The organism is Salipaludibacillus aurantiacus (assembly GCF_900111295.1).
Classification (GTDB): domain Bacteria; phylum Bacillota; class Bacilli; order Bacillales; family Salisediminibacteriaceae; genus Salipaludibacillus; species Salipaludibacillus aurantiacus.
Genome location: NZ_FOGT01000012.1, coordinates 57,672 through 115,342, shown reverse-complemented (window position 1 = coordinate 115,342; position 57,671 = coordinate 57,672). Strand labels below are relative to the sequence as shown.

Annotated in this window: 37 protein-coding genes and 1 riboswitch (1 of these 38 only partly in view); of the genes, 31 read left to right on the top strand and 6 right to left on the bottom strand. The window is 41.9% G+C overall.

What is annotated here, in order from left to right:
* Positions 1–884, bottom strand: partial view of an FUSC family protein gene (locus BMW59_RS14760; RefSeq protein ID WP_093053850.1) — the 5' portion only. 187 nt of this gene lie to the left of the window's left edge; only the first 884 of its 1,071 coding nucleotides appear in the window; the start codon lies at positions 882–884; its stop codon lies beyond the left edge, outside the window.
* Positions 885–1,028: 144 nt separating this feature from the next.
* Between BMW59_RS14760 and addB the strand changes: the two genes are divergently transcribed.
* The 7 genes from addB to BMW59_RS14725 all read left to right on the top strand — a co-directional run bounded on the left by addB (position 1,029) and on the right by BMW59_RS14725 (position 16,449).
* Entirely contained in the window at positions 1,029–4,532 is a 3,504-nt protein-coding gene (gene addB, locus BMW59_RS14755; protein WP_093053848.1) for a helicase-exonuclease AddAB subunit AddB, read from the top strand.
* Entirely contained in the window at positions 4,516–8,259 is a 3,744-nt protein-coding gene (gene addA / locus BMW59_RS14750) for a helicase-exonuclease AddAB subunit AddA (protein ID WP_093053845.1), read from the top strand. Before addB ends, addA begins: the two co-directional genes overlap by 17 nt.
* Positions 8,260–8,272: 13 nt before the next feature.
* Entirely contained in the window at positions 8,273–9,445 is a 1,173-nt protein-coding gene (locus tag BMW59_RS14745; RefSeq protein ID WP_093053842.1) for a metallophosphoesterase family protein, read from the top strand.
* Positions 9,442–12,828 carry an AAA family ATPase gene (locus BMW59_RS14740; RefSeq protein WP_093053839.1) on the top strand — a complete coding sequence of 1,129 codons (3,387 nt, stop codon included), beginning with the start codon at positions 9,442–9,444 and terminating at the stop codon, positions 12,826–12,828. The genes BMW59_RS14745 and BMW59_RS14740 overlap by 4 nt, the downstream gene beginning before the upstream one ends.
* Positions 12,829–13,001: 173 nt before the next feature.
* Positions 13,002–14,603, top strand: a complete 1,602-nt coding sequence (aceB, locus tag BMW59_RS14735) for a malate synthase A (RefSeq protein WP_093053836.1) — start codon at positions 13,002–13,004, stop codon at positions 14,601–14,603.
* 1 nt (position 14,604) lies between these two features.
* The gene (gene aceA / locus BMW59_RS14730; protein WP_093053833.1) at positions 14,605–15,888 is read left to right on the top strand and encodes an isocitrate lyase; all 1,284 of its coding nucleotides are present in this window, start codon (positions 14,605–14,607) and stop codon (positions 15,886–15,888) included.
* A 240-nt stretch (positions 15,889–16,128) separates the two neighbouring features.
* A complete protein-coding gene (locus tag BMW59_RS14725) occupies positions 16,129–16,449 on the top strand; it encodes a DUF952 domain-containing protein (protein WP_177174360.1) in 321 nt (106 codons plus the stop codon).
* A gap of 104 nt (positions 16,450–16,553) precedes the next feature.
* On the opposite strand, the gene BMW59_RS14720 is transcribed toward BMW59_RS14725, so the two are convergent.
* Positions 16,554–18,152, bottom strand: a complete 1,599-nt coding sequence (locus BMW59_RS14720; protein ID WP_093053827.1) for an ABC-F family ATP-binding cassette domain-containing protein — start codon at positions 18,150–18,152, stop codon at positions 16,554–16,556.
* 358 nt (positions 18,153–18,510) lie between these two features.
* Between BMW59_RS14720 and BMW59_RS14715 the strand changes: the two genes are divergently transcribed.
* On the top strand, positions 18,511–19,461 hold the full coding sequence (locus tag BMW59_RS14715; RefSeq protein ID WP_093053824.1) for a hypothetical protein: 951 nt from the start codon (positions 18,511–18,513) through the stop codon (positions 19,459–19,461).
* Positions 19,462–19,505: 44 nt separating this feature from the next.
* Here BMW59_RS14715 and BMW59_RS14710 read toward each other — a convergent pair whose 3' ends face one another.
* A complete protein-coding gene (locus BMW59_RS14710) occupies positions 19,506–21,044 on the bottom strand; it encodes a hypothetical protein (RefSeq protein WP_093053821.1) in 1,539 nt (512 codons plus the stop codon).
* A 330-nt stretch (positions 21,045–21,374) separates the two neighbouring features.
* Between BMW59_RS14710 and adhE the strand changes: the two genes are divergently transcribed.
* Together adhE and BMW59_RS14700 are read left to right on the top strand one after the other, a co-directional pair.
* The gene (gene adhE / locus BMW59_RS14705) at positions 21,375–23,978 is read left to right on the top strand and encodes a bifunctional acetaldehyde-CoA/alcohol dehydrogenase (RefSeq protein WP_093053817.1); all 2,604 of its coding nucleotides are present in this window, start codon (positions 21,375–21,377) and stop codon (positions 23,976–23,978) included.
* Between the two features lie 305 nt (positions 23,979–24,283).
* On the top strand, positions 24,284–25,192 hold the full coding sequence (locus BMW59_RS14700) for a gamma-glutamylcyclotransferase family protein (RefSeq protein ID WP_093053813.1): 909 nt from the start codon (positions 24,284–24,286) through the stop codon (positions 25,190–25,192).
* A gap of 89 nt (positions 25,193–25,281) precedes the next feature.
* Here BMW59_RS14700 and BMW59_RS14695 read toward each other — a convergent pair whose 3' ends face one another.
* Positions 25,282–25,797 carry a hypothetical protein gene (locus tag BMW59_RS14695; protein ID WP_093053810.1) on the bottom strand — a complete coding sequence of 172 codons (516 nt, stop codon included), beginning with the start codon at positions 25,795–25,797 and terminating at the stop codon, positions 25,282–25,284.
* A 181-nt stretch (positions 25,798–25,978) separates the two neighbouring features.
* Positions 25,979–26,181, top strand: a riboswitch (cobalamin riboswitch).
* A gap of 248 nt (positions 26,182–26,429) precedes the next feature.
* Here BMW59_RS14695 and BMW59_RS14690 point away from each other — a divergent pair.
* The 4 genes from BMW59_RS14690 (at position 26,430) to BMW59_RS14675 (ending at position 32,280) form a co-directional block, all read left to right on the top strand.
* The gene (locus tag BMW59_RS14690; protein WP_245733128.1) at positions 26,430–28,634 is read left to right on the top strand and encodes a ribonucleoside-diphosphate reductase subunit alpha; all 2,205 of its coding nucleotides are present in this window, start codon (positions 26,430–26,432) and stop codon (positions 28,632–28,634) included.
* Positions 28,635–28,660: 26 nt separating this feature from the next.
* Entirely contained in the window at positions 28,661–29,698 is a 1,038-nt protein-coding gene (locus tag BMW59_RS14685; protein WP_093053807.1) for a ribonucleotide-diphosphate reductase subunit beta, read from the top strand.
* A gap of 259 nt (positions 29,699–29,957) precedes the next feature.
* The gene (locus tag BMW59_RS14680) at positions 29,958–31,001 is read left to right on the top strand and encodes a C45 family autoproteolytic acyltransferase/hydrolase (protein ID WP_093053804.1); all 1,044 of its coding nucleotides are present in this window, start codon (positions 29,958–29,960) and stop codon (positions 30,999–31,001) included.
* Positions 31,002–31,128: 127 nt separating this feature from the next.
* A complete protein-coding gene (locus BMW59_RS14675; protein WP_245733127.1) occupies positions 31,129–32,280 on the top strand; it encodes an NADH:flavin oxidoreductase/NADH oxidase family protein in 1,152 nt (383 codons plus the stop codon).
* Positions 32,281–32,294: 14 nt separating this feature from the next.
* Here the strand turns inward: BMW59_RS14675 and BMW59_RS14670 are convergent, their stop codons facing one another.
* On the bottom strand, positions 32,295–33,140 hold the full coding sequence (locus tag BMW59_RS14670) for an alpha/beta hydrolase (RefSeq protein ID WP_093053797.1): 846 nt from the start codon (positions 33,138–33,140) through the stop codon (positions 32,295–32,297).
* A gap of 159 nt (positions 33,141–33,299) precedes the next feature.
* On the opposite strand from BMW59_RS14670, the gene BMW59_RS14665 reads away from it, so the two are divergent.
* The 17 genes from BMW59_RS14665 to BMW59_RS14585 all read left to right on the top strand — a co-directional run bounded on the left by BMW59_RS14665 (position 33,300) and on the right by BMW59_RS14585 (position 56,038).
* Entirely contained in the window at positions 33,300–33,722 is a 423-nt protein-coding gene (locus BMW59_RS14665) for an organic hydroperoxide resistance protein (RefSeq protein WP_093053794.1), read from the top strand.
* 267 nt (positions 33,723–33,989) lie between these two features.
* A complete protein-coding gene (gene msrA / locus BMW59_RS14660) occupies positions 33,990–35,006 on the top strand; it encodes a peptide-methionine (S)-S-oxide reductase MsrA (RefSeq protein WP_281244277.1) in 1,017 nt (338 codons plus the stop codon).
* Positions 35,007–35,233: 227 nt separating this feature from the next.
* On the top strand, positions 35,234–35,761 hold the full coding sequence (gene msrA / locus BMW59_RS14655) for a peptide-methionine (S)-S-oxide reductase MsrA (RefSeq protein ID WP_093053788.1): 528 nt from the start codon (positions 35,234–35,236) through the stop codon (positions 35,759–35,761).
* Positions 35,762–35,854: 93 nt separating this feature from the next.
* Positions 35,855–36,826, top strand: a complete 972-nt coding sequence (locus BMW59_RS14650; protein ID WP_093053785.1) for a serine hydrolase domain-containing protein — start codon at positions 35,855–35,857, stop codon at positions 36,824–36,826.
* 51 nt (positions 36,827–36,877) lie between these two features.
* The gene (locus BMW59_RS14645; RefSeq protein ID WP_093053782.1) at positions 36,878–38,899 is read left to right on the top strand and encodes a prolyl oligopeptidase family serine peptidase; all 2,022 of its coding nucleotides are present in this window, start codon (positions 36,878–36,880) and stop codon (positions 38,897–38,899) included.
* 70 nt (positions 38,900–38,969) lie between these two features.
* Complete coding sequence (locus BMW59_RS14640) at positions 38,970–39,935, top strand: ring-cleaving dioxygenase (RefSeq protein ID WP_177174359.1); 966 nt, start codon at positions 38,970–38,972, stop codon at positions 39,933–39,935.
* Between the two features lie 67 nt (positions 39,936–40,002).
* Positions 40,003–41,451 (top strand): cardiolipin synthase, encoded by a 1,449-nt coding sequence (cls, locus tag BMW59_RS14635; RefSeq protein ID WP_093053779.1) that lies wholly within the window; start codon positions 40,003–40,005, stop codon positions 41,449–41,451.
* A 470-nt stretch (positions 41,452–41,921) separates the two neighbouring features.
* Positions 41,922–42,971 (top strand): N-acetyl-gamma-glutamyl-phosphate reductase, encoded by a 1,050-nt coding sequence (gene argC, locus BMW59_RS14630; protein ID WP_245733126.1) that lies wholly within the window; start codon positions 41,922–41,924, stop codon positions 42,969–42,971.
* A 19-nt stretch (positions 42,972–42,990) separates the two neighbouring features.
* Entirely contained in the window at positions 42,991–44,217 is a 1,227-nt protein-coding gene (argJ, locus tag BMW59_RS14625) for a bifunctional glutamate N-acetyltransferase/amino-acid acetyltransferase ArgJ (RefSeq protein ID WP_093053776.1), read from the top strand.
* A gap of 9 nt (positions 44,218–44,226) precedes the next feature.
* The gene (gene argB / locus BMW59_RS14620; protein WP_093053774.1) at positions 44,227–45,027 is read left to right on the top strand and encodes an acetylglutamate kinase; all 801 of its coding nucleotides are present in this window, start codon (positions 44,227–44,229) and stop codon (positions 45,025–45,027) included.
* A complete protein-coding gene (locus BMW59_RS14615) occupies positions 45,020–46,216 on the top strand; it encodes an acetylornithine transaminase (protein WP_093053771.1) in 1,197 nt (398 codons plus the stop codon). The genes argB and BMW59_RS14615 overlap by 8 nt, the downstream gene beginning before the upstream one ends.
* The gene (locus tag BMW59_RS14610) at positions 46,213–47,301 is read left to right on the top strand and encodes a carbamoyl phosphate synthase small subunit (RefSeq protein WP_093053768.1); all 1,089 of its coding nucleotides are present in this window, start codon (positions 46,213–46,215) and stop codon (positions 47,299–47,301) included. Before BMW59_RS14615 ends, BMW59_RS14610 begins: the two co-directional genes overlap by 4 nt.
* On the top strand, positions 47,288–50,521 hold the full coding sequence (carB, locus tag BMW59_RS14605; protein ID WP_093053765.1) for a carbamoyl-phosphate synthase (glutamine-hydrolyzing) large subunit: 3,234 nt from the start codon (positions 47,288–47,290) through the stop codon (positions 50,519–50,521). Before BMW59_RS14610 ends, carB begins: the two co-directional genes overlap by 14 nt.
* A gap of 5 nt (positions 50,522–50,526) precedes the next feature.
* A complete protein-coding gene (gene argF, locus BMW59_RS14600) occupies positions 50,527–51,495 on the top strand; it encodes an ornithine carbamoyltransferase (RefSeq protein WP_093053762.1) in 969 nt (322 codons plus the stop codon).
* Between the two features lie 72 nt (positions 51,496–51,567).
* Positions 51,568–52,791, top strand: a complete 1,224-nt coding sequence (locus BMW59_RS14595; protein WP_093053759.1) for an argininosuccinate synthase — start codon at positions 51,568–51,570, stop codon at positions 52,789–52,791.
* Positions 52,792–52,983: 192 nt separating this feature from the next.
* Positions 52,984–54,354, top strand: coding sequence for an argininosuccinate lyase (gene argH / locus BMW59_RS14590; RefSeq protein ID WP_093053757.1), 1,371 nt, complete (start codon positions 52,984–52,986; stop codon positions 54,352–54,354).
* A gap of 604 nt (positions 54,355–54,958) precedes the next feature.
* The gene (locus tag BMW59_RS14585; RefSeq protein WP_093053753.1) at positions 54,959–56,038 is read left to right on the top strand and encodes a branched-chain amino acid aminotransferase; all 1,080 of its coding nucleotides are present in this window, start codon (positions 54,959–54,961) and stop codon (positions 56,036–56,038) included.
* 320 nt (positions 56,039–56,358) lie between these two features.
* Here the strand turns inward: BMW59_RS14585 and BMW59_RS14580 are convergent, their stop codons facing one another.
* Positions 56,359–57,483 carry a YheC/YheD family endospore coat-associated protein gene (locus tag BMW59_RS14580; protein WP_177174358.1) on the bottom strand — a complete coding sequence of 375 codons (1,125 nt, stop codon included), beginning with the start codon at positions 57,481–57,483 and terminating at the stop codon, positions 56,359–56,361.
* Positions 57,484–57,671 lie beyond the last annotated feature (188 nt).

Here is a 57,671-nt window from a genome sequence, read left to right as displayed (position 1 = left end):
TCTATTAACCTGATGTAGTCATCTTTTAAAGGTTCGTCCATGTGGGACAGCATATGGCTGAATTCTGCCCGGGTGAGCTTAATTAATCTTCTTTCATAATCGGAAAGTTTCATTGTTTTGGGTAAAAAATGTAAATTACCGAGATGTAAACCTGCCCGCTGGAGGTAATCAGCAGTTTTTTTCAGGCTGACCAGTTCGCGGTATTTAGTAATCTTAAACCGGTGATATTTAAGCTCTTTTCTCTGGTATTCAATAAGCTGCTGTGTATGTGAAAGTTCCCGTTTTAACAAATCATAAGGGTTGGCGTCAAACGTACATTGCCGGATATGTTCTTTGTTATTAATAATTTCTTCGAGGGTACCTGATAAAATATATTTCATGTTTTTAATATGGTTTTTGTGCCGTTTCTTAATTTTCGATAAATAATCAGCAGGCAGAATCAGCACGTTGACAGACGTGGATACAAGAAGCCCGATGGATGTCGTTCCTAAGCGGATAAGGAAAGAATAAAATAAATCCCCGTGTAAATCAGGAATCATAGCGACCGCAGTTAAAGCAGCTACTAATGTTCCGGAATGAAGCTTTAATTTCTGGCAGAAAATAATAGTTAAAGCACCTGCGAGAGTGTAAGATAAAGGGCTTTCTCCAAATAAATACACAGAGCCGGCTGCCAGGCCGGCACCAATGGCTGAGGCAGGGAACCGTTCCATCCCTTTTCTTATCGAATCGTGTGTGGTGGGTTCAACGGTTACGATCGCAGTAATCACTGCAAAAATAGCCGGAAGACCCAGGGCAAGACAAATGAATGATGTAATAAAAATGGCAATAGCTGTTTTGATAATCCTTCTTCCTATAATTCCTTTTCTAATTATTTTCAATTTCACTGTGAGTCACTCCGAATCTGTTTATTCATCAGTCTAATTGTATCATGGAAAGATCTATCTATATTACTTACTGTTTTTTTGATACAATAAAAAGTACGAACGTATGATTGTATATTCTACATTTAAAGCTTAGAGGTGAACAAGATGGCTATAAATTTTGTGACAGGACGGGCAGGAAGCGGTAAAACGACCCGCATTGAAAAGGAAATACTTGAATTGGCGAGGGCTGACCCGCAGGGGGCTCCTGTCATATATCTTGTGCCTGACCAGATGACATTCCAAGTAGAAAGAAACCTGATAAAGAAATTTGGACGCGGGATGACTCGTGTCCAGGTCCTGAGTTTTTCACGGCTTGCTTTGCGTGTACTTCAGGAAGTTGGAGGGATCTCCCGTTATCATATTGAAAAGACCGGCATCCATATGCTCATACGAAAAATAATCGAACGGAATAAAGAAAGTTTTCAAATGTTTCAAAAAACGTCTGCAAGACCTGGTTTTGTGGAAAAAATGGAACAGACCATAACTGAAATGAAACGATATCAGATAGATGCTGAAACACTTCGGGAAGAAATTATTTTATTGGAAAATGAAGAAGAACGTTCAGCCTCTGGAAAAATGATGCTTGATAAGCTTGTTGATATCCATATCATATTATCCCGTCTTGAAAAAGAGCTGACCGATAAGTACGTGGGTTCTGAAGACTACCTCCAATTGCTTGCAGAAAAACTGCCTGAGTCTGGAAACCTGAAAGGGACAGCTTTTTATATTGATGGATTTTACAGCTTCACACCTGTGGAAATGAATGTATTGAGGGAGATATTTAAAATAGCGGAGAATGTCACTATTTCTCTCACATTGGACCAACCTAAAGCTCCCGGCCATATACTTCACCCGCTGGACTTATTTTATGAAACCGGAACTACATATCAGCAGCTGATTTTATTGTGTGAAGACTGTGAACTAAGTGATTTTTCCACTGAGGTTCTTGATGTGGCTAAACGGTTTAAAACTAAAGGCCTGCAGCATCTTGAAGCCAACGGTGGAAGAAGGCCTGCACCTCCCTCAGAAGACAGCGACGGCGTAAATCTCATAAGTGCCGTGCACAAGAGGGGAGAAGTGGAGCGAGTGGCAAGAGAAATTACGTCACTCGTTCGCTCCCATAATTACCGTTATGGCGAGATTGCCATTTTGCTTAGGAACATGGGAGAATATGCCGATTATTTTGAAACAGTTTTCCGGGATGAAAATATCCCGTTTTTTATGGATGAAAAACGTTCGGCCCTTAATCATCCGCTAGTGGAATTGATCCGCTCAACACTTGAAATAATTCACCGTCACTGGCGTTATGAATCTGTTTTCCGGGCGCTAAAAACAGAATTTTTATTTCCTGACTCAGAAAATATCCGCGAGAAAGTTGACCAGCTGGAGAACTATGTTCTCGCTTATGGAATACAGGGCAAAAGGTGGTACAGTGACGAGCGGTGGACTTATCACCGGATGAAAACAACGGCAGAGTACGAAAGAGACAAAACGAAAGAAGAATACGTTTATGAAGAAGAGATTAACAGTTTAAGAGAAGAATTATTACATCCTGTCTTTTTGTTCCAAAAGCGCCTGAAAAAATCACGAACAGTCAGAGACTATTGCAGTGATTTATTTCAACTTCTGGAAGATATTGGAGCTGCTGAAAAACTTGAACGATTGAGAAATGAGGCTGCCGGTGACCAAAACTTAAGGGAAGCCAGGGAGCATGACCAAATGTGGGACGGAATCATCCATTTGCTTGATCAAATGGTAGAAACGAGCGGGGATGAGCCGGTCAGCTTTGAATTATTTATGCAGATGATAGACACAGGTTTTGAAAGCATGAAATTTTCGATTATACCTCCAGCGTTTGACCAGGTTGTTGTAGCCAGCATGGAGACATCAAGGCTATCCAATATTCGCTGTGCATTTATTATGGGAGTCAATGATGGTGTGATCCCTGCAAAACCTGATGAAGGAAGAATGATTTCAGAAGAAGAACGGGAACTTTTGGAGGAGAAAGGGCTTGAACTGGCGCCCGGGGCACAGCGCCAGTTATTAAATGAAAATTTTCTGATCTATATGGCCCAGTCGACCCCTTCTGAAAAACTATATTTAACTTATCCGTTAGCAGATGAAGAGGGGCGGAGTCTGCAGCCTTCTATGATTTTGAATCAGCTTTATGACTTGTTTCCTTCTTTGGAACAGGACTTCGCGTGTGATACACCTGCCGATGCTGGCGAGTCAAATGAAATAGAGTTTATTAACCATCCGCAGAAAACTCTATCTTATTTAACTCAGCAATTGCAAGGCTGGAAACGAGGCTATCCTATTTCAAAAGTATGGTGGGATACGTATAACTGGTTTATTAATCAGCCTGTCTGGTCCGGCAAAGCAGAGCAAGTACTCCGAAGCCTTACCTATCATAATAAGCCGGAACCTATCTCCCGGCAGCTGACTGAAAAATTATACGGGAAAAAACTTAAAACCAGTGTTTCAAGAATGGAGCAGTTTAATGCATGTCCTTTTTCACAGTTTGCTAATTACGGGTTGAAACTTAAAGAAAGAGAAACGTACAAACTGGAAGCTCCGGACATAGGGACACTTTTTCATGCGGCGCTGAAAGAAATGGCTGAAGCTTTGCGGCAGAAAGGGAAAGATTTCTCACACTTGTCAAAGCAGGAAGCCTCTCAGATGGCTAAAACAATTGTAGACCAGCTGGCACCAAAAATTCAGAGGCAAATTCTCCTCAGCTCGAGCCGTTTCAACTACATCCAGCAGAAGCTTGAACAAGTGGTAGCCCGAGCTTCAGCAGTTCTTGCAGAGCAGGCGAAAAAAACCGGTTTTTCTCCTGCTGGACTGGAAGTCGGTTTTGGGCCTGACGAACAGCTGCCTCCGTTGACATTTCAGCTGGAAAACGGGTATACGGTGGAGCTGGCAGGAAGAATAGATCGTGTTGACAAAGCAGAGAGTGAAGAGGGTCTGTATGTCAGAATTCTTGATTATAAATCCAGTTCCAAAGACATTAATCTGGACGACGTTTATTACGGTCTGGCGATGCAAATGCTGATTTATTTGGATGTTGTCCTCAGTTTTGCTGGAGATTGGCTCGGGTCAGAAGTATCGCCGGCAGGCGTTCTTTACTTCCATGTCCACAACCCAATGATTCAGGCAGAGGAGAAACTTACAATCGAAGAAATAGAAGAAAAAATACTGAAAGAATTTAAAATGAAAGGGCTGCTGTCTTCTTCTTTAAATGCGCTTAAGCAAATGGATCTGACACTGGAACAAGGCCGTTCAGACATTGTGCCGGCAGGATTAAAAAAAGACGGAAAGCCTTATGCAAATTCTAAGGTGATTTCTCCTGATGACTATGAAAATTTAAGGACTCATTTAAGAAATCATGTCAAACAGATAGGCGAATCTATTTTAAATGGTAATATTGCTCTTACACCTTATAAGAAGAAACAGAAAATACCATGTACCTTTTGTTCTTTCAAATCGTTTTGCCAATTTGATGCGAGTCTTGATTCAAACGATTACCGGCACCTGCCGGCTCAATCAAATGACGACATATTAAAAGTAATACGGGGAGGAGGAGACACAGATGAAAATGAAAGCTAAACCTGAAAACGTCACATGGACTGATGAACAGTGGCAAGCAATTGCTGCTGAAGGAAACAATATTCTTGTGGCGGCAGCTGCCGGCAGTGGAAAGACTGCGGTGCTCGTTGAACGGATTATCAGGAAGATAGAAGATACAGAGCATCCTGTTGATGTGGACAGACTTTTAATTGTTACTTTTACTAATGCGGCAGCAGCTGAAATGAGACACAGGATTGGGGAAGCTCTCGAGAAAAAACTTGCCTCTGATCCCCGTTCCCTCCACTTGAGGAGGCAGCTCTCTATACTCCAGAGAGCAAATATTTCCACTCTCCATTCGTTTTGCATGAATGTGGTCCGTAAATATTATTATGAAGTGGACGTAGATCCAAATTTCCGCATCCTTGATCAAACGGAAGGCGAACTGATTAGAGAAGAAATGATAGATGACCTGTTTGAAGAAGAATACGGGAGAAAAGATAATCAGGCGTTTTTTAATGTGGTTGACCAGTTCAGCGGTGACAGGTCTGATGATAAACTGAGAAATTTGATCCTTCATTTATATGATTTTTCCCGTTCCCATCCCGAGCCGTTCCGGTGGCTTGATGAATTAGTCCTTAATTATGAAGTGGAAGAGGCTGAGGCGTTAGCAGATCTGCCATGGGGAAAGGAAGCAGTCTGTCATGCTGATAAACAAATAAGAAACGCGGTTGAATTACTGGAGCAGGCCCTTAAACTTACAGAAGAACCCGACGGTCCGGCAAAGTATGCAGAGACGTTATTAAATGACATCAGTCAGCTCGAACAGCTAAAGGGCAAAAATTCCTTGAACGACTTATTTGAAGGCTTCCAGACGGTTCGTTTTGGCCGTATGCCGTCTATCGCAAAGAAGGAATTAGTAAATGAGACATTAAAGAACAAAGCCAAAGATCTGCGTGACCAGGCTAAAAAAACCGTAACTGATTGCAAGTCTGCGTTTTTCAATCTTTCTCCCCATACAATTATCGATGATATGAACAAAATGGCGCCGGGAATAAGAAAGCTGACAAGCCTTGTGAAAGATTTTGCTTCCCGCTATATGAACGAGAAAAAAGAAAGAAGCGTTCTGGATTTCAGCGACCTTGAGCACCTGTGCCTGAAAATTTTCACAAGCAAGGAGCGTTCGTCTGAACTGCTCCCATCAGGAGCAGCAAGAGAATATGCCCGCTTTTTTAATGAAGTCCTTGTCGATGAATATCAGGATACTAACCTCGTTCAGGAAACGATCCTGACTTTGATTTCAAAAGGGGATAATTTATTTATGGTAGGGGATGTGAAGCAGTCTATTTACCGGTTCAGACTCGCCGAGCCTTCTTTATTTATGAAGAAATATAAACATTTCACCCCTGGAGGAGAAGGGGAAGGAATGAGAATAGATTTGGCAAGAAATTTCCGAAGCCGTTCCCAAGTGCTTGACGGTACGAACTTTATTTTCCGCCAGGTGATGGATGAAGCAGTCGGTGAAATTGCTTATGATGAAGCAGCCGAGCTCAAATTGGGAAACCGGGATTATCCTGACCAGGAAGGGCTTGAACCAAACCTGCTGTTAATAAATAAGGGAGAGACAGGACTCTCTGCCCATGAAGAAACAATTAACGATTCGGAAATGTCTATGGAAGAAGAACTTGAAACTTCACAGATGGAATCAAGAACATTGATTAAAGAAATAAAATCTCTCATTCAGTCCCAATACCCTGTCTATGATAAAAACATGAAAAAGACACGGCCAGTAACATACAGGGACATGGTTATTCTTATGCGGTCTATGCCCTGGGCAGAAACGATGATGGAAGAATTCAAAAAGGCCGGGATACCCGTATATGCTGAGCTTTCTACCGGGTATTTCGAAGCTGTAGAAGTGCGGATCATGATTTCATTACTAAAAATTATTGATAACCCTTATCAGGATATTCCGCTGGCTTCTGTTTTAAGGTCGCCGGTTATGAATATGACAGAAGAAGAGCTTGCATCGATCCGTCTGTTTGACCAGCCGGCGTCATACTTTGACTGTCTAAAGGCCGCCTCAACAGACATTAACGGGGATAGCGATTTAAGAACAAGGTGTGCTGATTTCTTGAGCCAGCTCAGTTCATGGAGGAAGAAAGCCCGTTCCGGTGCGCTGTCTGAATTGATATGGGATCTTCTCCAAGAGACAGGTTTTTATACTTATGCAGGAGGTATGCCCGGAGGTAAACAGCGGCAGGCGAATCTGCGAGCTCTATATGACAGGGCGCGTTCCTACGAAGCCACTTCCTTCCGTGGGCTTTTCAGATTTTTAAGGTTTATTGAACGGATGGAAGAACGGGGGGACGACCTCGGAACGGCAAGGGCATTAGGTGAGCAGGAAGACGTCGTAAGGATCATGACCGTGCATAAAAGTAAAGGCCTGGAGTTTCCTGTCGTGTTTATTGCAGGAATGAACAAAGTGTTTAACAGGCAGGATATCCGAGGGGATTACCTCCTCCATAAGGAACTTGGCATAGGAACAAAACGAATTGACCCGGAGTTAAGAGTCGCTTATCCTACCCTTGCACAGCAAGTCATCAAAGAGAGGATTAAGGCAGAAACCCTTGCTGAAGAAATGAGAGTGCTGTATGTGGCTCTGACAAGGGCAAAAGAAAAGCTCTTCATTACGGGCACAGTGAAGGAATTTGAAAAGTCTCTTGAAAAGTGGACTGAATCGCTGACCCATAAAGACTGGACTTTGCCGGATATGGCAAGAGAGAAAGCATCAAGCTTTTTAGACTGGGTGGCACCAAGTGTGTTCCGCCATAAGGAAGCAGCCTCTTTACTGGAGCTGTACGGTATAAATACTGAAAGTCTGGCGGAACGAGTGGCGGAAGATCCTTCTTCATGGAAGGTTAAGGTGTTGACTTTACCAGACTTGTACGAAGAGGAAGATACAGGACAGGCTGTTGATAAGGAAATAGAGAGAAACATTAGGGAACTGACAGCAGTCCGGGAAGAGTCAGACCGTAAAGATGAAGTGAATGCGAGGCTGGAATGGCGGTACCCTTATACGGATGCGACGATGCATCAGGCTAAGCAGTCAGTGACCGAATTAAAGAGAGAGCTGGAAGATGAATACAGCGACCGGTCAATGGTTCCGGGTTTTCAATCTAAATACGCTGACAGACCGAAATTTTTACAAAAAGATATCGTAAAACCTTCTGAAAGGGGGGTCATCATGCACACGGTCATGCAGCATATTTCTTTATCCTCTCAGCCAGCTGCGGAAACAGTAGAGAAAGAAGTGAATCAGCTCGTTAAGAAAGAAATCTTTACGCCTGAAGAAGCGGCACATGTCAATATCAACTATATCGTCAGGTTTTTTGAATCAGACTTAGGCAAACAAATGGTTGAATCAGGTGCCGTTTACAGGGAAATTCCATTCAGTTATTGTATGCCTGCTTCTGAAGCCTATACGACCTGGAAGCAGGAAGATGATGAAGCCATGGTGTTTGTGCAGGGAATGATTGATGTCGTATTCAGAGATTCAGATGGCGGGCTGATTTTACTTGATTACAAGACTGATAATATTCAGGACAGATTTCCTTCAGAAAGTAAGGAGACGATTACCAGCTATTTTAAAGAGACGTACCGTTTTCAATTGGAATTGTACCGCCGGGCTCTCTCAGACAGCTGGGGTGAACCGGTAAAAGCATCCTATTTATATTTATTTGACGGCGACTATACAGTGGAGATGTAAGGAGAGCAGATTTATGAGACTACTTCATACTGCCGATTGGCATATTGGCCGGACAATCGAAGGCAGGGACCGGCACAGTGAACATGAAGCCTTTTTTGAAGAACTTACAGAGATTGCGGAAAATGAAAAAGCTGATGCAGTGCTGATGGCAGGTGATGTATTTGATTCTGTAAACCCGCCTGCCAAAGGAGAAGAATTATTTTATGAAAGTATGGCGCGCCTCTCCGATAATGGCAGGCGGCCGGTAATTATCATATCCGGGAATCACGATCATCCCGACAGGCTTGCGGCAGCCAGGACGATTCTTAAGAATCATAATATTTATATTCAGGGTCTGCCGTCTTTAATGCCGCTTCGAATACCGGTGGCTGGCAAGGAGACATTTCTGAGCATAGCAGGTCTTCCTTATCCATCAGAATCACGATTAAAACAGAGCTTTTCCGAATTAAGTGATGAACTTGTTCTTAGAGATGTCTACGGGGAGAAAATCAATGAGTTCTTTAATCGCTTAACAAAGGATTTTTCAGAGCAGGATGTAAGGATTGCGATGAGCCATCTGTTTGTGGCGGGAGGATCGGGAACTGAGTCAGAGAGGCCGATTGAAGTCGGCGGAGCTTATACTGTAAAAGGCACCCAGCTCCCTAAAAACGTCCAGTATACGGCATTAGGGCATTTGCACAGACCACAGGATATTAAGCACAGCCAAGCGCCAGCCCGTTATTCAGGTTCCCCGTTAGCGTTCAGTTTTTCAGAAACAGGCTACACGAAATCGGTGACGATGGTAGAAGTTGAACCCATGAAGGATGCCAGGATTACGGAAATCCCTCTATCTGCGGGAAAGCCTCTAGTTAAATGGAAAGCTGCTGGCGGAATGGAGCAAGTGCATAATTGGGTGCTGGAGAGAAAGGATAGCCATGCGTGGATCGACCTGGAAATCCATATGGATGACATTCCTTCTATGGAAGAGGTTCACAGTCTTAAAAAAGAATATCCCGGCATTTTGACAATCCGGCCGGTGTTTCCGGATACTGAGGAAGACAATTCTTTTGAACGGAAACATGTGGCGATCGATGAACTTTTCAAACAATTCTATGAAAGGCAGACAGGCGGTGCCAGCCCTGATGAGGAATTAACACGTCTATTTCTGGAATTGGTGAATGAGGAAGAGGAGGAGCAGGGGCAATGAGGCCAATTGAGTTAACCCTACAAGGTTTGCACAGCTTCAGAGATAAACAGACAGTAGATTTCTCCAGTTTATGTGAAGGAGGAGTTTTTGGTATTTTCGGTCCGACAGGGAGCGGGAAGTCCTCTATCCTGGATGCAATGACTCTCTCATTATATGGAAAAGTTGAAAGAGCACCGGGCAATACGCAAGGGATACTAAACCATGCTGAAGAACAGCTGGCCGTATCATTTACTTTTTCACTGGGAAAAGGCAAAAGGGAAAATACTTATAAAGTGGAAAGAACCTTTAAACGGACGAAAGAGAACGGATTGCGCCAGGCTACAGCCCGTCTCATAAACGTTACAGAAAACTCTGCCGTCATAGCTGATAAAGCAGGTGATGTAACAAAAGAAGCTGAATCACTTCTTGGCTTATCTATTGATGATTTCACCCGGGCAGTGGTGCTTCCGCAAGGGAAGTTTTCGGAATTTCTGTCATTAAAAGGGACAGAGAGAAGGAAAATGCTTCAACGTTTGTTCCATCTTGAAAAGTACGGAGACGAATTAAATCAGAAACTGCGCCACAGGCTCGTTTCTGCCAGGCATGAAAAAGAACTGATTGAAAAAGAGCAAGCCGGTCTCGGCGAGGCATCTATGCAGTCTTTAAAAAAAGCTGAATCTCATGTGGCTCAGCTGCAGAAACAAATTGAAAAACAGGAAAAAGAGGTTGAGGTTACGCAGAAAGACTATGAAAAAGGTAAACAGAAGAGAGAATGGCATAAACAGCTTCAATTATTGGAAAGAGAACTGGCTAACCTTGAAAAACAAGCGCCTGAAATAGCAGAAAAGAAAGAAAATATTAAATTGGCAAAGGAAGCAAATATTCTTTTTCCATATATCCAGGAAGTAAGTGAAAGTGAAGAGCAGCTAAATCACTGGCAAAAAAAAGAAACCATAGCGCAAGAACAGCTCAAATCTGTTAAACAGGAAGCTGAAGCCAGCAAACAAACGTATGATAAAGCATTTAAAGAGCAAGAAGAACATGAAGTGCCGATTAAATTATTGCTTGAAAATTTCCGGCAAATGGAGGGCAAACAAAAAGACCTTCAATACCGTCAAAAAGAAGCAAATGAGAAGAGTTATAAATGTGATGAACTGAGTAAGGATATTGAAAAACTGAGTGAATCACATAAACAGGTGATGAAAAACAAACAAAAATATGAGGAAGTTCAGGCGAACCTGAAATCACACCTTGCTGAAACGGAGCCTGCCACTGAAGAGAAAAATCAAATGAAGGAAGCGGCCGATAAAAGATATAAGTTAAAATTCCTTGAAGATCAGATAGAAGAAACTAAGGAAAGACTTGAAAAGGCCAGCAAGGATTACGGTAAAGCTGAAGCGGCAGTTGATTCAGTGAATAAAAGTAAAATGAGCCTGTCAGACAAGCTTAAGGAGCGGTTCAGGCAAATCAGTCTGTGGTACAACTTTGTTGAAGACAAAAAGACACTATTAGACACGCTTAAAGCTGGCTTAACGGAAATTCAAGAGCGTGAAAAACAAAATTATTTTAATTCTGCTGTCAACGAATTAAGACGGTCTCTTAATAAAGGAGAGGCTTGTCCCGTCTGTGGTTCGAGAGACCATCACTCGTCTGTTGAACCGGCACATATGCAGGCAGCAGCAGCATCCGAAATTCAGGAAGCTGATAATTATGAGGCATTAGAAGAAGAGATCCGAATGGCAGAAAGACAGTTTGAAGAATCTGTCTGGAGGCTCGATCAGACGGCAAAACAAGCACCTTTTGCGGATCTTTCTCCTGACAGGCATGAAACGGACGAATCGCAGGATGTCCTGCCTCCGCTGGAAGACTCCCGTTTTCCTAACGCGTGGAACGAATGGAAAACGCGGTGGGAAAGCCAGAGAAAAAGTATAGATCACTTAATCAGCCGTTTCAACAGTGAAATTAAAGAATGGACAAAAATCAACGAAGAGACTTCAGGAGAAAATCTGCTATTACAGCAGGCTAAACAGAGATATAGTGACCTGGAAAAAGAACTAGAAGACAAGCGTGCTTCTTATAAACAGGAATTGGCTAATTGGCAGAAACAGTTCCCGCAAATTCCTTACAAAGAAGTCGAACAAATACTGGAAAAATTTCATAAAAGAGAAGAAGAGTCAGAAGCAACAAGAAGCCGGCTGGAAAATAGTGTCCCTGTTATAGATGAGTGCCGGGCTAAGGCAGAGAAAGTTAACGATCAGCTTCAATCCTGTAAAGTGGAATATTCCAAATATGAATCAGAATATAACGAACAGATCAAGAGAATAGAGGAAATCAGGCGGGAAATTGAGACTGTTACCAAGGGAGAAGAGTTAAATCCGCTTATTCAACGTTACGAACAGAAGCTTAATAATTTAATAGCAAACACATCTAACACAAAAGAGCATCTGGAAAAGGCAGAAAATGACTTTAGGAATGCTGAAACGGCTTTAAATGAATGCAGACATGCGATTAAAGAAGCAGAAGAGCGCCATGCTAGAGCATTAGCCAGATGGCGCGAGCAAAAAAAAGACTCGTCCTTCACTGATATTGAAGAGGTGCAGCATTACCGCCAGCAGCCGGAAAAACTGGAGCAATGGGAACAGGATATTTCCGGCCACGAAGACAAATTTAAAGAAATCAGCATGAAATATAAAGAATTACAAACCAATTTAAACGATGTATACCTGACAGAGGAAGATTTAACTGTGCTGGAACAGCGTTTCAAGGAAGCGAAAGTGGAAATGGAACAGCTTCGCACCTCACTGGGAGCAGCTGAACATCAGCTGGAAGACATCAAGCAGAAGATGGAGAGGTATGAAAGCCTTGAAACAAAGAGAAAAGAATATGAGCATATGTTAGACCAGCTTACTAAACTTGATAAAGTGTTCCGCGGGAAAGAGTTCGTAGATTTTATTGCAGAAGAACAGCTGGTACAGGTCAGCAGGCTTGCTTCAGAACGCTTAAGGGTACTGACAAGAGGGAGGTACGCTATAGAAGTGGACTCTGGCGGAGGATTTATTATGAGAGATGACGCTAACGGCGGGGTTAAACGCCCGGTGTCCACCTTATCGGGAGGAGAAACGTTTCTTACCTCACTTGCATTAGCCCTTTCTTTGTCAGCTTCTATTCAGTTAAAAGGGGAACATTCTCTTGAGTTTTTCTTTTTAGATGAAGGGTTCGGCACACTTGACCCTGAATTATTGGAGACTGTAGTGTCTGCTTTGGAACAGCTTCATACAGACCACCTGGCTGTAGGAGTCATCAGTCATGTCCCTGAGTTAAAAGAACGTCTGCCAAGAAAACTTCTTGTTACCCCGGCTGAACCTGGAGGAAAAGGCAGTACAATAAAATTGGAAAATCTATAAAAAAAGTTTGTGAAATTATTACTCTCAAAGTCTGATAAATCAGGCTTTGAGATTTTTTATGAGAAAAGCTGGTAATTTTTTTCGAAAAAAAGGTTGCAAATTATTTCTGCTGTTATATAATACAATACATAATAGAAAATGTTATATAACAGTCAGGAGGAGATGATACACCAATGAAAGAATTAAAGATTTTAAGAGAACCGCCTGAAGGCTGCGGTTTCCTGCTTACAGAAGAAGCGCTGAACTTTTTAATGAAACTCCACCAGTCCTTCGGGGAAGAAAGAAAACAGTTATTACAGCAACGAGGGGAAAGACAGCGTGAGATTGACAGTGGCCTTCTTCCTCATTATCTGGGTGAAACTAAAGAGGTGAGGGATTCAGAATGGACTGTTGCTCCTGTACCTGAAGATATCCAGGACAGAAGAGTAGAAATAACGGGTCCTACAAGCAACCGGAAAATGGTGATAAATGCCTTGAATTCCGGAGCCAAAGTGTTTATGGCTGACTTTGAAGATGCTAATTCACCTTCATGGCTGAATACACTTCAAGGACAGAAAAATATGTACGATGCCATTCGACGGGAAATTGATTTTACGGCTGATAATGGAAAAGATTATGTATTAGCCGAGAATCCCGCCACATTATTCGTAAGGCCAAGAGGCTGGCATTTGGAAGAAAAACACGTGAAAGCAGGAAATGAGTTTATCTCAGCTTCATTGTTTGACTTCGGATTATACATTTTCCACAACTCGGTTGAATTGCTGAAACGTGGGTCGGGGCCTTATTTTTACCTCCCGAAATTAGAGGGATATAAAGAGGCAAGGTTATGGAATGACGTATTTACCTTTGCTGAGAAAGAACTCGGCCTGGATCACGGCACGATTAAAGCTACAGTTCTCATTGAAACACTCACAGGCTCTTTTGAGGCAGATGAAATCTTATATGAGCTCCGTGATCATAGCGCAGGTTTAAACTGTGGACGATGGGACTATATTTTCAGTTATATTAAGCGGTTAAGAAACCATAAAGAATTTATACTGCCTGACCGTTCTGAAGTGACTATGACAGTCAACTTTATGAGAGCGTATACACAATATGTAATCCAGACATGCCACAAACGCGGGGCCCACGCCATTGGCGGTATGGCTGCCCAGATTCCTGTTAAAGATGACCCTGAAAAAAATGAGAAAGCAATGCAGAAAGTCAGGGAAGATAAAGAGCGGGAAGTAAAAGACGGCCATGACGGGACATGGGTGGCACATCCAGGGCTCGTGCCGGTAGCCATGGAAGTATTCGATGAACATATGCCTCAAGCCAATCAGGTCAGCAGACAGCGGGATGATGTGAATATAACTGAAAAAGAGTTACTGGCTGTACCAAAAGGCCAAATTACAGAGGAAGGCGTCCGGTTAAACATCACAGTCTCGCTTCAGTATATGGAAGCCTGGCTTAGAGGGCAAGGAGCTGTTCCGATATTTAACTTAATGGAGGACGTAGCTACTGCTGAAATTTCCAGAGCCCAGCTGTGGCAGTGGATTAACCATCCTGAAGGGAAATTGCCTGACGGAGAAAAAATTACTGTCACGCTCGTAAAAGAGCTTATAGAAGAAGAAGTGGAAAAGTTAAAACAGACGTTTGGGGATGAAAAATTCACAGCTGGTAAATTCAAAGAAGCCGAACAGCTGTTAACCTCAATGATTGAGAAACAAGATTTCGAAGAATTTATGACAATTCCAGCTTATGAAGCGATGATAAAACAAAAGGAGAGTGTTTAATATGACTAAAGAACAGCAAATAAACAAAATTGAAAATGAGTGGAACAGCGAGCGTTATAAAGGAATTGAAAGACCATACAGTGCTGAAGAAGTTTATCAGCTTCAGGGATCCCTTCAAATTGAGCACACACTGGCAAAAAGAGGTGCGGAGAAATTCTGGAAAATGGTTAATGAAGAAGATTACATTAATGCACTTGGTGCATTGACAGGTAATCAGGCTGTACAGCAAGTGAAAGCAGGCTTAAAGGCCATATACTTAAGCGGCTGGCAGGTAGCCGCAGATGCTAACTTATCCGGCCACATGTACCCGGACCAAAGTTTATACCCGGTTAACAGTGTGCCTCAGGTAGTTAAACGGATTAACCAGGCTCTGCAACGTGCAGACCAGATTGAACATAGTGAAGGCGGAGCTGAAAGAGACTGGTTCGCCCCTATTGTAGCTGATGCTGAAGCTGGTTTTGGCGGACAGCTGAACGTCTTTGAGCTAATGAAAAGCATGATTGAATCAGGAGCCGCAGCAGTTCATTTTGAAGATCAGCTTTCTTCAGAGAAGAAATGCGGTCACTTAGGCGGTAAAGTGCTGCTGCCTACACAACAAGCCGTAAAGAACTTAATATCTGCCCGTCTGGCTGCGGATGTTTCCGGTGTGCCTACAGTTATTATCGCACGGACAGATGCTAATGCGGCTAACCTGATTACAAGCGATGTAGATGAATATGACCATGAATTTATTCATGGAGAAAGAACACCTGAAGGGTTTTACCGCACACGGGCAGGTATCGACCAGGCGATCAGCCGAGGATTGGCTTATGCACCATATGCCGATATGATCTGGTGCGAAACTTCTGAACCGAACTTGGAGGAAGCCCAGAAATTTGCTAATGCCATTCATGAAAAGTATCCAGGCAAACTGCTTGCTTATAACTGCTCGCCTTCGTTCAACTGGAAAAAGAAACTTGATGACGAAACAATTGCGAAATTCCAGCAGGAACTTGGTAAAATGGGTTACAAATTCCAATTTGTTACTCTTGCAGGTTTCCATTCACTTAACCACAGCATGTTCGAACTTGCTAAAGGCTATAAAGAAAGTGGTATGGCTGCCTACTCTAAACTTCAGGAAAGTGAATTTGCAAGTGAGAAAGACGGTTATTCCGCAACTAAGCACCAGCGCGAAGTAGGTACTGGATACTTTGACAGTGTTGCAACAGTTGTTTCCGGCGGCACCTCGTCTACAACAGCACTTAAAGGGTCGACAGAGGAAGAACAATTCACGACATCGTCGTAATCCGGCATATAAGAGATTATTAGAGGAAAAATATTAATAGATTTCAATATCACTAAATCTCCCCCTGAGAAAGGGGGATTTTTTATTAATCGCTTTCATAAAATCTCTTTACAAAACAAAATCGTATTATTATCATCAAGTTAGTGGAAATGTCACCAGTTTGCCACCAAAAACAGCGTATGATTGTTTATAATAAATATATATAAAGGGGAGAATATGAATATAAGAGGGGGGAGACAGATGATTTTATATGTTTTAACCGAGGAAGAGTGGGAATTTGCCCAGGAAGAAGAAGAATATTGGCCAGAAGATTTTGACGACCGGGGCTACATTCCATGCGCTAATCCCGGTCAAACAGAGCATCTTGTCAATGAGCTGAATCTCACTGACGAACCCTTAGTACTTTTAACTATTGATCCGGATAAACTGGAAAGTGTGATTATTTATGAAGATGTCCATGAATGTGGAACAATGTCGCCTCATATTTACGGTTATATAAATATAGATGCAGTGACAGGCACCGAGCATTATGAACTTTCCAGACATCCTATGCCTTCCTGATAAAATAGTAAAAAGTACAAAAGCGCCCCCTGAACGGGAGCGCTTTTTTTTGGTTCTGTATTTGCTGCTGGTTTTAAACCCCATTTATCCTCATTTTATCTTTCTTAAACAGTTTTTGTCTTAAGTTTAAGGTACTCATCGTAAGTAATTTCTTTATCGAATACACCTTCACCGCGAATTTCTATAATACGGTTCGCGATAGACTGATTAAACTGATGATCATGGGAAGTGAAAATAAGTGAGCCTTTAAAATTAATCAAACCATTGTTTAAGGCAGTAATGGATTCTAAATCCAGATGGTTTGTAGGTTCATCAAGAAGGAGAACATTAGCACCGCTGAGCATCATTTTAGAAAGCATGCAACGGACTTTTTCTCCTCCGGAAAGGACACTGGCTTTCTTTTTAGCTTCTTCTCCTGAGAAGAGCATACGTCCTAAGAAGCCGCGCAGAAAAGTTTCTGTCTGGTCTTCAGGTGAATACTGGCGCAGCCAGTCGACAAGGTCTAAGTTACATCCCTCAAAGTAAGCAGAATTATCTTTAGGGAAATAAGACTGCGAAGTAGTAACGCCCCACTTAAAAGATCCGCTGTCAGGTTCTACTTCTCCCATTAAGATCTGCATTAATACTGTTTTAGCATTTTCATTTGGTCCAACAAGGGCGACTTTATCATCTTTTTTCAGCGTAAACGACACATTGTCGAGAAGTTTTTCGCCATCAATTGTTTTAGTCAGTCCTTGAACGGATAAAAGATCATTTCCTATTTCACGGTCAGGTTTAAATGCGACATATGGGTACTTTCTGGAAGACGGTTTAATATCATCCAGTTCGATCTTATCAAGAAGCTTTTTTCGGGAGGTGGCCTGTTTGGATTTAGATGCGTTGGCACTGAACCTCGCTACAAAGTTTTGTAATTCTTTGATCTTTTCTTCTTTCTTTTTATTTTGTTCCTGAGCCATCTTTAGAGCAAGCTGGCTGGATTCATACCAGAAGTCATAGTTTCCTACGTAAATCTGGATTTTTCCAAAGTCCACATCTGCAATATGGGTACAGACATTGTTAAGGAAGTGACGGTCATGGGAAACGACAATAACCGTATTGTTAAAATTAATTAAGAATTCTTCAAGCCATTGAATTGCTTCAATGTCCAAGCCGTTTGTCGGCTCATCGAGAAGAAGAACATCAGGGTTTCCAAACAGCGCCTGAGCTAAAAGTACTTTAACTTTTTCTCCTCCGGTAAGTTCAGCCATTTTTTTAGCATGATATTCTTCGGTAATACCAAGACCGCGTAATAAAACAGCTGCATCAGATTCGGCTTCATACCCGTTCATTTCTGCGAATTCACCTTCAAGTTCTGCTGCTTTCATACCGTCTTCATCAGAGAAATCAGGCTTCATATAAATCTCATCTTTTTCTTTCATAACCTCATACAGCCGCTCGTATCCCATTATGACAACATCCAGAACGACTTGGTCTTCATACTCAAAGTGATTTTGTTTAAGAACTGCCATCCTGTGTCCCGGCGGCAAATGTACATGGCCTGTTTGCGATTCCACTTCACCTGACAATACTTTCAGAAAGGTTGATTTGCCTGCTCCGTTCGCTCCGATAAGCCCGTAGCAATTTCCCGGAGTAAATTTAATATTCACATCTTCAAACAGCTTCTTGTCTCCAAAACGTAAGCTGACATCAGTTACATTAATCATGTTTATCTCATCCTCTTCGTTAAATTACGTTGAAAATTATAACATCAATAGAGTATAATTACGAGTTTCTGCTAAAAGAATCTTGAAGTCATATAGACAAAATCGAAGGCTTATATTGTTCTCCATACATAAAACGGAAGTTTTGAAGCAGGGGACTTCGCAAATTTCCTTTGTAGAACGCTTTCAAAAGAATCCGGCTTTACTATGGTGAAAATAGTTCCTATGAGTTGACCTGCTGTCTGAATGTTAATTTTTAAAATAATTAGAAAATCAAGGAATCGTATGAGGTTTAACCGGAAGTAAAAACGGCAATGAGTTATAGGTGCTGTAACGCGGGGCTAGAAGAAAGGATGTTTATATGAAGACTTACCAAGATTTGATTCATCTTATGAAAAAACATCCCGAACTGATTGAATCATCTATTATATTCAAAAAATCTTTTACGACATTTACAAAAAAATTAACTCAACTGATATATGAAGATAAAGAAAAGAAAGAATGGATTGTATATTTTTTTTATGAAGGGATAACAGCGAGCGAGCTCGGAATCTTTTTTGAGGAAATGTCAAAAAAGATAAAAGACAGCAATAATTTCTGTTTCTGCCTCGCAAGCCCTCAAATAGAGGATCGCCACAAAAAATTGCTGGATAATCTGGATTTAAGATGGATTCAGTTAGACGAAAGAAAGATCCAACATTTAACAGAAAAAACTCAGAATAGCCCCGCATTGCAAAATAAGGAGGTAAAATCAGAATACAGCGATGCGTTAATTGTCTTTGGAGAAGGGTTATTCCGGGCAGATCTCAATACGAGCTGGCATGAGTTCGTGCTTCTGGCAGCAGGACAGGAATTCCCATTCATGGAAGAAAAGGAAGACAGTTATAAAAAAAGGCTTTTCCAAATTTACTACAGACATAAGCTCAAATACGAAGGATCGCTTGTATTAAAATATGAGGATGTGCCTTCTGACATAAAAATTCCCAGGTATCTGACTGTGTACCTTGATGAAATAAATCAAGGAAACTCTCAGCCTGAGCATTCTGAACCTATCGCAGGAGTTGATCTGCAGGAATGCCTGGACTGGAAAAAAGGCTTATTTGTAACTGAAATACCAGTAACAGATGAGAAGGTGACTGAAAAGGATGTCCAGAGAATGGAAGTACTGCTTGAGAAATGGGGCCTTCAATATAATCATTCTTTTTTTCTTAATGATTACAGTTCAGGGGATCTTGAATATTTTATTCAGAAATTAATTACGGTTAGCATGATGATTAAAGCAGCGAAGAGGAAAAATCCTTCATTTATATAAAAATTCCGCCTGTTTTCTCACAGGCGGAATAGATTAAATGACTTTTAGAAGATAAGTAATGCAGCTGTGATGCCAACGACACCAATTAATGCCATGATATATACTGGCTTAACTGGCATTTCCCCATCGTTATCCATCGCTTTACCGAACATATAGAAAACTAAAGGATGGACAAGAAACGGCATAGAGAAAATAAACGGAATTAATGACGCAGCTTCAGTGCCGAACATACCTTCCTGAATGGCCGCAAATAAACCGAAATGCGAAATCGCGCTTGCCTGGGCCATTGCTCCATAATCCATTGCCATGGCGCTCAAGCTAAGCATGGTGAGACCTCCAAATACAGCACAGATCTGCCAGCCGAAAGAAAACTGCATTAAAGCATTGACTTCTTTTTTATCGCTGCCATTAGCTGCTCTTAAATTTCTTAAAGCGAGCACCGTTAAAACGACACCAATGGTTACTAATATGAAAGACGGCCAAAGCCAAAGGCTGCCTCTGTCTGCACTGATAGCCAGGATTGAGAAAACAAATATATGGCCAAAAAACGGAATATTAATCATGATTGGAGCCCGTTTTGCAGCTGTATTTCCAAAATCGCCGGCTGTACATGCTCCTGTTAACCCGGAGTGGGAAAGGGCGCCTGCCATTCCCGGTGCCAGGTTACGGGCATGAGAAGTTTTTGCAAAATACATCAGTAATGCAATTCCTCCGAACATCCACAGTAACTGTCCGAAAAAGCCGTAAGCAAGCACGGCATTCATACCGTCAATGGTGAACGCTTCACCTACTCGTGAGCCCCCGACCATAAAGTTTGCCGCTAATACTACAGGAATCCCTCCGAACAACAGAGCACGGATAGTAGGGCCGAAAGTCCAGCGGTAAAGCACCGCTCCCAGACCTGCTGCAATCATCATTGCAAAGAATATTTGCGGAAGTGCTATAAGCGGCTGTACAATTTGAGCAATATGATAAGAGAGTAACAGGACAGCAAGAATACCTGTAATTTCGAGCAACCCTTTTCGAATGTAAAGGCGTTTGTCTGTAATACGCGCTTTATTATCTATAAATATGATCGCACAGACAAGACCTATATAAGCAATCAGAGGGTAATACGTGCTCAGCATTTTATCCTGCCCAGTCCCAAGAATCATTCTGGACAACCCTTCAATACCCAGCAGGAGAAAAAATGACCGTAAAATGAAAATAAATTGAGTTCTTGTCGTTCCTAATACAGTTTCCTCTTCAGATGGTACAACCATACTGTCTGTTTCATCTTTCTTATTGCCAAGAATTTTCCTTAATTCCTGGCCCCCCACAAAGAAAGATACCGTTAATGCAATAATGGTGGTACCAGCCATCAGATTGACGAAAGGGAACTCTCCCAGTCCAGGTGTCCCCACATCACTTAAAACGAGGATATATCCGAGTGACAACCCGAAAATAACGATGATAAGAATAGGCGAATACCTTGTCCCAGCTACTACAGTCCTTGAAATAATAACCATAGGTATAAGGAAGAATAATAATATCCAAAATTGGTTTAATAGCTGTAAACTGGTAATTTGTTCTGCAATGTCCATACTACAACCCCTTATTAATTTTTTTACCGAAGAATATCTTATCCTATTAAAGGGTTCAGGTAAATACCCTTTAAAATAATTGTTTTACAATAATGTTAAATTTATGGACAATCTTAAAAACCATATGAAAAATCAACCGGATTTTTTATTTGTCATTAAAAGGTCACAATGAATACGTTATCATTGTGAATGTGAAATACTTCACAATTTGTTCATTTATTTTTCTTTTTCCTCAGGCTATAATGAACCTGTAAACAAAACACATCAAGAAAAAATCAATTTTTTTAAGAAAACATGTGAAACACTTCACATAAAGAGGAGGAAATTATAATGGCTGTAAATGAAAAGCAATTAAAAAAAGCTGATGACGCTGCTTCTATGGTTAATGATCTGGTAGTAAAAGGGCAAAAGGCACACAAGGAATTTATGCACTTTGACCAGAACCAGATTAATCACATTGTTAAAGAAATGGCTCTTGCCGGGCTGGACCAGCACATGCCTCTTGCCAAGATGGCTGTTGAGGAAACAAAAAGAGGTGTCTACGAGGACAAAATCATTAAAAACATTTTTGCAACAGAATATATTTATCATGCGATAAAATATGATAAAACAGTTGGAGTTATCCACGAGAATGAACATGAAGAAATGATAGAAATTGCTGAGCCTGTCGGTGTTGTTGCAGGAGTGACACCAGTCACGAATCCAACTTCAACTACGATGTTTAAGATTCTTATTTCTATAAAAACGAGAAATCCAATCATCTTTGCCTTTCATCCATCTGCACAGAAATGCAGTGCCAGAGCTGCTGAAGTCATGTACCAAGCGGCATTAAAGGCAGGAGCGCCTGAAGGCTGCATTCAATGGATTGAAAAACCTTCTATTGAAGGAACACAACAGTTAATGAACCACCCGGGAGTTGCTGTCGTGCTTGCAACTGGAGGCGCAGGGATGGTGAAATCAGCTTACAGCACAGGAAAACCTGCTTTGGGAGTAGGACCGGGTAACGTACCTTGTTATATAGAAAAAAGTGCAAATGTTAAACAGGCAGTTAATGACTTAATACTGTCTAAAACGTTTGATAACGGGATGATCTGCGCATCTGAACAAGCGGTTATTATAGACAAAGAAATTTATGAAGAAACAAAGATAGAATTACAGTCTAATAATTGCCACTTCCTGACTGAAGAGGAGCGTAAAAAAGTAGAGAAGCTTGTGATCAATGAAGACACATGCGCTGTTAACCCTCACATTGTCGGGAAACCAGCTGCGGAAATAGCAGCGATGGCAGGCGTAAAAGTTAATGAAAAAACTAAGATTCTTATTGCTGAACTGAAAACAGTAGGTCCTGAGTCTCCACTCTCCAGAGAAAAGCTCAGCCCGGTGCTTGCGTGCTTCAAAGTTAAAAACCGGGAAGAAGGCTTCAAACGAGCTGATGAAATGCTTCACTTTGGAGGCCTTGGGCACTCTGCGGTCATCCATTCCGGGGATGATGATGTGATCCGTGATTTCGGTCTTCAGATGAAAGCAGGGCGAATTATCTCAAATTCACCGTCTTCACAGGGAGCCATCGGGGATATTTATAACGGCTATATTCCTTCCCTGACACTCGGGTGCGGTTCTTACGGTCACAATTCAGTGTCTCAAAATGTAGGTACGATTAACCTCGTAAATATTAAAAAAATAGGAAAGAGAAAAAACAATATGCAATGGTTTAAAGTTCCGCCAAAAGTATTTTTTGAAAAGAATGCCACACAGTATTTAGAAAAAATGCCTAACATTTCCCGGGCTATGATCGTTACAGATGAGATCATGGTGAAAATGGGATATGTCGATAAAGTATTATATTACTTGAATAAACGCCAGGACCGCGTTCAATATGAAGTTTTCTCAGATGTAGAGCCGGATCCCTCAATTGAAACGGTTATGGCAGGGGCAGAAATGATGAAACAATTTGAACCGGATGTCATTATTACTTTAGGTGGCGGTTCGGCCATGGATGCCGCAAAAGGTATGTGGGTATTCTATGAGCACCCGGACCTTGAGTTCCACGGGCTGAAACAGAAGTTCCTTGATATTCGTAAACGTGTCTTTAAATATCCTAAACTTGGAAACAGAGCACAATTTGTAGCTATACCGACAACTTCAGGAACAGGCTCAGAAGTTACATCGTTCTCTGTCATTACAGATAAAGAAAATAATGTAAAGTATCCGCTGGCAGATTATGAGCTGACACCTGATGTGGCGATCATCGATCCGGTTTACGTGAAATCAGTGCCGCCTTCAGTTACTGCCGACACAGGGATGGATGTTCTCACTCACGCCATCGAATCTTATGTATCAGTGATGGCCAACGATTATACTGACGGACTTGCTATCAAAGCTATTCAGCTAGTATTTGAATACCTCCCTAAAGCTTATCGAAATGGAAATGACGAACTGGCCCGTGAAAAAATGCATAATGCCTCCACGATCGCAGGTATGGCGTTTGCAAATGCCTTCCTGGGAATCAATCACAGCCTTGCGCATAAATTAGGCGCTGAATTCCATATTGCACACGGACGTTCCAACACCATTTTAATGCCGCATGTCATCCGTTACAATGCTGAAAAACCAACAAAGTTCACGGCGTTCCCTAAGTATAACCACTTCCGGGCCGATGAGCGCTATGCAGAAATTGCGAGAATGCTTGGTTTACCAGCTAAAGATACAGCGCAAGGAGTAGAAAGTCTCGTCCAGGCGGTCATTAAGTTAGCTAAAGAGCTTAACATTCCTATGAGTATTGAAGCTTGCGGAGTGGACAAAAAAGACTTCGAACAAAAAGTAGACCTTCTTGCTGACCGTGCTTTTGAAGACCAGTGTACAACAGCAAACCCTAAACTGCCTTTAGTCTCAGAATTAGCTGAAATTTATCGTTTAGCCTATAAAGGTGTTTAAGTAAAATACGTTAAGCTTATAATGCTTAGTTTGAACCCAACAGTCAGCTGTTGGGTTCTTTTTATCCTGAGGAAAATCAAATCACACAAAAGGGATAAATTTACTGTATTTATGTTATGTAAACTAAAAAAGAAAAATTATTATTATTTAAATTGAACTGCGTCCCATGGTCAGTCACAGTGGGGCATCATGTTGCTCGAACTATTGCTTATTTTCAGGAAGATGGTGCACTTGTCCTTAACTGCAGACATATATATGTTAGAGTATAAAGAAGAATTTTAGCTTAATACACCAGGAGGCGCAAGATGAATACGAGTAAATCTTTTGTTTTTGTCTATGGCACGTTAAGACAGGGAGAAAGCAACCACTACTTATTAAAAGACTCACGCCGTGTTTACCAGCAGGCCAGAATAAGAGGATCTCTCTATGACACAGGAAAAGGATACCCGGCTTTTCTTCTTGAAGGACACGATTATGTATATGGTGAAATCTATGAAATTGGTAAAGAAACCTTAGCTGCATTAGATGTACTTGAGGGATATCGTCAAGGGAAAGAAATTAACCTTTACGACAGGGCAGAGATGGAAGTGGAGACAGAAGGGAGCCCTGTGAAAACCTGGGTTTATATATTAAATGATTCTCATAAAGAGACCCTTAAAGAGCGAGTGCCTTTTCAGGATTGGAAAGTTGACCGCTGGTATAAATCTTTTAATGAGGTGAAATATTTTGCTTACGGCTCCTGCATGGATACGGAAAGAATTATAAAAGCAGGGATGCTTGACCATTTTTCAAAAAATGTAGAGACCGGTAAAGTGATAAATTACAGTTTTGCTTATTCTATCCCCCGGCCAGATGGTGCCAGGGCAAATATTATAGAAACAACAGATGATGATTACGTAGAAGGAATAGTTTATACCCTTTCAAAGGAAGCCGTGGACTACCTTTTTAAAAGAGAAGGGGTTTATTCAAACAACTATCGGCCAACTTTTGTGGATGTTGACATAAACGGAAAAATACACGAAAATGTTCTCACGTTCACAGTAATTAATAAACAGCCTTGTTCAGCGCCGCCGGAACACTATGCGACAGAAATTATGCGGGGGGCAAAAGGAAGACTGTCTGACGACTATTACAGGAAGCTGGAGGAAAAGCTTGAATCAGTGGGCTTTCAGTTCAGCACAGATACACAGGAAAAGAAAGGTAAGGCCCTTTGAAAGAGACTAACCGGCAGCAGCGGAGAGTCGAAAGGTAAAAAAGAGAGACCGGCCCAAATACCCGCCTCCTCCCTCGTCATATATATTATCTAAGGGTGCCAGTGAATGGCGCCTTTTTGTTCTGCATATTCAATATCCACATAGAACCTGTGCTTTTTGTAAAAATGAATGAGTCTGTCCAGGTGCTCCCAGTCGCGTTCGGAAATATCTCCGGAAATGGTATGGATATTTTTGTCCTTCGTATATTCCTTTAAAAAATTCATACAGACTGAACCGAAGCCGCGGTTTTCCTCCCCGCGGATATCATCGATATGAACCTGGTGATCATTCTTATATTGTGCGTGTATGGAAAAGTCCCACTTACCGAGAAAGGGTGTTTCACAGTCGTGAGCCATGATTTTACAGATGTTCCCGTCATCTGCGGCATAAACGATTACCCATTTTTCTTCTTTAGTTTGGTCAATCCCTAATATATCCCACTTTTTAGCGATTTCTTTTATATTTTCCTGCATCCGGAAAATTTGAAATTCAAGCGTTTCATATTCTTCTATAAGGGTTTCTTTGTTTTTATCCTGCTTTGGATCTAAAGCGGCAGGTGCAAACATAACTCATTGCTCCTTTCAGCGTACTTTTCACTCACAATTCAGGTATTTTACTAGAGATAGAGGGAATATTCAAGGAACATTTTTTTCTATTAACCATTGCATCTTTTAAAAAATGACGTTATGCTGTTAGTACATTATATAGGTCGAAAATAACTTTTTTATCTATATATTGTGCTTAATTGAATATTTGAGGAATTCAGGTGCTTGCCGTGCAAGCTTAAAAGGGAATCCGGTTAAAAGCCGGAACTGTCCCCGCAACTGTAAGTGTGGACGAAATGAGATTGCCACTGTATAAGAAAGTTATCGGATGATGGCGCTTATACGGGAAGGCTCAAAGTAGGAGGAAGCACAAGTCAGGAGACCTGCCTGTTTTCTGTAGTTTCTGACCTTCGGGGGTTGAGTGTGAGAAACGGCAGGCTGCCAATATTTAGATCACTTGCGAGTGAAGAGGCAGTCGTCTTACGCCTCATTCTGCCGTTTTTCAGCCTTCCCTTTCCAAGGGAAGGCTTTTTTGTACTTTGAACATGTGCCTAAGTTAAAGGGTTAGAAGGTGACAAAAAGGCCATTGCATCCCTTTGGAACTTGGCGTTAAGCTATTTTATTTGATTAATAAAATTGAAAGGATGACAACAATGACCGCATTTACAAAGAAAGACAATTTATCAGTGTTAGCAGGAGAACTGGAAACAAGGTTTCCCCATTTAAACTGGGCCCCTTTTAAAAAGAGGCTTGAGGCTGTTAATGAAGTGAAAAACCCGATATCCTCCCTCATTTCTTCCGCTTTGGACCAATTAACAATTGAGGAGCCGGACTGGACGTTTGTGGCCGCGGAGCTTTATAGTGAAAAATTAAAAAAGCAGGTCGAAGACGCCCGTGAACTACCGGCTTACGAGCGATTCGGCCAATTAATTACCCTGTTAATCAGCCGCGGTCTCTACCGTCAGGACTTAATCGAAGCATACTCAGAAAGTGACTTGATAGAGATGGAGAAGTGGCTCGATGAATCCAGGGACAAACAGTTTACTTACATAGGGCTGAAAACTCTTGCTGACCGTTACCTTGCCAAAGCTTACGATGGAAAACTTCTCGAACTGCCTCAGGAACGATTTATGGTGATCAGCATGACGCTGATGCTGAATGAACAAAAAGAGGAACGGCTGAGTCTTGTTAAAGAAGCATACTGGGCATTGTCCAATTTATATATGACCGTGGCAACTCCTACGTTAGCCAATGCGGGAAAAACTCACGGGCAATTATCAAGCTGTTTTATTGATACGGTTGATGACAGCTTGCGTGGAATATTCGACAGTAATACTGACGCTGCTACGATTAGCAAAAATGGCGGGGGACTCGGCCTTTATTTAGGGAAAATACGGGCAAGGGGTTCGTCAATCAAGGGGTTTGAAGGCACATCATCCGGCGTTCTGCCATGGATGAAGCAGTTAAACAACACAGCGGTAAGTGTCGATCAGCTTGGACAAAGACAAGGAGCAGCCGCTGTTTACCTGGATGTCTGGCATAAAGATATTTTTTCTTTTTTAGATGCTAAATTAAATAATGGCGATGAAAGACAACGGACACATGATCTTTTTACTGGTGTCTGTCTGCCTGATCTGTTTATGGAAAAAGTGGAACTCAGAGAAGAGTGGCATTTGTTTGATCCTCACGAAATACGGCAAAAGAAAGGCTTTTCCCTTGAAGACTATTACGACGAAGAAAAAGGCAGAGGGAGCTTCCGTGAAAAATATGAAGCATGCGTCAACGATGAAACCCTTACATCGGTAAAAGTACCCGCAATCGACATTATGAAGAGAATTATGGTTTCACAACTTGAGACAGGAACACCATATATGTTCTACAGAGATACAGTAAACAGAATGAATCCAAATAAGCATAAAGGCATGATTTATTCTTCAAATTTATGTACAGAAATTATGCAGAATATGAGTCCGACCTTGGTTAAAGAAGAAAAGGTAAGTGACGGGGAAATTGTAATCAGAAAACATCCTGGTGATTTTGTTGTTTGTAATTTGAGCTCTGTCTCCCTGGCGAAAGCTGTAACGGACGACGTGCTGGAACGGTTAATTACTATCCAGGTTCGTATGCTTGATAATGTCATTGACCTTAATACAATAGAAGTCCCGCAAGCAAAAGCAACGAATGAAAAGTACCGCGCCATCGGTTTAGGAACGTTCGGCTGGCACCATTTACTCGCGTTAAAAAAAATCCGCTGGGAATCTGCTGAGGCAACCGCGTTTGCTGACCGTTTGTATGAGGATATTCATTTTTACACCTTAAAGGCAAGCATGAAATTAGCGAAAGAAAAAAGCGCATATAACGTCTTTAAAGGATCTGATTATGAAACAGGCATTTATTTCAAACAAAGAGGATACAACAGCAGCCGCTGGACAGCCCTCAAGGAAGACGTTAAGAAACACGGTCTCCGGAATGGTTATCTTATGGCTGTGGCCCCAAATTCCAGCACGTCATTAATAGCTGGTTCTACAGCCTCAATTGATCCAGTGTTTAAAAAAGAATACGCAGAAGAAAAGAAAAATTACAAAATACCGGTTACCGCCCCGGATATTAATAGTGAAACCACCTGGTACTACAAACCGGCACATACGATTGACCAGCACTGGAGCATTTCCCAGAACGGAGCCAGGCAGAAACATATTGACCAATCTGTTTCATTTAATTTATATGTCAATCATGCAATTAAAGCAAAAGAACTGTTAGACCTGCATATGAGCGCGTGGAAGAATGATTTAAAGACGACCTATTACGTCCGGTCCACCTCTGCTGATCTGGAGGACTGCGAAAGCTGCTCAAGCTAATGACTAACACAAAGGAGGAAATATAAATGGCCAAGTTAACAGAAAGAAAACTTTACGATGTATCAGCACCAAATGCGAGTACAGGAATTATTTCAGGCCGAAGCTCCAATGTTTTAAACTGGGATGACGTGAGATTTTCATGGGCATATCCTTTATATAAAAATATGCTCGGGAATTTTTGGACGCCCTTCGAAATTAATATGAGTTCAGATATAAAACAATTCTCTTCACTAACTGAAACGGAGGAAGACGCTTTTAAAAAAATAATTGGCCTGCTCGCTTTTTTAGACAGTATTCAGACAGACTATGCGATGCACGTGTCAAAATATCTAACCGATTCCAGCTTAAATGCCTTAATGACTGTATTAGCATTTCAGGAAGTGGTGCATAACCAAAGTTACTCTTATGTTTTATCAAGCCTTGTCAATAAAGATGAACAAGATGAGATATTTGAATACTGGAAGCACGATCCTGTTTTAAGGGAAAGAAATGACTTTATTGCCGAAGGTTATGAATCTTTTGTTAATAACCCGACTCCTCAGACACTTTTAGAATCTATTGTATACGATGTGATATTGGAAGGGCTGAATTTTTATTCAGGGTTCAGTTTCTTTTATTATCTTGCAAAGAACCAGAAAATGGTCTCTACTTCAACAATGATCAACTATATAAACAGGGATGAACAGCTCCATGTCTATTTGTTTGCCAATATTTTTAAGGAACTGCGTAAGGAGTGTCCGGAACTTCAGACTGAAGAAAATGATAAATTCGTGCAGGAAACCTTTGTAAAAGCAGCTGAACTGGAAATTAAGTGGGCAAATTATATTATAGGTGACAGAATTCCGGAAATTCCCATTACAGATTTGGAAGCGTACATTAAATTTATGGCAAATAAACGTGTGAATGAGCTTGGAGTAGAGAGGCCTTTCGAAGGCTACAGAACAAATCCTATGAAATGGATTAAGGTGTACGAAGATGTGAACCAGGGAAAAACAGACTTTTTTGAACAAAAGTCCAGACAGTATACGAAAGTGTCTGAGGAAAACGGATTCGATGACTTGTAGGCTGCAGAGGGGGACATTATTGATGTTCTTAAAAATGTCCTTATAAGGATCATCTGAGAGACATTGCTTTCCGTGGCAGTTCAAATCAGCGGATTCTTTATTTGAATAAAAAAACAGATTATAGAGCAGAAAGCAAAGCCGGACGGTAATAAAACCCCGGCTTTCTATTTGCACTAAGCGGTTCTTTTCAGCTTATATGAAATTATTTGTATAATGGATAGAGAAGACTTTTAAAGCTGATAAAGGAGCCGTGGAGCTAATGATAGAAGTGGATGTGGTGGAAGGGCGGGGAGATCCTTACGCTTACGGCCTAAAACAGGGTGAAGCGATGAAAAAAACCGCTCTGTTTAATAAACACACTAAAAGACGCAGGAAATCTATCAGGAAATATACAACGGATTTAACAGAAGCAAAATCATATATTAAGGCGTTTTCACCTTATCTCATTGATGAGATCGAAGGGTTAGCAGATGGGTTAGGATGGAGAACAGAAGATGTTTATCATGAATATGCCGGGTACCAGCAAAGCTGGAAAAAATCAGGCTGCAGCGCGATAATGAGCGGGGGGATTTACGCCCGGAATTACGATTATCATCCAAAAACCTATGATGGCCGTTTCTTACTCTGGCAGCCTGTAAAAGGTTATGCCCATATCGGCTTTGCCCAGCGAATGATCGGGAGAATGGACGGAATGAACGAAAAAGGCCTGGCGACAGGCTATCATTTTGTTAACCGGCTAAGGCCTGAAGATGGATTTATATGTACGTCTATTGCAAGGTTTATTCTTGACTCATGCGCCACTGTCAAGGAAGCGATCGCTCTGCTAAAAGAAGTTCCGCACAGGCACGCTTTTAATTATTCTTTAGCAGACAGACATGGGGACCGGGCACTCGTAGAAGGCTCATCGCTGGGAGTGACCGTTTTTGAGAGTGAGAAGGGGGCCTGTACTAACCATTTTCAGACTCCTTCCAGGCAAAACGAGAATCGGTATAAAATTTCCGAATCAAAAGAGCGTCTTCTTCGGCTGCAGGGTTTTATAAGCCAAACGCCTTCCAGAAGGGATATTTTCAGTTTTTTAAATGAATCGGTTTACGGTGTCGGGAAAAGCGACTATGGAAACTGGTCTGGAACGATTCACACGGCTCTGTATGATACTAAGCTTCTTGAGGTAACTGCAGGTGTCGGTCTGAACGCTCTCCCAGTAAGTATTTCTTTCTCAGACTGGCTGAAAGGAGAGCGGTTAAGGATTAAAAAAATCAGAGGAAAAGTAACCGGTGTTGATGGAATAAATCATTTAAAATAAGCGTGTTAAAGAAACAAGATTTCCATGAAAAATCCTAAAGGAGCGGCCTATGAACAAACCATTTCTTTTATTTCAGCCCTATCCACTGAAGAATATAATAATAAAGAACCGGATTTTTAAATCGGCGATGAGTGAAGCATTAGCCACAGAAGACAATTTGCCTTCTGACAAACTGATACGGCTCTACCGAACCTGGGCCAGGGGTGGAGCGGGAGTTCTTGTCACGGGTAACGTTATGGTTGACCGAAAAGCGTTAGGAGAACGGCGGAATGTCGTGCTTGAAAATGACCGGCATTTAACGCTTTTCAAAAAATGGGCAGAAGCAGGGACTGAAAATGGCACTCATTTATGGATGCAAATTAATCATCCAGGCAAACAAGTCTTTAAAGGAGTAGTTGACGAAGCCGTAGCCCCTTCCGCTGTTCCATTTGAACCCTCACTTCAAAAATTCTTTCCAAAATGCCGGGCACTAACAGGCGAAGAAATTACAGCGATAATAAAAAAGTTTGCCGAAACTGCCCGTTTAGCCCAAAATGCCGGCTTCTCAGGTGTTCAGATACACGCTGCTCACGGCTACTTAGTGAGCCAGTTTTTATCCAATAAACATAACCGGAGAACAGATGAGTGGGGAGGCTCCATCAAAAACCGTTTCAGATTTCTGCAGGAAATATATAAAGCTGTGCGCGCGGAAACTGGAGAAGGTTTTCCAGTCAGTGTTAAAATAAACAGCGCTGATTTCATTAAATCCGGTTTTTCGGAACACGAGTCGTTGTATGTTATAAAAGAGCTGGCAGACATGGGGACTGACCTCATTGAAATATCAGGCGGAACGTATGAAAAACCTGAAATGACCGGCAGGAATATAAAGCCGTCAACAGCCAAAAGGGAAGCTTACTTTATTGAGCACGCAGAACGGCTGAAAAAAGAGACAGATGTGCCGATCGCAGTAACAGGCGGTTTTAGAACTAAAGAGGGGATGGAGGAAGCATTATTTCGCGGAAAAACAGACTTTATCGGAATTGCACGCCCGATGGCTGTCTATCCGGCACTTCCTCAATTGCTTAAAGAAAATAAATTACAGAAGCTTACTTTAACTCAGAAAAAGACAGGAATTTCATTGTTGGATGACCATGCCATGCTTGAATTAACATGGTACAGCCAGCAACTGGCGAGAATTGGAAAAGGGAAAAGGCCAAAACCAGCCTTTTCGCCTCTGCTGTCTCTTTTTCTTACTGTTTTAAAAAACGGAAGTGAAGTATTCCAAAAAAGAAGAGTATAAAATTTGCGAGCAGTTTAAGACTTAATCGTTTGCTCAATCCCTTTAAGGAATAGAGTGCTGTATAAGACACGGTTATGGTCCTCTTTCTCTAAAAGGGTAACTTTACCGCCCGTGTTCTTCTCCCAGATGTCCTTAAATTTCAGTCCGTCAATGACTTCATCATTATTTCCAATAAAAACGTTAAACCGGCTGAGGCCCGGGTTTTTTAATATATCGGGCTTTGTTATAAATCGGGAGGTAATCAGCCGGTAGCTTAATGTATAAGGAACGGTGGCAGAATCAGGTTCGTATGGTATTTCCCTCATTGGAATCTTCACAACCGGCTTTTGGGAAAACAATTGGATATTAAACCGGTCCAGCATTCGCAGTATGACGGCACGTGTATAAAAGACTTCATAAAAGTCATCGCCTCCATTATCTCCTTTCTGCTCCCGGGAAACTTTCAGTGAAGGATGAAGAAAAGGCGAAACAAGAAAAAAGCTTCTAACCTTGTAATGAGGCTCTTCCAGAAAGTATCGCATCACATTTGCGGCCCCAATGGAATGGCCCATTAAATAAATATGCTTATACTCGTGTGCCAGTTCATTAATCATTTCTATTAAATCGGAATCATATTTATTTTTTTCAGGTATGTCGCCAATGCCTGTCTCAAAAGACGTATAGCCGCGCAATATGGGAAGGTGGACATCAACGTCCAGCTTTCCGCTGAGTTTTTCAGCAAACGTGAATAAATGCTCCATTTCAGATGTGAGACCGTGGATACATAACATCACGCTGTCAGTTTTCACCGTTGAAGGATATTCATAATAGGGGATGTTCACATTATCGGAAAATGTAAACAGCGATGTAACTCTTGACATGGATTGTAACTCCTTTAATTCGATTTAGGGCAATTATAACAACGGTTTTAAAAATTTACTAACTCACTGATTGGGACAAACAGGTTTAAAATGTGTCATTAACGTGAACTTATATAAGAGTAGAAGAAGAAAACCAATTATTTTTAAGGGAGTGAGACGATGTCTGAGAAAATTTTAACAACTAAAGCAACTGTGCAAGGTGGACGTGAAGGACATGTTAAGTCTGATAACGGAGTCATTGATCTTGATCTGTCCATGCCTAAAGGAAACGATCTTCCAGGTGATGCGACAAATCCGGAGCAGTTATTCGCAGCGGGTTATGCAGCTTGTTTCGACGGTGCGCTAAATTTAATGGCCTCTAAAGCAGGTAAAGAGATTGATTCAAATCTTACAGGGGAAGTGAGCCTACTGAAGGATTCTTCGGATGACGGGTTTAAACTTGCTGTAACGCTTCATGCAGAAGTTGGCGGAGTAAGCCAGGAAGAAGCTGAAGACCTCGTCCACAAAGCACATGAATTCTGCCCGTATTCAAAAGCTACAAGAGGAAATATAGATGTCGATTTAGTTGTCAAAACGAAATAGACGTTTTACAATAGTCCGGAAATGTAAATTTCCGGGCTTTTTTTGTGCGGCTAACGCCTGAATCCCAGTCCGTGAAAAATTTTAAAATGAGACGTATAATAGACATACGGTAAAGTATGAAAAGGAGGGGGCGCCTTGAAAAAATTTACTGCTCTACTGCTGGTGATCACTTTGTCTGGGGCCGCATTTATTTTTATTCCAGTCATATATGATTATTTCACCAGCAGATCTTACGGAAGTGAACCGTTTGAACTTGCGGAAGAAGATTTGAGGCATACGGCAACATTTGCAGGCGGCTGTTTCTGGTGTATGGAACCCCCTTTTGAGGAAATAGAAGGAGTCAACGATGTAGTAGCCGGTTATATGGGCGGTGATGAGCCTAATCCGTCTTATGAAGATGTCGCAAGCGGAGAAACAGGGCATGTGGAGACGGTTCAGGTCATTTACGATCCGGAAATCGTCTCGTACGAAGACCTTCTTCAGATCTACTGGCGGCAGATAGACCCGACTGATAATGAAGGACAATTTGTCGACAGAGGGGAGCAATACCGGCCTGTTATTTTTTACCATAATCAGGATCAGAAAAAACTGGCAGAAGAATCAAAAGTGGAGCTGAATCAGTCAGGGAGATTTGAAGATCCCGTAGTTACCGAAATAACTGAGGCGGATACTTTTTACAGGGCAGAAGATTATCACCAGAATTACTATAAAGAAAACCCTGTGAGATACGAGTTTTACCGGTCCAATTCCGGCAGAGATGAATTTTTAGATGAACATTGGCCGGAAGAAAGAGATTATGAGATGCCGGAACCGGAAGAAGAAAATCTTGCTTTTTGGCGGCAATATGAAAAACAAGATAAAGACAGTCTGAAAAATGGGCTGAGCGATATGGCATTTTATGTGACCCAGGAAGATGGAACAGAGCCTGCCTATGAAAACGAGTATTGGAATCATTATGAAGATGGCATATATGTTGATATTGTTTCAGGTGAACCTTTATTCAGTTCGACTCATCAGTTTGATTCAGAAACGGGATGGCCGAGCTTTACTCAGCCTATTCTTGAAGAAACTATTGTGGAAGAAAATGACTGGAAACTGATTGTAAGAAGAACTGAAATAAGAAGTAAATATGCGGATTCCCATTTAGGCCATGTTTTTAAAGACGGACCGGAGCCTACCGGGTTGAGGTATTGTATAAACTCAGCAGCTTTAGAGTTTATCCCTAAAGAAGAAATGGAGCAAAAAGGCTACGAAGAATTTTTATATTTATTTGAAGAAGAGTAATGCCAGACTGGTATAAAACACAGATAATAAAGGAATGGCCCTTCCGCGGAGCCATTCCTTTATATATTTAATGATTAATAAGATAATAATGTGCGAGTTTCACTCAAGGCAAATGCTTACTGTAAAGGATAAGGAGCGGGCCGTTAAATGTGAAATGAGATCATAGCGGTGTTAAAATAAATGTGGGAAACTCTTACAGGTTCTATTAAACAAAGGAGGCAGAATGAATGGAAAGCCAATATAAAAAAGCAACTTTTGCAGGCGGGTGTTTTTGGTGTATGGTTAAACCTTTTGATGAAATGCCAGGGATCATGCGGGTCGTATCAGGCTACACAGGAGGAAAGACACCTCAGCCTTCCTATGAACAAGTGAAAACAGGGGAAACAGGCCATTATGAAGCGGTAGAAATTACATATGACCCTGAAATATTTCCTTATGAAAAACTGATGGATCTTTACTGGCCTCAAATTGATCCTACCGATGACGGAGGCCAGTTTTTTGACCGCGGCAGCCAGTACAGAACAGCAGTTTTTTACCATGACAGTGAACAAAAATTAATAGCAGAAGAATCGCTCCGGAAGGTTGAAGAAAGCGGCAGGTTCAACAAGCCGCTTGTTACAAAGATTTTGCCTGCTGCGTCTTTTTATCCGGCAGAAGAGCATCATCAAAAGTTCTATAAAAAGAATCCGGCTAAATATCAGCAGGAACGTCAAGAATCGGGAAGAGAAAACTTTATTAAGCAATACTGGACTTAAACCCTCGCTCTGATGTTAAAGGAATGGCGTATGTACAGGAGCGGAAATATTAAACCAGCAGTCTGTGATAAAACAAATTAGAAGGATTGAGGAGTGAAAGCAGTGACAGGAACACCTTACGAATCATTCGGGACCATATCCACCGAAGAAGCAGGAATTCAAAAAGAGAAACTTATGGAAATGGAAAAGCAGTTCGCCGGAAAGGAAATTGAAACATGCCTCATCTACAAAGATAACGGACTAGCCTATACATATGAACAACATAAGGGGCTTCTGACGACTCCGCACAAAATTAATTCTGTGACAAAATCAGTCCTTTCTATATTAATAGGTAAAGCACTGGAGGAAAATTATCTGAGTTCGTTAGATCTTTCCATTGGCGACATCCTGTCTTCAAATGGAGAGACAGATGAAACGGTTTTGCAAATGAGTGTGGAACAGTTACTCACCATGACCTCAGGGTTTGACTTAAAATCGTGGAAAGAGATCAGCCAGTCTCCAGACTGGATCCATGCCATTATGTCAAAGCCTCCTGCATCCAGTCCAGGCAAGAAAATGACCTATAATAATTCAGATTCCCATTTGCTCAGCGCGGTTGTACAAAAGGTAACCGGGATGAAAACAAAGGAGTTTGCTGCCAGATATTTATTTGAGCCGCTTCAAATACAAGACTACGAGTGGGAAGATGACCCTGACGGCGTCTCTCTCGGAGGCTACGGTCTCTATTTAACGCCAGTGGATCTGCTGAAATATGCAGTGATGATCTTACAGAATGGTAAATGGGAAGGTAAAGAAGTAATTGGCGCCGACTGGATCAATCAAGCCCTTAAGAAGCATACCAAAACAGATAAATTTAAGCAGTATTATGGGTATCACTGGTGGGTAAGTGAAGGATCGAACGGAAAACACCCGGCATTATACTATGCGGCAGGACGGGGCGGTAAATTTATATTCATTGTTCCTGAGCAGAATCTGGCAGCTGTTTTTACGGCTGATTTAACAGTAAAAGAGAGCCTTCTTCCTTATCAATGGTTTGTCAGGTACATTACAGGGGAAATAACTTAACAGTCTGTATCACTACCGACATCATTTTATTTTCCTATGGAGGGCTGGTATATGAGCTGGAAAAGATTAGATACGATAGAAAACTTTTTTGGTACTGAAGTGAAAGACCCTTACAGATGGCTGGAAGACGAGGAAGACCCGGAGACTCAAGAGTGGACTCACGTACACCGGAAATTAAGCGATAAGTACTTTTCTGAAGGATATGACAGAGATGGAGAATATAATAGATTAAAGCAGATATGGAATTATAAAAAGTATTTCGTGCCTGAAAAAGTAAACGGGAAATTGTTCTACCAGTTTAATGACGGGCTGCAAAACCAGGCTTGTTTGTATATGAAGTGGAAAGCTGCACAAAAATTGATCCTGGATCCGGTTACGTTAAGCGAAGACGGAACAACCGCTTTAATTCAAACTTCTGTAAGCAGGGATGGACGGTATTTAGCTTATTCGACCGCCGTCCACGGAAGCGACTGGCAGCAGATAAGAATTAAAGATTTATCTACAGGACAGGATCTGCCGGAGAAAATTGACTGGGTTAAATTCACATCGATTGCTTGGGATGCGGATAACCGCGGCTTTTATTACAGCCGTTTTCCTGAAAAAGGGACTGTAGAGAAAAAAGATGAAAATAATTTTAATAAAGTGTACTATCATGAACTCCATTCATTTCAAAATAAAGATAATCTGATATATGAACAGCCGCAACAAAAGGAGCTGTTATTTACTCCAATTCTAACCGAAGACCACAAGTATCTTTGCCTTACCGTGAATGAAGGGACGGCTTCCCAGAACCGTTTTTACTGCAGGCCGGCTGATGAACCGGATTCGCCTTTTATCCGTCTCCTCGATCAGCAGGATGCAGAATATACGTTTATCGGGAACTCAGATAGTACGCTGTATTTTAAAACGGATCTCCACGCTCCGAAAGGCAGAATTATCTCAGTGAATATCGAAAAACCGGAGCGGGAAAACTGGAAAGAAGTTATTCCTGAGAAAGAAGAAACGTTAGAAAAGGTTATGGTTGCTAATGGCAAGTTTGTTGCCGTCTATCTTGATAAAGCTGTGCACAAAATATCGGTTTACGGGCTGGATGGCCAATTCGTGAGTACGATACCACTTCCCGCTCAAGGGTCATTAACAGATATAACAGCGTCGAAGGACGACAGGGAATTGTTTTTTGGCATAACGACTTATCTTAACCCGGGGATCATTTATGTGTACGATATGGAAACCGAAAATCTTCAGGAATGGGCGCGTTCAGAACCTTCTTTTCCAGCTGAGGATTATAAAACGGAACAGGTATTTTACAAATCGAAAGATGGAACGGAAATATCCATGTTTTTAACTCATAAAAAAGATCTCATGTTAACAGGGCAAAACCGCGTGCTTTTATACGGTTACGGGGGCTTCAATATTTCTGTTACGCCTTCATTCAATCCGGGGATCGTCCGCTGGCTTGAACAGGGGGGGATTTATGCAGTCGCTAATCTCCGCGGCGGCGGTGAATACGGTGAAGAGTGGCATAAAGCAGGAATGCTGGAGAAAAAACAAAATGTATTTGATGATTTTATTGCAGCAGCTGAATGGCTTATAAACGAAAATTATACGAAACCGGAAAAATTGGCTATTATGGGTGCATCAAATGGCGGCCTCCTTACTGCAGCAAGCATGGTTCAAAGACCGGATCTGTTCGGTGCTGTTATTTGCCGTGTCCCGGTAATTGATATGCTCAGGTATCATAAATTTACAATAGGGCGTTATTGGATGCCTGAGTATGGCGATCCCGAAAAGGATGAACAATTTTCTTTTCTGTACCGCTATTCACCCCTTCATAACCTCGTAGAAGGAGAGGCTTATCCTCCTGTGCTTTTAGCCACGGCTGAGAGTGATGACAGGGTGGTGCCGGCCCATGCCAAAAAATTTGCTGCCGCTTTAAAAGATAAAGCTTCTTCAGAGTCTAAGGTGGTGCTGAGACTTGAGTCCAAAGCAGGTCATGGCCTAGGTAAGCCAACATCTAAACAAATTGAAGAGTGGGCAGATTTTTACACCTTCCTAAATAAAGAACTTGATTAAGAATTAACGGGATATATATTTATCTGCCAATTGAATATGACGTAACTTTCTTAAAGAGGAGGCAGCGCATTTGAAAGAACTTAAAGGTCTTCACCATGTGTCAGCGCTGACTGCAGACGCGCAGGAAAATTTGTTTTTTTATACGGAGATTCTGGGGATGAGACTCGTGAAAAAGACGGTTAACCAGGATGAAACAAGTATGTACCATTTATTTTACGCAGATGAGAGAGGCAATCCCGGGACAGAATTAACCTTTTTTGAAATTCCCCAGGCCGGCCGAACGTATGAAGGGACACACAGTATCAGCCAAACAGCTCTGCGTATTCCTGATGATGAGGCCTTGCCTTACTGGTTAGAAAGGTTTGATGAATTTAAAGTAGCCCACGAAGGAATCAATACAGTGAATGGAAGGAAGGCCATCAGCTTCAGAGACTTTGAGGGGCAGAGGCTTCAGATCGTATCGGATGAAACAAACACCGGTGTAGAAGGAGGGAGGCCGTGGGAAAAAAGCCCCGTCCCTCAAAACCGGGGGATTATTGGGCTTGGGCCGATTCAATTAACAGTGCCGAGGCCTGAAAAAACCCATTATGTGTTAACAGAGGTCATGGGATTCTCACAGCAAGGGAAATATAAACTTAACAGCCAGGAAGTCACTGTATTTTCTACTGGAAAAGGCGGTTCAGGAGCAGAAGTCCATGTGGTGGAAAATAACAGCCTCTCTGCGGAACGTCCGGGACGTGGAAGTGTCCATCATGTGGCTTTCCGGGTTGAAAATGAAGAGGAACTTCAAAAGTGGGTCACATATATTCAGTCACGGGGATTTGCCAATTCAGGATTAGTTGAAAGGTATTATTTCCGCTCATTATATTTCCGTGAACCAAACGGCATTCTGTTTGAACTTGCAACTGACGGTCCGGGTTTTGAAAAAGATGAGCCATTTGAAGCGCTTGGTGAAAAACTGTCTTTACCCCCTTATATCGAAAACAGACGGGAAGAAATTGAGGCTAAATTAAAACCTTTAGCGACAAAACGGTAAACGTCTATACAGACTGCGGGAAAATGAGATAGAATACAAAAAGTGGCAGTTAATCAAAGGAGGCATTATGGATATTCTATCAATTTTCCTAGTGGTCTTATTTTTATTTAATATTCTATTTGCAGGAATTATCATATTTATTGAACGAAAAGATGCGTCCGCTACATGGGCTTGGGTTATGATCCTTTTTTTCATTCCTTTTATCGGATTTGTCATTTATTTATTCTTAGGGCAAAACCTTACACGACGCCGTCTCTTTGACTGGGAACGGTTCAGGCAGATCGGCATCGTGGATATCATCTCGAAGCAGATGGATCAGATCCGTAATCCCGAGTTTTCCTTCCACGATGAAGATGTAGACGAGTACCGGGATTTAATTTATATGCATCTTATAAATAATGACGCCATCCTGACAAAGGATAATCAGATTCAGGTGTTAACCGACGGAGAAGAGAAGTTTAACCAGCTTTTTGAAGATATTCAAAAAGCGAAAGATCATATCCATATCCAATATTATATTTTCAGATATGATTCTCTCGGCAAAAAAATAATTGAAGAGTTAACAAAGAAAGCTGAAGAAGGAGTTAAGGTAAGGGTTCTATACGATGAGCTGGGATCCCGAAAACTGAAGAGAAAGCATTTCAGCTCTTTGACTAAAGCCGGAGGAGAAGTGGGGGTCTTCTTCCCATCGAAGTTTCCTCTGATTAATATGCGCCTTAACTACCGTAACCACCGGAAACTGACCATTATCGATGGACAAATTGGCTACGTCGGAGGGTTTAACGCAGGAAACGAGTATTTGGGTAAAGACAAGACTTTTGGCTACTGGCGTGACACGCATTTACGTATCAAAGGCAATGCTGTGGACCCTATGCAGACGAGGTTCATTCTGGACTGGAACCAGGCTTCGAAACATTTTTCCATTGATTACGAGCCAAGGTATTTTCCTATGAAATCAAACGAAGGGAACGCGACCGTCCAAATAGTATCGAGCGGACCTGAGTCTGAATGGGAACAAATTAAAAACGGATATATGAAAATGATTATGAGTGCTAAAGAATCTGTATATATACAGACCCCTTATTTTATTCCAGACCAAAGTCTTCTTGACGCTTTGAGAGTAGCCTCTCTCAGCGGGGTGGATGTCAGATTGATGATCCCGAACAAGCCTGACCACCCATTTATTTATTGGGCGACTTACTCTTATATTGGACTGCTCTTGAAGTCGGGGGCAAATGTTTATATTTATGAAAATGGGTTTATTCATTCCAAATCAATTGTTATAGACCGGAAGATGAATACCGTTGGAACTGCAAATATCGACATGAGAAGTTTTAAACTTAATTTTGAAGTTAACGCGTTTATTTATCATAAAGAGACGTCAGAAGAATTAGCACAGGCATTCGAAAAAGATATGATGGAATCTACTAAATTAACAGAAGAACTTTACAACAAACGGCCACGCTGGATACGTTTTAAAGAATCAATCTCACGGCTTTTATCCCCTATTCTGTAACGGCTTATTCATAAGGCTGCCCGCCGGTGAATGAGGCGGGGATACTTTGAAAATTAAACCACTTTTTTAATAGCTAAGTATATAACGAGTGATTTCATCACTTCAGGTGAACGCTTTCCGCGGGCAATGCTTCAGCTCCCGAGAGAAAATCACTCTCGGGGATTTTCACCTATTGCTGTTCCCGCTGGAGTCGCCACCTTTCATTCTTCAATCACAGTTCAAATTTACTTTTCATTAAAGTAAGTAAAAAAGAAACCCGCACTTTTATAAAATGTGGGTTCTTCGACAAACTGACAGGCGCATACATAGCGCCTGTTTTTTTATGCATTTATATAAAGCAAGAACGTAGAATTTATAAAGGATCCACATTAATTATTGTATAAAAATAAATTATTTTTAATAAAAATGTTGCATATATATGTACCTGTAAGTATAATAATTAATTAATTCAACTTTGACGGGAAAGGACGATGATGTACTTGAAACACGCAGCAATTATCGGGGGCACCGGCTACGGCGCTCTGGAATTAATACGGCTCCTGCAAAACCACCCTGAAGTAACCATTAAAAAGATTATCTCCCATTCACAGGAGGGGGAGTACCTGGAAAATACATACCCTCATCTGGCCTCCTTTCTGGAAGGGCCTATGGAGACATTTGAAGCTGAAAGTTTAGTAAACGACGTAGATATTATATTTTTTGCGACCCCGCCAGGCGTCAGTAAAAATTATATTCCGCAATTAGCCGGAACATCGGTCCAATGTATAGACTTGTCAGGAGATTTACGCCTCGAAAAACCAGAAAATTATGAAAAGTGGTACGGGAAGACACCGGCACCACAGGAAATTTTAGATGAAGCTGTCTACGGACTCAGTGAAATCTATGAAAGCGAGCTTAAAAAAGCGAAAATCTGTTCCAACCCAGGGTGTTACCCAACAGCCAGTCTGCTTGGGCTCATGCCAGCTATTACTCATAAGTTAATAGATAACGAGTCTATTATTATTGACGGAAAAACAGGCGTGTCCGGGGCAGGGCGAACGATGTCTCCTATGACCCATTTCTCTGAAACGAACGAAAATGTGAAACCTTATAAAATTGGCAGGCACCAGCATATTCCCGAGATAGAACAATACTTAGGGAAAGAAGCAGGCAAGCCGGTTTGCATAAATATGACGACTCACCTGCTTCCAATGACGAGAGGCCTCTTATGCACTATGTACGGAAAACTGGCCACGCAGCTTAACACCAAGGAGGCTATTGAAATATATTCGGAATATTACGAAGCTGATCCTTTCGTAAGAATCAGGCCTGAAGGAACGTTTCCTTCAACTAAAGAAGTATCCGGCAGTAATTTCTGTGATATCGGCCTTTATGCAGATGACCGGACGAATCAGCTTGTAATCGTTTCGGCAATAGATAACCTCGTTAAAGGTGCATCTGGGCAGGCTATACAAAATATGAATATTATGAACGGCTGGCAGACAGATAAAGGGTTAAAACAAGTGCCAGTATATCCATAAACTGAAAGGAGATTAAACGATGTTAGTTAAGTCCAAAAGCGAATTCCAGCTTCTTAAAGACGGGCATGTGACGAGTCCAAAAGGATTCACAGCAGGAGGAATGCATTGCGGCCTCCGTAAATCGAAACTGGATTTCGGGTGGCTTCATTCTGAAGTGCCTGCCTGTGCGGCAGGAGTTTACACAATGAATTCTTTTCAGGCAGCCCCATTGAAAGTGACACAGGAAAGTCTGGCAGTTGATCAGAAATTACAGACAATTGTTGTAAATTCAGGCATTGCGAACGCCTGCACCGGAGCGCAGGGTATTGAAGATGCACAGGAAACACAGAAGCTCTCCGCTGCAAAAATGAATGTTAAACAAAACCACGTTGCCGTAGCATCTACAGGGCTTATTGGCGTTACCCTTCCTATGGAAAAAATCGAGGCTGGAATAGAAGCCATGAATGAGCCGGAAAACCAGGCTCCGGAAAGGTTTGAGCAAGCGATACTGACAACCGATACGATTACCAAAACTATCGCGGTCCAACTGGAGATCGATGGAAAAACGATTACAATCGGAGGCGCAGCGAAAGGGTCAGGAATGATCCACCCGAACATGGCGACAATGCTCGCTTATATGACGACAGATGCTGAAGCGGAGCCGGGAAGCCTTCAAAATGCCCTCCGAGCCGTAACCGATAAAACGTTTAATATGATAACTGTCGACGGAGATTGCAGCACGAACGATACAGTTCTTGTTATGGCAAACGGGCTGCAGAATAACGAGCCTTTAAATGAAAATCACCCGCAATGGGATAAATTTGTTCATGCGCTCACTTATGTCAGCGAAGAATTGGCAAAACAAATAGCGAAAGACGGTGAAGGAGCTACAAAACTTATAGAAGTGAAGGTTAAGGGGGCCTCCTCTGAACAGGCAGGCCGAAAAGTAGGCAAAGCAGTTATATCTTCCAACCTCGTTAAATCAGCAGTTTACGGGTCAGACCCTAACTGGGGCAGAATTATTTGTGCCGTCGGTTACAGTGAGGAACCGGTTAATCCTGATAAAGTGAATGTATTTTTAGGTGAGATTCCAGTCGTTAAAAACGGTCTGCCGGTTGATTTTGATGAACAAGAGGGAAAAACCTATCTCGATCAGCCATCTGTGAAACTTACAGTTGATCTGAATGACGGCCATGCTGAAGCAACTGCCTGGGGCTGCGACCTGACATATGATTACGTCAAAATAAACGCATCCTACCGAACGTGAGGCGATTTCATGAAAATAATTGTAATTAAAATAGGCGGAAGTATTATTAACCAGCTTGAACAACCGTTTTTCAAAACGATCTCCCACCTTCAAAAATCAGGAGACTGTTACCCGGTCATCGTACATGGTGGAGGTCCGGGAATTAACGAGGCGTTAAATAAGTGGGAAGTCAACTCGTCATTTGTAAACGGGCTAAGAGTAACCACAAAAGAAGTCCTCGAAATAGCTGAATCGGTTTTAAGCGGGACGATTAACAAACATCTTACAGCAGAGATTGTAAAAGCTGGAGCACCCGGGTTCGGATTAAGCGGAGTAGACGGCAGTGTATTAAAAGTAAAGCCTGCCGATCCGCAAGGAAAGCTGGGATACGTGGGCAAGGTGGTCCAGGTAAATAAAAAATGGCTGGAACTGATTATGGATAACGGCGGTATCCCTGTCGTCTCTCCTATTGGAATTGATGAGAAAGGGCAGAGATACAACATTAATGCAGATATGGCCGCCGCAGCTATAGCTAAAGAACTAAAAGCGGGCATCGCGTTTATCAGTGATATCCCGGGTGTCATGGAGAAGCCGGGAGACCATAGCCGAATATATGATTATTTAACAAAAGGACAAATAGATGAGCTGATTAAGGAAGGGGTTATACATGGAGGGATGATCCCTAAAGTCCTGTCAGCTTTGAACGCACTCGAGGAAGGAGTCGAAGCGCCTGTTATCCTTAACGGGTTAAACCCTCAGGATATCGTTACGTATTTAAAAGGAGAAAAGGCAGGAACGAAAATTGTAATGGAGGAGGTGCACCATGCTTGATTTATCGGCACAGAAAATATCCCCTGTGATGGAAACATACGGACGTTTTCCGATCACGCTTGTAAAAGGAAAAGGCAGCTATGTATGGGATGAGCAAGGTAATAAATATCTCGATTATACGTCCGGCATAGCTACTTGTAACCTTGGCCATATACCAGAAGCTGTTTCAGAAAAACTGAAAAATCAGCTGGACCATTTATGGCATTGTTCCAACTTATACCATATTCCTTCCCAAAATGAGCTGGCAGAAAAACTGACATCCCTCAGCTGCCACGATCAAGTATTCTTTTGCAACAGTGGAGCTGAAGCAAATGAAGCAGCTGTTAAACTGGCCAAAAAATACGCTAAAGACCAGGGATACACTAATAAAACAGACATTGTAACCTTTACGGATTCATTTCACGGCAGGACAGGAACGACCATGGCAGCCACAGCCCAGCAAAAAATTCATGAAGGGTTCACCCCTTTAACACCGGGTTTTTCCTATCTCCCTTTTAATGATCAGGAAGCCTTACTGACTCTTGATGAACAAAAAACGTGTGCGGTCATGCTCGAACTGGTTCAGGGGGAAGGCGGCGTCCGGCCGGCAGATGTCAGCTGGGTTAAGCAGCTATCCAAGATCTGTAAAGAAAAAGACATTCTTCTTATTATAGATGAAGTACAGACAGGAATAGGTAGGACTGGTACACTCTTTGCTTATGAACAGTTCGGTATTAAACCGGATGTCATGACACTTGCTAAAGGCCTGGGATCCGGTATTCCCGTCGGTGCAATGCTCGCAAAAGAGTCTGTTGGACAGTCATTTAAGCCTGGGACTCACGGAAGTACCTTCGGAGGGAATCCGCTCGCCATGACCGCTGCATTGGCAACTATTGAAACAGTAGAAAAATCAGACTTTCTAAAAAAAGCAGAAAAACAGAGTCATTATTTATTTGATGAATTAAAGAAACTGGAGACCCAGTATTCTTTAGTCAAAGAAGTAAGGGGAAAGGGTTTCCTTGTCGGGGTGGAGCTGAACGGGGATGCCAAACATATTGTTAAAGCCCTGCATGGAAAAGGGATTCTCAGTCTTATTGCAGGACCGGCTGTCCTTCGTGTACTCCCTCCTTTAAATACAACCGAAGATGAAATTAATCATTTCTTATCACTATTAAAAGATGTACTGAATGAGCAGGAGGATGCATCATGACTAAGGGTTATCTCATTCTTGAGACAGGAGAAATATTTGAAGGTGAATGGATTGGTTCAAAACAGGAAACAGCAGGTGAAGTCGTATTCAACACCAGTATGACCGGTTACCAGGAGATGATGACAGATCCTTCGTATGCCGGGCAAATCCTTACTTTCTGTTATCCGATCATAGGAAGTTACGGTATAAATGACACGGACGATGAAAGTGGAAAAATTTCTGTGTCAGCTGTTATCCTGAATGATTTGTGTGATGAGCCGAGCCATTACCAGTCAACAGCAACTTTTTCAGAGCAGATTGAAGGGATGGGTATTCCCGGACTGAAAGATGTGGATACCCGCTCTTTAGTCTCTGCCATAAGAAAACACCAGACGGTCAGAGGAAAACTGGTTAAGTCACCGGGACGCCAAAGTTCCCTCCATTCGTGGGGGATAAAAACAAAAGGGGAATTAGTTAAAAGCGTCGCAGTAGAAAATTATCATTATTTCCCTAACAGCGGGCCGCATGTGGTGCTTCTCGATTTCGGGTATAAAAAATCAATCCTTAAAGCGCTGCTCAAAGAAAATTGCAAGGTAACAATTGCTCCTTTTGATACGCCATTTCAGGAAATCCAGGAATTGAATCCCGATGGTGTACTCATCAGTAACGGTCCCGGAGACCCGGCAGAGCTTACGCCATACTTTCCAACTGTAAAAAAGATTACAGAAGCTTATCCGACCCTGGGAATCTGTCTCGGCCACCAGCTGATCGCTCTCGCTTACGGGGCCGAAACAGTTAAAATGCCGTTCGGCCATCGGGGAGGCAACCATCCTGTAAAAGATCTTGTCACCGGGAAAGTTAAAATGACCTCTCAAAACCACGGCTATGCCGTCATAGAACAAAGTCTCGATCAGGAACAGTTTGACGTGCTGTTCAGGAATGTCAACGATAAGTCTCTTGAGGGAATGCAGCATCGAACGCTTCCTGTACAGTCTGTACAGTTTCATCCCGAAGCCCACCCGGGACCAAGCGACACGGAATATATCTTTAAGGAATTTATCAGCCAAGTGCAGGCAGCAGGAGGGAAAGCATATGTGGAAGTCTGACAAATTGCAAAAAGTGCTGGTCATCGGCTCAGGCCCGATAGTCATTGGACAGGCAGCTGAATTTGATTATGCAGGCACTCAGGCCTGCCTGGCACTTAAAGAAGAAGGAATAGAAGTTATCTTAGTCAACAACAACCCGGCTACAATTATGACGGATGATACGATTGCAGATAAAGTATATATGGAACCGTTAACCGTTAACTCTCTTGAAAACATTATTTCCAAGGAGAAGCCTGATGGGGTGATCGGGAGCCTCGGCGGTCAGACCGGCTTGAATTTAACTGTTAATTTAGCCCAACAAGGCGTGCTAGAAAAGTACGGCGTATCCATTTTGGGGACGTCTGTATCCTCTATACAAAAGGGTGAAGACAGGGAGTTATTCCGCGAGCTCATGCTGGACATCGGAGAACCTGTCTCAGAATCGCAAATTGTTGAAACCATTGATGAAGGCTTTTCATTTATTAAAGAAATAGGTTACCCGGTAATCCTTCGTCCTGCTTATACGTTAGGGGGCGGGGGCGGAGGCTTTGCCTATAATGATGAAGAGTTCCATTCCATTTTGAGACAGGGATTAAAGTTAAGTCCGATCAGCCAGGTTCTTGTCGAGAGAAGTATAAAAGGCTGGAAAGAAATAGAGTATGAGGTCATGAGAGACGCTAATGATACATGTGTTATAGTCTGCAATATGGAAAACATGGATCCTGTAGGTGTTCATACCGGTGATTCTATAGTAGTTGCACCTTCCCAGACTTTATCGGACAACCAGTATCAAATGCTGCGTTCAGCTTCTTTAAAAGTTATTCGTGCCCTTGATGTGGTAGGAGGCTGCAATATTCAATTTGCTTTAAATCCTGAATCAGATGAATACGCCATTATTGAAGTTAATCCCCGAGTGAGCAGGTCGTCGGCACTCGCTTCAAAAGCGACCGGCTATCCGATTGCCAGAATGGCTGCCAAGTGTGCGATCGGGCAGCCGCTCGATGAAATTTTAAATCCGATTACCGGTAATACATTTGCTTCTTTTGAACCTGCTTTAGACTATGTCGTTGTTAAACTTCCGCGCTTTCCATTTGATAAGTTTTCTGAGGCGGATCGTTCGCTTGGCACGCAGATGAAAGCAACCGGTGAAGTAATGTCAATAGACAGGACATTTGAAGGGGCATTAAATAAAGCAGTCCGGTCTCTTGAACTTAATGTTCACAGCCTTGTATGGCCGTCGTTTAAAAAGAAATCAAACGAAGAAATTAACGGGCTTCTTACAAACCCGAACGACCTGAGGCTCTTCGCGATTGCAGAAGCATTCACGAGAAAGTATACAATTGAAGAGATCATGAGTTTAACTGAAATTGATTACTGGTTTTTAAGAAAGATAGAAAAAATCATAGTATGTGAACGACATTTAAAAAACGCCGGATGGTCAGGTTTAACAAAAGAGCTTCTTTTAAAAGCCAAGAGGTTAAATATAAGTGACAGCCGGATAGCCGAACTTACAGGGACGAATTCATCGACTCTCAGAAGCGAATATGAACGCATAAACATACACCCTTCATACAAGCTTGTGGATACTTGTGCAGGGGAATTTGACGCTGTCACGCCATATTTTTATTCCACGTGGCATGGGGAAGATGAAGTGGCCGTCTCCGAAGCCCGCAAAAAAATACTGGTTCTCGGTTCAGGTCCTATCCGGATCGGGCAGGGCGTGGAATTTGATTATTGTTCTGTGCACGCAGCGCTTGCAGTTAAAAAGCTCGGATACGAAGCGGTAGTCATAAATAATAATCCAGAAACAGTGAGCACTGATTATTCCGTCGCCGACAGGCTTTATTTTGAGCCGCTTGCTCTTGAAGATGTGTTAGCTGTTATCCGCAAAGAAAAAGTAGAGGGCGTGTTAATCCAGTTCGGAGGCCAGACAGCCATTAATCTGGCAAACGATCTTCAGGAAGAAGGGATCAAAATTTACGGAACTTCACCTGAAAATATTGACCGCCTTGAAGACAGGGGACAGTTTTATGAGCTGCTGAACAGCCTGGATATTCCGCATATCGCGGGGAACAGCGCACATGCGCCTGCTGACTTGACTAAGACGGCCGAAAAACTGGGCTATCCGGTTCTGATCAGACCGTCATACGTGATTGGCGGCCAGTCCATGTTTATCTGCTATAACGAAATAGAGCTCGCCCAGTATGTAGAGCGAATTCAGGAAGAAACAAACAACCGCTGCTGGCCTTTATTAATAGATCAGTATGTACCCGGTCTGGAATGTGAAGTGGATGTCATATCCGACGGTGAAAATATTATTATTCCAGGTATTTTTGAACATCTGGAGAAAGCAGGCGTCCATTCAGGCGACAGTATGACGGTCTTTCCGCCTGTGACACTTACAGAGACAGAAAAGCAGTCGATCGTTGAAATTGCTTCTCAAATAGCTGTAACAACGCCTGTAATCGGAATGATGAATATTCAATTCGTCATTTATGAGGGAACAGTTTACGTTCTTGAAGTCAATCCGAGATCCTCACGGACAGTTCCTATTATGAGCAAAGTCACTGGCTTCCCAATGATTCAGAGTGCAGTGGAAGTACAGCTCGGAAAATTATTAGCTTCAACTGCGGAAACTGCAGGATTATTGAAAGAACCTTCCTACTTTACAGTGAAAGCACCGGTTTTCTCTGCAAGTAAATTAAAAGGCGTGGATCACGTACTCGGCCCTGAGATGAAATCTACTGGCGAAATTATCGGGCTTGGGAAAACAAAGAATGAAGCCTTGAAAAAAGTTGCAAGTTACACTGATGGGGCCGCACAGGAAGGCCGTATTCAATGCTTCGTCTCTGTTTCTGACCGGATGAAAAAAGCGAGTGTCAGCCTGATCCAAAAGTTAGAAGGGATTGGAGCGGAGATTACAGCAACTGAAGGAACCGCCCGGTTTTTAGAAGGCGAAGGGATTCATGCAGCGTCCATCGTGAAAAATAAAACGGATATACTTGCCCATTGGAAAGAGTCGGCACCTCAACTGGTCCTTAATATTCCTAATCAAGGGCGTGAAAAAGAAAAGATCGGTTTTTTCATCAGGGAATTATCAGTAAAATACCAGGTTCCTTATTACACAAGTCTGGAAACACTTGATACCCTGGTCGACTGGTTAAAAGGCGAGCCCGAAAGCTATGAACCTGAAGCCTTACAGGATTTGCTTAGTAAAGAAAAAATAAAAGAAAAGGTGTGAGAAAAATGGAAACTGTAAAGGACGTAAATGAAACGAACGGACAGCTGACAACAGACCATTTATTAACGATAAACGACTTAACTGAAACAGAACTGACTGACCTGATTCAAGAAGCGATTGTGCTTAAACAGGAGTTAAAAGAAGGAATTCCTCATCCCCATTTGCAAGGCAAAACGCTGGGAATGATTTTTGAAAAATCGTCTACGAGAACCAGAGTGTCTTTTGAAACAGGAATGCTCCAGCTTGGCGGGCATGCCCTGTTTCTCAGCTCAAAAGATATACAGCTCGGCCGTGGTGAACCTGTGTCTGATACGGCAAAGGTACTTTCCAGATATGTAGACGGGTTAATGATCCGGACCTTTGACCATGAAACGATAGAGGAATTTGCCCGTCACGCGACTGTCCCGGTCATTAACGGGCTGACAGATCCCCATCATCCAACCCAGGTACTTGCCGATTTAATGACTATATATGAATATAAAGGCACTTTTGAAGGCTTAAAGCTCTGTTATATAGGAGACGGCAACAACAATATGACCCACTCGCTTCTTCAGGGAGCCGCTCTGACAGGAATGAATATGACGGTTTCCAGCCCGGAAGGCTATCAGCCTGACCCTGGTATTTTCAAGGAAGCTTCTATAAAAGCAAGTAAAAAAGGGGCTGACATTTCATTTTCCACCGATCCTCACGAAGCGGTAAAAGATGCAGATATTATTGTGACTGATGTGTGGACCAGTATGGGAATGGAAGACGAAACAAACGAACGTCTGACAGCTTTTAAACCGTACCAAGTCAACAGCAAACTTGCAGAGCATGCAAAAAGTGATTATTTATTTCTGCACTGTCTGCCTGCCCACAGGGAAGAAGAAGTAACGGCTGAAATTATTGACGGACCGCACTCGGCCGTATTTGATGAAGCTGAAAACAGACTTCACGCACAGAAAGCATTATTAAAAAAAATCATGAAAAAATAAATTTTTTTGTAGACATATGCATAAAAATACGTTAGGATAGATAAAAATACTACTTCAAGGAGCGATTATCAAATGAGTAAAGGGAAAGTTGTTTTAGCCTATTCAGGAGGACTTGATACCTCCGTTTCTATTAAATGGCTGCAAGAGCAGTACGGGTATGATGTGATTGCCCTTGGACTGGAGATCGGTGAAGGAAAAGATTTAGACGCGTTAAAAGTTAAAGCTTTAGAAGTTGGTGCGGATAAAGCAGTTATTATTGACGCTAAGGAGCTGTTGGCGGAAGAGTATCTTCTTCCTGCATTAAAAGCAAATTGCATGTACGAAGGAAAATATCCGTTATCGTCAGCATTATCCCGTCCGTTAATTGCTAAACTGCTTGTTGAAGTTGCGGAAAAGGAAGGCGCTGTAGCCGTAGCCCACGGTTGTACAGGAAAAGGAAATGACCAGGTGAGATTCGAAGTCTCCATCCAGGCATTAAATCCGGATTTGGAAGTCATTGCACCTGTTAGAGAATGGGGCATGAACCGTGAAGAAGAGATCGAATATGCGAAACAGAAAAACATTCCTGTTCCTGTAAATCTTGAAAAGCCTTATTCAATTGATGCAAATATTTGGGGACGTGCCTGTGAAGCAGGAGTTCTTGAAGATACCTGGAAAGAGGCGCCTGAAGAAGCATTTGACTGGACGGCATCAATTGCAGATGCACCTGATGAGCCTGAATACGCAGAAATTGAATTTAAAGAAGGCAAACCGGTTGCTCTAAACGGCGAAAAATTATCGATGGTGGAGATTATTAAACAGTTAAATAAAATTGGCGGAAAACACGGGGTAGGGCGAATCGACCATATTGAAAACAGACTGGTCGGAATTAAAGCAAGAGAAGTCTATGAAAACCCGGGCGCCCTTATTTTAATAAATGCCCATAAAGAACTGGAGTTTTTAACGTTACCTAAAGAAGTTACCCAGTATAAAACAAAGATCGATCAGGAAATGACCCAGCTTGTCTATGATGGACTCTGGTATTCGCCGCTTAAAAATGCACTCGAGGGCTTCATTAATGAAACACAGAAAAATGTAAACGGAAAAATAAAAGTGAAGCTTTGGAAAGGAACACATATGGTCATAGCGAGACAGTCAGACAACAGCCTTTATAATGAAGAGCTTGCCACCTATTCAAAAGGGGATGCTTTTGACCATTACTCTGCTGTTGGTTTTATAAAATTATGGGGCCTTTCCACAAAAACATATTCACAAGTGAATAATAAAAAGCCGGAACTTGCAAATACTGAAAAGTAGAAAACTGAGAGGCATCAGTCACCGTCGGCGTTCTGATTAAAATCGGAGCGCTGACGGTGTTACGTTTTTAAGGGTGGCTAATTTAAAGATTCCTGTGTATATTAAAGATTATAAATTATTCAGTCGGCGAACTGGGAGCCGGCATCAATACTTTTCTTCAACAGAGCTATAATTAATAGGGAGGTCTAAGTTATGTCGAAGCTTTGGGGCGGCAGATTTACAAAAGAAACAAATAAATTAGTAGAGGAAGAAACAGCGTCAATCTCATTTGATCAGAAACTTGCGGATGAGGATATTCAGGGAAGTATCGCTCACGTTCATATGCTGGCTTCAACCGGCATTTTGTCAGAGGAAGAAGCTGAAAAAATAGAAGCAGGTCTTAAAAGTGTTCTTCAGAAAATTAAAAAAGGCGAGCTTGCTTTTTCAGTCGAAAATGAAGACATACATATGAATATTGAAAAATTCCTCATTGATGAAATAGGCCCTTTGGGTGGGAAACTTCATACAGGGCGCAGCCGGAATGACCAGGTTGCTACAGATATGCATCTATATTTAAAAAACCATACTGAGCAGATTATTGAACATATCAAAGCGGTACAGACAGCTGTTTTAAACCAGGCGAAAGACCATGTAGAAACGATTCTGCCTGGTTACACTCACTTGCAGCGCGCCCAGCCTGTTTCTTTTGCCCATCATTTATTAGCTTATTTCTGGATGCTTCAAAGAGACAAAGAACGTTTGCAGGACAGCCTGAAACGGGTGAGCGGATCGCCGCTCGGAGCCGGCGCTCTGGCAGGAACGACTTTTCCTCTTGACCGTCATCAGGTCGCAGAGGAGCTCGGTTTTGATTATGTGTATCCGAACAGCATGGACGCTGTCAGTGACCGTGATTTCATACTTGAATTTATGTCAGCAGCTTCAATCATGATGATGCATATCTCCAGGCTTTCTGAAGAACTGGTGATCTGGAGCAGTCAGGAATTCCAATTTATTGAGCTCGATGATTCTTTCTGTACAGGTTCCAGCATTATGCCGCAAAAGAAAAATCCGGATGTTCCTGAACTTCTCCGTGCAAAGACCGGGAGAGTGTATGGAAACCTGATCGGGTTGTTAACTGTATTGAAAGGCCTGCCTCTTGCCTATAACAAAGATATGCAGGAAGACAAAGAAGGCATGTTTGATACAGTAGAAACCCTGGAAGGTTCTCTCGGAATGCTTGCTCCAATGATAGACACGATGATGGTGAGAAAGGAAAACATGAAACAGGCGGTATCCGAAGATTATTCGAACGCAACAGATATAGCCGATTACCTGGTAACGAAAGGACTTCCTTTCAGGGAGGCGCACGAAATTATTGGAAAAATTGTATTGTACGGCATTGATCATGGTAAATATCTGCTCGACTTAACACTTGATGAGTTTAAACAGTTCAGCGGGCTGTTTGAAGAGGATATTTACGAGGTTCTAGCGCCTGAACAGGTAGTGGCTAACAGGAAAAGTTATGGCGGCACCTCTCAGGAACAGGTAAAAGAGCAGATTCTGCTGGCTGAAAAAGCTCTTTAACTGGTCCGGAAAAGCTCTGTTATTGCAACAGGGCTTTTTTATGAAAAGGCCATTTCTGAATAAAAGCTTGCAGATTACCATGTATACACAGGTTTCGTGGCTATACTAAAAAATCTCTTTATTACACGAAACAGGCTGTTCCTCAGGGACATTAAAAAATATCACTAAATTTTCTAATAATAAGCTTTTCTTTCAAATAGTTTATGATACAATAGTTAACATTAACGCGTTAAAGCGAGTGGGGAATATGGAGAATGGTTCATATATACAAATTATGAAACTTCAGGCCCGTCTCTACTCTCTAACGGATGAGGAATTGAATGAACTGGAGGATCTATTGTTAAACACGCCTTGCAAGTGCCAAAAGCCTGTGGAGTGTAAGGGGATCTGCGCCACTGAACGGAGAGTCAGAAAAGAGCAGAGAAACCGGAATATGACCCTTTAAAGCGCTGGAATGCCTTATTCCGGGCGTTTTTCTTTAGTTAATAATACTCTTCTGAACGGAGGGGAGCACACCCGGAGGATCAGCGACGTTCCAGGGGACAAGCGAGCAGGGACAAATCAACACTTAAATTGAAAAGAGTCTTATAAAGGAGTGAGAGAAATGATCGAAGCAAAACTGGATATTGTAGAAAACCAAAACAAAAAACCAAAACCTGAAGGAGACGACCTTCCTTTTGGGCAAGTCTTTACAGATCATATGTTTACAATGGAATACACAAGGGAGAAGGGCTGGTTTCAGCCGCAGATTGTCCCATATGAACCAATTACACTTGATCCAGCAGCGATGATTTTTCATTACGGGCAATCCGTATTCGAAGGGTTAAAAGCTTACCTTAATTCAGAAGGCGACATCCAGCTGTTCAGGCCGGAAGAAAACCTTAAACGCATGAACCGTTCAAACGGCCGGATGAGCATTCCGCCGATAAGCGAAGAACTGGTCATTAATTATTTAAAACAGCTCTTATTGCTTGAGAAAGAGTGGATACCTAATGAAGAAGGCCGATCATTATATATTCGTCCATTTGTTATTGCTACGGAGGCTAATCTGGCCGTCGCTCCATCACAAAGCTATAAGTTTATGATTATTCTTTCGCCTGTCGGATCATACTACCCTGAAGGGATCCATCCGGTCAGCATACAAGTGGAAGAACATTTTACCCGGGCTGTGAGAGGCGGAACAGGTACCGCGAAAACCGGCGGTAATTACTGCGGGGGTTACAAGGCTCAGGAAAAAGCTGCAGACAGAGGACACGCCCAGGTGATGTGGCTTGACGGCGTCCATAAAAAATATATTGAAGAAGTAGGCAGCATGAATGTGTTTTTTAAAATTAACGGGCAGATTATTACGCCTGAACTGAATGACAGTATTTTAGAAGGGGTCACCAGAAAATCGATTATCGAATTGCTTAAGCATTGGAATATCGATGTTATAGAACGTAAAATTTCAATGGAAGAACTGCTTCAGGCTTATGAAGATGGACAGCTTGAAGAAGCGTTCGGAGCCGGAACGGCCGCAGTTGTGTCCCCCATAGGCGAATTAAGCTGGCAGGATGAAACAATGATTATTAACGGAAGACAGACTGGAGACTTAACAAAATTCCTTTATAATACAATAACAGGGATCCAGACAGGGAAACTCCCTGATACTTTCAACTGGACAGAAACAGTGAAGGAACTTTAAAAGCCTCTCAAGAAGGTAAAGCGAACATCAATAGTGAGGCGTTTTATCCAGCAGGCAGGGCATGAGTCCGGTGCCGAACCGAACTCATGCTTTTTATTTTTACATTCATTTCATTTAACTTCAGGTTTTATAACTGTCTTCTGTCATTTTGTATGTCTTACAGATGGTTGCAATTATAGTCAACAACATATTTAACGTAATTCTTCTGAATATCTTGACGTTCATTGCTTTAAGAAATGGAAATCGGCAAGTGGCATGCACTTGCCGATTAATGTTCAGTTAAATCCTGATTTTTTTGGATAGCCGCCCCCGGGAACTAATTAAAACCCTGAAAGAGCTTTTGCATATTTAAATGGAGTAGGCAGGATATAAGGCAGGACGAGGCGTTCATCTTTTGTCCGATAAGCTTTTTTTTCAGACGCATAATTGACCTGGACTTCCAGCAGCCATATTTTACGGTTCTTATCCATTACGAAGTCTACAGCTGCGTCTCCAAGCTTTGCTCCGTCTCTTTCCATACCCTTTAAAACTCTGATACACAGTCTGGTCAGTTCTTCTTTTTTCTGTTTCGCCTGTGAATCGTTCATATTAAATACTTCTTTAAATGCTTTGTCACCCGGAATTATCCTCTCCCTGTTTTTAGAATTTGAAATAACACTTCCTGCTTTAGCTACTTTAGTTTCCATTCCTGAATATTTCCACTGTTTAGTTTCATCTTTCTGGATATACACCCTGAAATCCATTTTGTTCCTGGATTTTTTAAAGCGGATCTCCTGCTGGACAATATAATTTCCATTTTTTCTGAGTTTGTTTCTTAATACTGCGGCTAATCTTTTTTTCGTTTTAACAACTTTTCTGTAACCTGTATGGTTGGATATTCGGTAACCATTTTTTAATTTTCTTACGTGTAAGATTCCTCTGCCTCTGGATAAAGCTCGAGGCTTCAAGTAGACAGAATTATATTTTTTGGCCATTCTTACAACGCTGTCAACACCCTTGTATCTCATGGTTTTCGGTAAATGGTTTCTAATATTTTTTCTTCTGCTCATTCTGCTGTAAAATTTCCATTTGCTACCGTTAATAAACGGAAAGTTAAAGATCTTTTTGCCAATATGATATTTAAAATGCCTGTAAGTGGAGGTTTTCATTCTGGTACGGATAAACATGGCAGATGGATATGGAAAAGTGCCAGCAGTAAATGAAGCTGTCTTCGCGTTGTAATAGTAGCCCTTAATAGTCTTATTGTAGCGATTAATGCCTCTTTTTTTAAAAATAAATATCAAGCCGTTTATTCCATTATATTTGCTGAACCGGAGTTTCTGGAGGCGCCGCCTTTTATAATTTCTGGCTGAAACAAGATGGCCAATGACAGGACCTAAATACATGTTGTTCCCTTTGAAATAGCATTCGTATTTTAAGACTGGGATGGTGATTCTTTTTGACATTCTTCTTGGGATTATAATTTCCCCTGTGTTTAGTTTCCGGTCGATTTTTATATTCAGTTTTTTACTCTTTTCTCCAAAATGGAGTTTTATATAGCCAGAATTAATTTTCAGCCTTCTTAAAGTTCTATTATTTAAATAAATGGAGCTTTGGTTTCTTTTACGGCTGAAACGGATAAAGCCCTTAAATT

What these genes read in the sequence shown, in the direction of transcription:
- addB (WP_093053848.1), top strand. Translation starts at nt 1,029, where the DNA reads ATGGCTATAAATTTTGTGACAGGACGGGCAGGAAGCGGTAAAACGACC.
- addA (WP_093053845.1), top strand. Translation starts at nt 4,516, where the DNA reads ATGAAAATGAAAGCTAAACCTGAAAACGTCACATGGACTGATGAACAG.
- BMW59_RS14745 (WP_093053842.1), top strand. Translation starts at nt 8,273, where the DNA reads ATGAGACTACTTCATACTGCCGATTGGCATATTGGCCGGACAATCGAA.
- BMW59_RS14740 (WP_093053839.1), top strand. Translation starts at nt 9,442, where the DNA reads ATGAGGCCAATTGAGTTAACCCTACAAGGTTTGCACAGCTTCAGAGAT.
- aceB (WP_093053836.1), top strand. Translation starts at nt 13,002, where the DNA reads ATGAAAGAATTAAAGATTTTAAGAGAACCGCCTGAAGGCTGCGGTTTC.
- aceA (WP_093053833.1), top strand. Translation starts at nt 14,605, where the DNA reads ATGACTAAAGAACAGCAAATAAACAAAATTGAAAATGAGTGGAACAGC.
- BMW59_RS14725 (WP_177174360.1), top strand. Translation starts at nt 16,129, where the DNA reads ATGATTTTATATGTTTTAACCGAGGAAGAGTGGGAATTTGCCCAGGAA.
- BMW59_RS14720 (WP_093053827.1), bottom strand. Translation starts at nt 18,152, where the DNA reads ATGATTAATGTAACTGATGTCAGCTTACGTTTTGGAGACAAGAAGCTG.
- BMW59_RS14715 (WP_093053824.1), top strand. Translation starts at nt 18,511, where the DNA reads ATGAAGACTTACCAAGATTTGATTCATCTTATGAAAAAACATCCCGAA.
- BMW59_RS14710 (WP_093053821.1), bottom strand. Translation starts at nt 21,044, where the DNA reads ATGGACATTGCAGAACAAATTACCAGTTTACAGCTATTAAACCAATTT.
- adhE (WP_093053817.1), top strand. Translation starts at nt 21,375, where the DNA reads ATGGCTGTAAATGAAAAGCAATTAAAAAAAGCTGATGACGCTGCTTCT.
- BMW59_RS14700 (WP_093053813.1), top strand. Translation starts at nt 24,284, where the DNA reads ATGAATACGAGTAAATCTTTTGTTTTTGTCTATGGCACGTTAAGACAG.
- BMW59_RS14695 (WP_093053810.1), bottom strand. Translation starts at nt 25,797, where the DNA reads ATGTTTGCACCTGCCGCTTTAGATCCAAAGCAGGATAAAAACAAAGAA.
- BMW59_RS14690 (WP_245733128.1), top strand. Translation starts at nt 26,430, where the DNA reads ATGACCGCATTTACAAAGAAAGACAATTTATCAGTGTTAGCAGGAGAA.
- BMW59_RS14685 (WP_093053807.1), top strand. Translation starts at nt 28,661, where the DNA reads ATGGCCAAGTTAACAGAAAGAAAACTTTACGATGTATCAGCACCAAAT.
- BMW59_RS14680 (WP_093053804.1), top strand. Translation starts at nt 29,958, where the DNA reads ATGATAGAAGTGGATGTGGTGGAAGGGCGGGGAGATCCTTACGCTTAC.
- BMW59_RS14675 (WP_245733127.1), top strand. Translation starts at nt 31,129, where the DNA reads ATGAGTGAAGCATTAGCCACAGAAGACAATTTGCCTTCTGACAAACTG.
- BMW59_RS14670 (WP_093053797.1), bottom strand. Translation starts at nt 33,140, where the DNA reads ATGTCAAGAGTTACATCGCTGTTTACATTTTCCGATAATGTGAACATC.
- BMW59_RS14665 (WP_093053794.1), top strand. Translation starts at nt 33,300, where the DNA reads ATGTCTGAGAAAATTTTAACAACTAAAGCAACTGTGCAAGGTGGACGT.
- msrA (WP_093053788.1), top strand. Translation starts at nt 35,234, where the DNA reads ATGGAAAGCCAATATAAAAAAGCAACTTTTGCAGGCGGGTGTTTTTGG.
- BMW59_RS14645 (WP_093053782.1), top strand. Translation starts at nt 36,878, where the DNA reads ATGAGCTGGAAAAGATTAGATACGATAGAAAACTTTTTTGGTACTGAA.
- cls (WP_093053779.1), top strand. Translation starts at nt 40,003, where the DNA reads ATGGATATTCTATCAATTTTCCTAGTGGTCTTATTTTTATTTAATATT.
- argC (WP_245733126.1), top strand. Translation starts at nt 41,922, where the DNA reads ATGATGTACTTGAAACACGCAGCAATTATCGGGGGCACCGGCTACGGC.
- argJ (WP_093053776.1), top strand. Translation starts at nt 42,991, where the DNA reads ATGTTAGTTAAGTCCAAAAGCGAATTCCAGCTTCTTAAAGACGGGCAT.
- argB (WP_093053774.1), top strand. Translation starts at nt 44,227, where the DNA reads ATGAAAATAATTGTAATTAAAATAGGCGGAAGTATTATTAACCAGCTT.
- BMW59_RS14615 (WP_093053771.1), top strand. Translation starts at nt 45,020, where the DNA reads ATGCTTGATTTATCGGCACAGAAAATATCCCCTGTGATGGAAACATAC.
- BMW59_RS14610 (WP_093053768.1), top strand. Translation starts at nt 46,213, where the DNA reads ATGACTAAGGGTTATCTCATTCTTGAGACAGGAGAAATATTTGAAGGT.
- carB (WP_093053765.1), top strand. Translation starts at nt 47,288, where the DNA reads ATGTGGAAGTCTGACAAATTGCAAAAAGTGCTGGTCATCGGCTCAGGC.
- argF (WP_093053762.1), top strand. Translation starts at nt 50,527, where the DNA reads ATGGAAACTGTAAAGGACGTAAATGAAACGAACGGACAGCTGACAACA.
- BMW59_RS14595 (WP_093053759.1), top strand. Translation starts at nt 51,568, where the DNA reads ATGAGTAAAGGGAAAGTTGTTTTAGCCTATTCAGGAGGACTTGATACC.
- argH (WP_093053757.1), top strand. Translation starts at nt 52,984, where the DNA reads ATGTCGAAGCTTTGGGGCGGCAGATTTACAAAAGAAACAAATAAATTA.
- BMW59_RS14585 (WP_093053753.1), top strand. Translation starts at nt 54,959, where the DNA reads ATGATCGAAGCAAAACTGGATATTGTAGAAAACCAAAACAAAAAACCA.
- BMW59_RS14580 (WP_177174358.1), bottom strand. Translation starts at nt 57,483, where the DNA reads ATGTCAAAAAGAATCACCATCCCAGTCTTAAAATACGAATGCTATTTC.